The 56,836-nt window shown below is 72.4% G+C and carries 50 protein-coding genes and 1 pseudogene (1 of these 51 running past the window's edge); 37 read left to right on the plus strand and 14 right to left on the minus strand.

The annotated features are described in order from the left end of the window. Nucleotides 1-59 precede the first annotated feature (59 nt). The gene (locus ACZ60X_RS02070; RefSeq protein ID WP_469592256.1) at nt 60-827 is read right to left on the minus strand and encodes a hypothetical protein; all 768 of its coding nucleotides are present in this window, start codon (nt 825-827) and stop codon (nt 60-62) included. A gap of 61 nt (nt 828-888) precedes the next feature. On the opposite strand from ACZ60X_RS02070, the gene ACZ60X_RS02075 reads away from it, so the two are divergent. From ACZ60X_RS02075 to ACZ60X_RS02120, 10 genes are all read left to right on the plus strand, one after another. After that, on the plus strand, nt 889-1,707 hold the full coding sequence (locus tag ACZ60X_RS02075) for an adenosylcobinamide-GDP ribazoletransferase (protein WP_469592257.1): 819 nt from the start codon (nt 889-891) through the stop codon (nt 1,705-1,707). Nucleotides 1,708-1,763: 56 nt separating this feature from the next. Next, nucleotides 1,764-2,381, plus strand: a complete 618-nt coding sequence (locus ACZ60X_RS02080) for an RDD family protein (RefSeq protein ID WP_469592258.1) — start codon at nt 1,764-1,766, stop codon at nt 2,379-2,381. A gap of 209 nt (nt 2,382-2,590) precedes the next feature. Further along, nucleotides 2,591-4,135, plus strand: coding sequence for a leucyl aminopeptidase (locus ACZ60X_RS02085; RefSeq protein ID WP_469592259.1), 1,545 nt, complete (start codon nt 2,591-2,593; stop codon nt 4,133-4,135). Between the two features lie 287 nt (nt 4,136-4,422). Beyond that, complete coding sequence (gene lpdA, locus ACZ60X_RS02090; RefSeq protein ID WP_469592260.1) at nt 4,423-5,811, plus strand: dihydrolipoyl dehydrogenase; 1,389 nt, start codon at nt 4,423-4,425, stop codon at nt 5,809-5,811. Nucleotides 5,812-5,873: 62 nt separating this feature from the next. Beyond that, nucleotides 5,874-7,727 (plus strand): 2-oxoglutarate dehydrogenase, E2 component, dihydrolipoamide succinyltransferase, encoded by a 1,854-nt coding sequence (sucB, locus tag ACZ60X_RS02095; RefSeq protein ID WP_469592261.1) that lies wholly within the window; start codon nt 5,874-5,876, stop codon nt 7,725-7,727. 183 nt (nt 7,728-7,910) lie between these two features. Beyond that, a complete protein-coding gene (locus ACZ60X_RS02100; RefSeq protein WP_469592262.1) occupies nt 7,911-8,534 on the plus strand; it encodes a GntR family transcriptional regulator in 624 nt (207 codons plus the stop codon). 292 nt (nt 8,535-8,826) lie between these two features. Then, nucleotides 8,827-11,529: a pyruvate dehydrogenase (acetyl-transferring), homodimeric type gene (aceE, locus tag ACZ60X_RS02105; protein WP_469592263.1), complete on the plus strand. Its 2,703-nt coding sequence runs from the start codon at nt 8,827-8,829 to the stop codon at nt 11,527-11,529. A 92-nt stretch (nt 11,530-11,621) separates the two neighbouring features. Beyond that, entirely contained in the window at nt 11,622-12,608 is a 987-nt protein-coding gene (locus tag ACZ60X_RS02110) for a helix-turn-helix transcriptional regulator (protein ID WP_469592264.1), read from the plus strand. Between the two features lie 66 nt (nt 12,609-12,674). Further along, on the plus strand, nt 12,675-13,193 hold the full coding sequence (locus tag ACZ60X_RS02115; RefSeq protein ID WP_469592983.1) for a DUF4240 domain-containing protein: 519 nt from the start codon (nt 12,675-12,677) through the stop codon (nt 13,191-13,193). Nucleotides 13,194-13,452: 259 nt separating this feature from the next. Then, nucleotides 13,453-14,301, plus strand: a complete 849-nt coding sequence (locus tag ACZ60X_RS02120) for a helix-turn-helix domain-containing protein (protein WP_469592265.1) — start codon at nt 13,453-13,455, stop codon at nt 14,299-14,301. A 471-nt stretch (nt 14,302-14,772) separates the two neighbouring features. Here ACZ60X_RS02120 and ACZ60X_RS02125 read toward each other — a convergent pair whose 3' ends face one another. Together ACZ60X_RS02125 and ACZ60X_RS02130 are read right to left on the minus strand one after the other, a co-directional pair. After that, entirely contained in the window at nt 14,773-14,997 is a 225-nt protein-coding gene (locus ACZ60X_RS02125) for a hypothetical protein (protein WP_469592266.1), read from the minus strand. Nucleotides 14,998-15,070: 73 nt separating this feature from the next. After that, nucleotides 15,071-15,964 (minus strand): peptidoglycan recognition protein family protein, encoded by an 894-nt coding sequence (locus ACZ60X_RS02130; protein ID WP_469592267.1) that lies wholly within the window; start codon nt 15,962-15,964, stop codon nt 15,071-15,073. A gap of 333 nt (nt 15,965-16,297) precedes the next feature. Here ACZ60X_RS02130 and ACZ60X_RS02135 point away from each other — a divergent pair, with 333 nt between their 5' ends. Further along, complete coding sequence (locus ACZ60X_RS02135) at nt 16,298-17,482, plus strand: MarP family serine protease (RefSeq protein WP_469592268.1); 1,185 nt, start codon at nt 16,298-16,300, stop codon at nt 17,480-17,482. Nucleotides 17,483-17,494: 12 nt separating this feature from the next. On the opposite strand, the gene ACZ60X_RS02140 is transcribed toward ACZ60X_RS02135, so the two are convergent. Beyond that, on the minus strand, nt 17,495-17,992 hold the full coding sequence (locus ACZ60X_RS02140) for a GNAT family N-acetyltransferase (RefSeq protein ID WP_469592269.1): 498 nt from the start codon (nt 17,990-17,992) through the stop codon (nt 17,495-17,497). A 65-nt stretch (nt 17,993-18,057) separates the two neighbouring features. On the opposite strand from ACZ60X_RS02140, the gene ACZ60X_RS02145 reads away from it, so the two are divergent. After that, on the plus strand, nt 18,058-18,960 hold the full coding sequence (locus tag ACZ60X_RS02145; RefSeq protein WP_469592270.1) for a TIGR01777 family oxidoreductase: 903 nt from the start codon (nt 18,058-18,060) through the stop codon (nt 18,958-18,960). 181 nt (nt 18,961-19,141) lie between these two features. Further along, a complete protein-coding gene (locus ACZ60X_RS02150) occupies nt 19,142-20,515 on the plus strand; it encodes an NAD(P)/FAD-dependent oxidoreductase (protein WP_469592271.1) in 1,374 nt (457 codons plus the stop codon). Nucleotides 20,516-20,822: 307 nt separating this feature from the next. On the opposite strand, the gene ACZ60X_RS02155 is transcribed toward ACZ60X_RS02150, so the two are convergent. Beyond that, nucleotides 20,823-22,280, minus strand: coding sequence for a regulator (locus tag ACZ60X_RS02155; protein WP_469592272.1), 1,458 nt, complete (start codon nt 22,278-22,280; stop codon nt 20,823-20,825). 261 nt (nt 22,281-22,541) lie between these two features. Between ACZ60X_RS02155 and lipB the strand changes: the two genes are divergently transcribed. From lipB to ACZ60X_RS02175, 4 genes are all read left to right on the plus strand, one after another. Beyond that, complete coding sequence (gene lipB, locus ACZ60X_RS02160) at nt 22,542-23,339, plus strand: lipoyl(octanoyl) transferase LipB (RefSeq protein WP_469592273.1); 798 nt, start codon at nt 22,542-22,544, stop codon at nt 23,337-23,339. A gap of 124 nt (nt 23,340-23,463) precedes the next feature. After that, the gene (gene lipA, locus ACZ60X_RS02165) at nt 23,464-24,429 is read left to right on the plus strand and encodes a lipoyl synthase (protein ID WP_469592274.1); all 966 of its coding nucleotides are present in this window, start codon (nt 23,464-23,466) and stop codon (nt 24,427-24,429) included. Between the two features lie 220 nt (nt 24,430-24,649). After that, nucleotides 24,650-24,853, plus strand: coding sequence for an SCO2195 family GlnR-regulated protein (locus ACZ60X_RS02170; protein WP_469592275.1), 204 nt, complete (start codon nt 24,650-24,652; stop codon nt 24,851-24,853). Between the two features lie 60 nt (nt 24,854-24,913). After that, on the plus strand, nt 24,914-25,603 hold the full coding sequence (locus ACZ60X_RS02175) for a DUF4191 domain-containing protein (RefSeq protein WP_469592276.1): 690 nt from the start codon (nt 24,914-24,916) through the stop codon (nt 25,601-25,603). 22 nt (nt 25,604-25,625) lie between these two features. Here ACZ60X_RS02175 and ACZ60X_RS02180 read toward each other — a convergent pair whose 3' ends face one another. Together ACZ60X_RS02180 and ACZ60X_RS02185 are read right to left on the minus strand one after the other, a co-directional pair. Next, the gene (locus ACZ60X_RS02180) at nt 25,626-26,126 is read right to left on the minus strand and encodes a flavin reductase family protein (protein ID WP_469592277.1); all 501 of its coding nucleotides are present in this window, start codon (nt 26,124-26,126) and stop codon (nt 25,626-25,628) included. Between the two features lie 600 nt (nt 26,127-26,726). Next, nucleotides 26,727-27,194, minus strand: a complete 468-nt coding sequence (locus ACZ60X_RS02185) for an RDD family protein (RefSeq protein ID WP_469592278.1) — start codon at nt 27,192-27,194, stop codon at nt 26,727-26,729. A 210-nt stretch (nt 27,195-27,404) separates the two neighbouring features. On the opposite strand from ACZ60X_RS02185, the gene glnA reads away from it, so the two are divergent. The 5 genes from glnA (at nt 27,405) to pspAB (ending at nt 31,495) form a co-directional block, all read left to right on the plus strand. Next, nucleotides 27,405-28,814: a type I glutamate--ammonia ligase gene (glnA, locus tag ACZ60X_RS02190; protein ID WP_469592279.1), complete on the plus strand. Its 1,410-nt coding sequence runs from the start codon at nt 27,405-27,407 to the stop codon at nt 28,812-28,814. A gap of 174 nt (nt 28,815-28,988) precedes the next feature. Further along, the gene (locus ACZ60X_RS02195; RefSeq protein ID WP_469592280.1) at nt 28,989-29,456 is read left to right on the plus strand and encodes a flavodoxin family protein; all 468 of its coding nucleotides are present in this window, start codon (nt 28,989-28,991) and stop codon (nt 29,454-29,456) included. Nucleotides 29,457-29,563: 107 nt separating this feature from the next. Further along, the gene (locus ACZ60X_RS02200) at nt 29,564-29,821 is read left to right on the plus strand and encodes an SCO2583/SCO2584 N-terminal domain-containing protein (RefSeq protein WP_469592281.1); all 258 of its coding nucleotides are present in this window, start codon (nt 29,564-29,566) and stop codon (nt 29,819-29,821) included. 140 nt (nt 29,822-29,961) lie between these two features. Further along, a complete protein-coding gene (gene htpX / locus ACZ60X_RS02205; protein ID WP_469592282.1) occupies nt 29,962-30,879 on the plus strand; it encodes a zinc metalloprotease HtpX in 918 nt (305 codons plus the stop codon). Nucleotides 30,880-30,910: 31 nt separating this feature from the next. Continuing rightward, nucleotides 30,911-31,495 (plus strand): PspA-associated protein PspAB, encoded by a 585-nt coding sequence (gene pspAB / locus ACZ60X_RS02210; protein ID WP_469592283.1) that lies wholly within the window; start codon nt 30,911-30,913, stop codon nt 31,493-31,495. A gap of 16 nt (nt 31,496-31,511) precedes the next feature. On the opposite strand, the gene ACZ60X_RS02215 is transcribed toward pspAB, so the two are convergent. Together ACZ60X_RS02215 and ACZ60X_RS02220 are read right to left on the minus strand one after the other, a co-directional pair. Beyond that, complete coding sequence (locus ACZ60X_RS02215; protein WP_469592284.1) at nt 31,512-31,790, minus strand: hypothetical protein; 279 nt, start codon at nt 31,788-31,790, stop codon at nt 31,512-31,514. Between the two features lie 211 nt (nt 31,791-32,001). Continuing rightward, entirely contained in the window at nt 32,002-32,316 is a 315-nt protein-coding gene (locus ACZ60X_RS02220) for a hypothetical protein (protein WP_469592285.1), read from the minus strand. Between the two features lie 165 nt (nt 32,317-32,481). On the opposite strand from ACZ60X_RS02220, the gene ACZ60X_RS02225 reads away from it, so the two are divergent. Both ACZ60X_RS02225 and ACZ60X_RS02230 read left to right on the plus strand, forming a co-directional pair. Then, nucleotides 32,482-32,850, plus strand: a complete 369-nt coding sequence (locus ACZ60X_RS02225) for an arsenate reductase family protein (protein WP_469592286.1) — start codon at nt 32,482-32,484, stop codon at nt 32,848-32,850. A gap of 119 nt (nt 32,851-32,969) precedes the next feature. Next, complete coding sequence (locus ACZ60X_RS02230) at nt 32,970-33,671, plus strand: RlpA-like double-psi beta-barrel domain-containing protein (RefSeq protein ID WP_469592287.1); 702 nt, start codon at nt 32,970-32,972, stop codon at nt 33,669-33,671. A gap of 21 nt (nt 33,672-33,692) precedes the next feature. Here ACZ60X_RS02230 and ACZ60X_RS02235 read toward each other — a convergent pair. Next, nucleotides 33,693-34,506, minus strand: a pseudogene (locus ACZ60X_RS02235) (alpha/beta fold hydrolase); the annotation flags it as partial. Here ACZ60X_RS02235 and ACZ60X_RS02240 point away from each other — a divergent pair. The 7 genes from ACZ60X_RS02240 (at nt 34,456) to ACZ60X_RS02270 (ending at nt 41,963) form a co-directional block, all read left to right on the plus strand. After that, nucleotides 34,456-34,812 carry a hypothetical protein gene (locus ACZ60X_RS02240; RefSeq protein WP_469593023.1) on the plus strand — a complete coding sequence of 119 codons (357 nt, stop codon included), beginning with the start codon at nt 34,456-34,458 and terminating at the stop codon, nt 34,810-34,812. The pseudogene ACZ60X_RS02235 and the gene ACZ60X_RS02240 sit on opposite strands and share 51 nt — an antisense overlap. Before the next feature lie 192 nt (nt 34,813-35,004). Further along, nucleotides 35,005-36,036 (plus strand): glutamine synthetase, encoded by a 1,032-nt coding sequence (glnII, locus tag ACZ60X_RS02245; protein ID WP_469592288.1) that lies wholly within the window; start codon nt 35,005-35,007, stop codon nt 36,034-36,036. A gap of 591 nt (nt 36,037-36,627) precedes the next feature. Beyond that, the gene (locus ACZ60X_RS02250; protein WP_469592289.1) at nt 36,628-37,194 is read left to right on the plus strand and encodes a winged helix-turn-helix domain-containing protein; all 567 of its coding nucleotides are present in this window, start codon (nt 36,628-36,630) and stop codon (nt 37,192-37,194) included. Nucleotides 37,195-37,267: 73 nt separating this feature from the next. Beyond that, nucleotides 37,268-38,314 (plus strand): NAD-dependent epimerase/dehydratase family protein, encoded by a 1,047-nt coding sequence (locus tag ACZ60X_RS02255; protein WP_469592290.1) that lies wholly within the window; start codon nt 37,268-37,270, stop codon nt 38,312-38,314. Nucleotides 38,315-38,346: 32 nt separating this feature from the next. Next, entirely contained in the window at nt 38,347-39,621 is a 1,275-nt protein-coding gene (locus tag ACZ60X_RS02260) for a sensor histidine kinase (RefSeq protein WP_469592291.1), read from the plus strand. After that, on the plus strand, nt 39,606-40,262 hold the full coding sequence (locus ACZ60X_RS02265; protein ID WP_469592292.1) for a LuxR C-terminal-related transcriptional regulator: 657 nt from the start codon (nt 39,606-39,608) through the stop codon (nt 40,260-40,262). Before ACZ60X_RS02260 ends, ACZ60X_RS02265 begins: the two co-directional genes overlap by 16 nt. 147 nt (nt 40,263-40,409) lie before the next feature. Next, complete coding sequence (locus ACZ60X_RS02270) at nt 40,410-41,963, plus strand: DUF1996 domain-containing protein (RefSeq protein ID WP_469592293.1); 1,554 nt, start codon at nt 40,410-40,412, stop codon at nt 41,961-41,963. Nucleotides 41,964-42,030: 67 nt separating this feature from the next. Here the strand turns inward: ACZ60X_RS02270 and ACZ60X_RS02275 are convergent, their stop codons facing one another. Next, entirely contained in the window at nt 42,031-42,426 is a 396-nt protein-coding gene (locus ACZ60X_RS02275) for a hypothetical protein (protein ID WP_469592294.1), read from the minus strand. A gap of 96 nt (nt 42,427-42,522) precedes the next feature. On the opposite strand from ACZ60X_RS02275, the gene ACZ60X_RS02280 reads away from it, so the two are divergent. The 5 genes from ACZ60X_RS02280 (at nt 42,523) to ACZ60X_RS02300 (ending at nt 47,802) form a co-directional block, all read left to right on the plus strand. Next, the gene (locus tag ACZ60X_RS02280; RefSeq protein WP_469592295.1) at nt 42,523-43,050 is read left to right on the plus strand and encodes a tetratricopeptide repeat protein; all 528 of its coding nucleotides are present in this window, start codon (nt 42,523-42,525) and stop codon (nt 43,048-43,050) included. A 71-nt stretch (nt 43,051-43,121) separates the two neighbouring features. Further along, nucleotides 43,122-45,038, plus strand: coding sequence for a hypothetical protein (locus ACZ60X_RS02285; protein WP_469592296.1), 1,917 nt, complete (start codon nt 43,122-43,124; stop codon nt 45,036-45,038). Nucleotides 45,039-45,148: 110 nt separating this feature from the next. Beyond that, nucleotides 45,149-46,027 (plus strand): metal-dependent hydrolase, encoded by an 879-nt coding sequence (locus ACZ60X_RS02290; RefSeq protein WP_469592297.1) that lies wholly within the window; start codon nt 45,149-45,151, stop codon nt 46,025-46,027. Continuing rightward, nucleotides 46,027-47,049, plus strand: coding sequence for a PDR/VanB family oxidoreductase (locus ACZ60X_RS02295; protein WP_469592298.1), 1,023 nt, complete (start codon nt 46,027-46,029; stop codon nt 47,047-47,049). The genes ACZ60X_RS02290 and ACZ60X_RS02295 overlap by 1 nt, the downstream gene beginning before the upstream one ends. Nucleotides 47,050-47,085: 36 nt before the next feature. Further along, nucleotides 47,086-47,802, plus strand: coding sequence for a TetR/AcrR family transcriptional regulator (locus ACZ60X_RS02300; RefSeq protein WP_469592299.1), 717 nt, complete (start codon nt 47,086-47,088; stop codon nt 47,800-47,802). Between the two features lie 28 nt (nt 47,803-47,830). On the opposite strand, the gene ACZ60X_RS02305 is transcribed toward ACZ60X_RS02300, so the two are convergent. Together ACZ60X_RS02305 and pulA are read right to left on the minus strand one after the other, a co-directional pair. Beyond that, nucleotides 47,831-48,190 (minus strand): 5-carboxymethyl-2-hydroxymuconate Delta-isomerase, encoded by a 360-nt coding sequence (locus ACZ60X_RS02305; protein ID WP_469592300.1) that lies wholly within the window; start codon nt 48,188-48,190, stop codon nt 47,831-47,833. Nucleotides 48,191-48,223: 33 nt separating this feature from the next. Then, the gene (gene pulA / locus ACZ60X_RS02310; protein WP_469592301.1) at nt 48,224-53,596 is read right to left on the minus strand and encodes a pullulanase-type alpha-1,6-glucosidase; all 5,373 of its coding nucleotides are present in this window, start codon (nt 53,594-53,596) and stop codon (nt 48,224-48,226) included. 189 nt (nt 53,597-53,785) lie between these two features. On the opposite strand from pulA, the gene ACZ60X_RS02315 reads away from it, so the two are divergent. After that, nucleotides 53,786-55,870: a carbohydrate-binding module family 20 domain-containing protein gene (locus ACZ60X_RS02315; RefSeq protein WP_469592302.1), complete on the plus strand. Its 2,085-nt coding sequence runs from the start codon at nt 53,786-53,788 to the stop codon at nt 55,868-55,870. A gap of 61 nt (nt 55,871-55,931) precedes the next feature. Here ACZ60X_RS02315 and ACZ60X_RS02320 read toward each other — a convergent pair whose 3' ends face one another. Further along, nucleotides 55,932-56,836, minus strand: the 3' portion of a protein-coding gene (locus tag ACZ60X_RS02320; protein ID WP_469592303.1) for a glycoside hydrolase family 13 protein. Its footprint extends 817 nt past the window's final position; only the last 905 of its 1,722 coding nucleotides appear in the window; its start codon lies off the right edge, out of view; it ends in the stop codon at nt 55,932-55,934.

The following is a 56,836-nucleotide window of genomic DNA, read 5'->3' on the forward strand; positions in this document are numbered from 1 at the left end:
CGACCCGACGCCGACACCGTCAGCGGCGGCCACACCGGCAGACACGAACCCCCCAACGATCACCGACGCCCCCCGGGCAGCCGCACCGGGCGCGGGTCGGGCTTGCCGCCGATCCAGTCCTGAAGCGCGCGCCGTGGCCCGGCCCAGCGGCGGTCGTGCCGGTAGGCGCGCAGGGCGGCCTTGGCGCGGGCCCGCGGGCGGCGGCCGTAGAAGCGGCGGGCCCACGGGGAGCCGGGCCGGGCGAGCCGGAGCGCGCCGACGAGCGCGACGAGGGGCACCACGATCCCGAAGACCGCGGTGCGGGCCTTGCCCTTGCTCAGCGCGATGAGCGAGAAGAGGAAGTTCGCGGCGATGTTGGAGATGACCGTGCCCCGGTCCTGCAGCTCCTGCGGGGAGAGGTCGTTGACGCCGAACGGCGAGAACCCGGCGAGCAGCAGCCCGACGAGCGCGGCGGTGAGGACCACGACCTCTACGCTCTTGCGGCCCTCCTCGCTCCAGTAGACGTCGTCCAGGTGCAGGATCAGCGCGAACTCGTCCAGGACGAGGCCCGCGCCGACGCCGAAGAGGACGGCGGCGACCGCCCCGCCCGCGCCGTGCCGGTCGCTGGCGACGGCCCCGAAGCCGCCGACCACGGTGAGGACGACCCCGGGCACGACGTGGTGGATGTGCAGCCCGCCCGCCCTGACGTTGCGGAACGGGCCCCGGCCGGCCCGGATCAGGCGGGTGATCACCCGGGTGACCACGAAGGTCAGCACGAAGGCGGCGAGGGCGAGCAGCAGCGGGAGTTTGCCCGGTTCGAGAATGTTCCGATCCCACCAGTGCCCCATGTGCGCACTTTATCCCCGACGCCCCGGGGGGAGTCCGTCGGCCGCCCGGTACCCTGCGCCGATGCCCACGCCCTCCTCGCCGTCCGCGTCGCCGGCCTCTTCGCCCTCCCCGCTCGACGGCCTCCGCTTCGCCCTCGGCACCCTCACCGCGCTGCCCGTCCGGGTGCACCGCTGGGACCGGGCAACCGCGCGCGGCGGGATGCTGGCCGCGCCGGCGGCCGGGCTGGTCGTCGGCGCGGTGGCGGCCGGCCTCGGCCTGCTGCTGCTCGCCCTCGGCGCCGGCCCGCTGCTCGCCGCCGTCGCCTCCGTCGCCGTCCCGGCGGCGCTGACCCGCGGCCTCCACCTCGACGGCCTCGCCGACACGGCCGACGGCCTGGGCAGCGGCAAGCCCGCCGAGGACGCCCTGCGGATCATGAAGCAGTCGGACATCGGCCCCTTCGGCGTCATCACCCTCGTGCTGACCCTGCTGGCACAGGTCGCCGTGCTGGCCCAGCTCTACGGCGAGTCCTGGACCCGGGGTGCGACGGCCGCCGTGACCTGCGCGGTGGCGGCCCGCCTCGCCCTCACCCTCGCCGCCCGCACGGGCGTGCCGGCCGCCCGCCCGGAGGGGCTCGGCGCGGCGGTCGCCGAGGTGGTGCCGGTGCGGGAGGCGGCGGGGGTGGCGGTGGTCTGCGTGCTGGCCGCGGCGGCCGGAAGCGTGCCGTCCGGTGCGTACGCCGTCGTCCGCGCGGCGAGCGCCGTACTGCTGTCCCTCGCCGCGTCCGAACTGCTGCTGCGCCGGTGCGTACGACGGTTCGGCGGGGTGACGGGGGACGTCTTCGGCGCGCTGGAGGAGACGGCGGCGACGGCGGCACTGGTGGTACTGGCCTTCACCCCCTGAGCGCTAAGCTCGTCGCCCGTACACGGACGGGTGAGCACGATCGGGGGATCTCCGTGTTGACGCTGCGCCGCATCACTGCCTGGCTCGTGGACTTCGCGCTGGTCGCCGCCGCGGCCTCGCTGCTGGCGGTGCTGACCTTCCACCGCATCGCCGCCCTGGTCACCGACGTGCCGTCGCTCGCCACCAAGGGCGGCCTCGACCTCGTGACCTCGCGCGGTGACGTCGTCGGCGCCTCCGCGCACCTCGGGCTGTCCCTGTGGGACTCGGTGGTGCTGGACGTGGAGGAGGCCTTCGGGGCGCTCGTGATCGTCACGTTCCTCTACCAGTGGGCCTGTCTGCGGCTGGCCGGCCGCACTCTCGGCAAGGGCCTGCTCGGCCTGCGGGTCACCCCCCGGCTGTCCCGGCACGCCCTGCGCCGGGCCGCCGTCACCACCGCCGCCGACGTCGCGGTGTACGCGCTGGCCTGCGTGCTGCTGGTCGAGGGTCACCTCCTGCTGTCGCTGCTGGTGTGGGCGGTCGCGGTGGCGCTGTTCCTGGTCAACGCACTGCCCGCGTGCTTCCCCGGCCGCCGTTCGCTGGCCGACCGGCTGGCCGGCACCCGCGTCGAGGGCACCTTCCGGCGGGCCGGGTCCGCTGCGCCGGACGGCGTGCCCGAGGTGTCCCGGGGGTGGTAAGTGGCCATGACGTCACGGCCGGGTGAACGCCCGCAGGAATGAGTGTGCGCGCGCACGCGCGTAGTCTCGTCCCGGGTGTTCGCCGACAGGGTGAAGGCCCCGGTTGCCACCTGTCCACAGGCCTGGATCTAGGGTCGGCTCTCGGGCCCGGTCGACCCCACCCCCCATCGGCCACAGCAACTTCACATCGGAAGCGAGATTTCACCACCGTGACTGCTCTGACTCTCAGCACCGCCGCGGTGCCCGGCCTGCGGGCCGACGCGATCGTGATCGGTGTCGCCAAGGGCGCCCAGGGTCCCGTCGTGGCGCCGGGCGCCGAGGCCGTGGACAACGCGTACGACGGCCGGCTGGCCGGTGTCCTGGAGACTCTCGGTGCCTCGGGTGCCGAGGGCGAGCTGACGAAGCTGCCGGCCCCGGCCGGCTTCAAGGCCCCGCTCGTCGTGGCGGTGGGACTGGGCGCCGGGCCCGCCGCCGCGGACGGCGAGGAGAGCGACGGCGGCTTCGACGCCGAGGCCCTGCGCAAGGCGGCCGGCGTGGCCGCCCGCGCCCTCGCCGGGTCCAAGAAGGCCGCGTTCGCGCTGCCCGTCGACAGCCCCGGCGCCCTCGGCGCGATCGCCGAGGGCGTGCTGCTCGGCGCGTACAGCTTCGACGTCTACAAGGAGAACGGCAACGGCGGGAAGGCCAAGAACGGCAAGGCGCCGCTGGCCGAGGCCACGCTGCTCGGCGGCAAGCCGCGCGACGCCGCCCACAAGGGGGCCCTCGCCCGCTCCGTCGCGGTCTGCGAGGAGCTGAACCGCGCCCGCGACCTGGTCAACACCCCGCCGAACGACCTGACCCCGGCCGCCTTCGCGCAGATCGCGCAGAGCGCGGCCAAGGAGCACGGCCTCAAGGTGCAGGTGCTCGACGACAAGGCCCTGGCCAAGGGCGGCTACGGCGGCATCCTCGGCGTCGGCGGCGGCTCGGCGGCCACCCCGCGCCTGGTGAAGCTGTCGTACAAGCACCCGAAGGCCGCGAAGCACCTGGCCTTCGTCGGCAAGGGCATCACCTACGACTCGGGCGGCATCTCGCTGAAGCCGGCCGGGCACAACGAGACGATGAAGTGCGACATGAGCGGTGCCGCCGCCGTGTTCGCCGCGGTCGTCGCCGCCGCGCGCCTCGGCCTGGAGGTCGACGTCACCGGGTGGCTGGCGCTGGCCGAGAACATGCCGTCCGGTTCGGCGGTGCGCCCGGGTGACGTGCTGCGTATGTACAGCGGCAAGACGGTGGAGGTGCTCAACACCGACGCCGAGGGCCGGCTGGTGCTCGCCGACGCGCTGTGGGCGGCCTCGCTGGAGAAGCCGGACGCGATCGTGGACGTCGCGACCCTCACCGGGGCGATGATGCTGGCGCTGGGCAGCCGGACGTTCGGTGTCATGGCCAACGACGACGCGTTCCGCTCCGCGCTGCACGAGGCGGCGGAGGAGGTCGGCGAGCCGGCGTGGCCGATGCCGCTGCCGGAGCACCTGCGCAAGGGCATGGACTCCCCGGTCGCCGACATCGCGAACATGGGCGAGCGGATGGGCGGCGGGCTCGTCGCCGGTCTGTTCCTGCGGGAGTTCGTGGGCGAGGGGATCACCTGGGCGCACCTCGACATCGCCGGACCGGCGTTCAACGAGGGCGGGCCGTTCGGGTACACGCCCAAGGGAGGCACCGGTTCCGCTGTGCGGACGCTGGTGCGGCTGGCGGAGCAGACCGCCTCCGGCGACCTGGGCTGAGTCGCCTCATGACCCGGTCCGTTCCGTAGTTACGGCGTCAGCGGGCGCGTGGGGGTTGTTCGCGCAGTTCCCCGCGCCTCTGGCGGTACCGTCCCTCCGTTCCTCTCGAGCGAACGTGGGACGTCTCACACTCCAGCCCCGCGTCTCGTCCGCCTCGAACAAGTGCAAAGATGGAGCCCGGCAGGACAGGGCCCCCACCGAAGGGCCGAAGCATCAAGCGGCCGGACACCAGCCGCCCGCCGGTCACTGGAGACCGGCGCAAGGCGCACATGCATGGAGGACGTGACGTGGCGAACGACGCCAGCACCGTTTTCGACCTAGTGATCCTCGGCGGTGGTAGCGGTGGTTACGCCGCGGCCCTGCGCGGGGCGCAGCTGGGCCTGGACGTCGCCCTGATCGAGAAGGACAAGGTCGGCGGCACCTGCCTGCACCGGGGTTGCATCCCCACCAAGGCCCTGCTCCACGCGGGCGAGATCGCCGACCAGGCCCGCGAGAGCGAGCAGTTCGGCGTCAAGGCCACCTTCGAGGGCATCGACGTCGCGGCCGTCCACAAGTACAAGGACGGCGTCATCGCCGGCCTGTACAAGGGCCTTCAGGGTCTGATCGCGTCCCGCAAGGTGACGTACATCGCGGGTGAGGGCCGACTGTCCTCCCCGACCTCCGTCGACGTGAACGGCCAGCGCGTCCAGGGCCGCCACGTGCTGCTGGCGACCGGCTCCGTGCCGAAGTCGCTGCCCGGCCTGGAGATCGACGGCGACCGCATCATCTCCTCCGACCACGCCCTCGTCCTGGACCGCGTGCCGAAGTCCGCGATCATCCTGGGCGGCGGCGTCATCGGCGTCGAGTTCGCCTCGGCGTGGAAGTCGTTCGGTGCGGACGTCACGGTCATCGAGGGCCTGAAGCACCTGGTGCCGGTCGAGGACGAGAACTCCTCGAAGCTCCTGGAGCGCGCGTTCCGCAAGCGGGGCATCAAGTTCAACCTCGGCACCTTCTTCCAGAAGGCCGAGTACACCCAGGACGGCGTGAAGGTCACCCTGGCGGACGGCAAGGAGTTCGAGGCCGAGGTCCTCCTCGTCGCCGTCGGCCGCGGCCCGGTCTCGCAGGGCCTGGGCTACGAGGAGGCCGGGGTCGCCATGGACCGCGGTTACGTCCTCGTCGACGAGTACATGCGCACCAACGTCCCGACCATCTCCGCCGTCGGTGACCTCGTCCCGACGCTCCAGCTCGCGCACGTCGGCTTCGCCGAGGGCATCCTGGTGGCGGAGCGTCTGGCCGGTCTGAAGGTCGTTCCGATCGACTACGACGGTGTCCCGCGGGTGACGTACTGCCACCCGGAGGTCGCCTCCGTCGGTATCACCGAGGCCAAGGCCAAGGAGATCTACGGCGCGGACAAGGTCGTCGCTCTGAAGTACAACCTGGCGGGCAACGGAAAGAGCAAGATCCTGAACACCTCGGGCGAGATCAAGCTCGTCCAGGTGAAGGACGGTGCCGTGGTCGGCGTCCACATGGTCGGCGACCGCATGGGCGAGCAGGTCGGCGAGGCCCAGCTGATCTACAACTGGGAGGCGCTGCCGGCCGAGGTCGCCCAGCTCATCCACGCCCACCCGACGCAGAACGAGGCGATGGGCGAGGCGCACCTGGCGCTCGCCGGCAAGCCGCTGCACTCCCACGACTGAGCCTTCGGTCAACGGGCGCGACGACACAGACTTTCCGCAATTCGTTAGGAGCAACCGAAACCATGGCGGTTTCCGTAACCCTTCCGGCGCTCGGTGAGAGCGTCACCGAGGGCACTGTCACCCGCTGGCTGAAGGCCGAGGGCGAGCGCGTCGAGGCCGACGAGCCGCTGCTGGAGGTGTCGACCGACAAGGTCGACACCGAGATCCCCTCGCCCGTCTCCGGTGTGCTGTCCTCCATCAAGGTCGCCGAGGACGAGACCGTCGAGGTCGGCGCCGAGCTGGCCGTGATCGACGACGGCTCCGGCGCCCCCGCGGCCGCCCCGGCCCCCGCCGCCGAGGCCGCCCCGGCGCCGGCCCCGGCCCCGACCGAGACGGCCGCCCCGGCCGCCCAGACCCCGGCCGCCCCCGCCACCGAGCAGGCCGCCCCCGCTCCGGCCCCGACCGCCGAGGCCACCGCCGGTGCCTCCGGCGCGCAGGGCACGGACGTGGTCCTGCCCGCGCTCGGCGAGTCCGTCACCGAGGGCACCGTCACCCGCTGGCTGAAGTCGGTCGGCGACTCCGTCGAGGCCGACGAGCCGCTGCTCGAGGTCTCCACGGACAAGGTCGACACCGAGATCCCGGCGCCCGCCTCCGGCGTGCTCCTGGAGATCGTGGTGAACGAGGACGAGACCGCCGAGGTCGGCGCCAAGCTCGCCGTCATCGGTGCCCCGGCCGCCGCTCCGGCCCCGGCCGCTCCGGCCCCGGCCGCTCCGGCCCCGGCCGCTCCGGCCCCGGCCCCGGCCGCCCCCGTTGCCCCGGCCGCTCCGGCTCCGGCCCCGGCCGCCCCCGCGGCTCCCGCCGCCCCGGCTCCGGCCCCGGCCGCTCCGGCTGCCGCTGCCCCGGCCCAGCCCGCGGCTCCGGCTCCGGCGCCCGCCCCGGCTCCGGCCCCGGTCACCCCGGCCACCGCGCCGACCCACCCGACCGCCACCCAGGCGACGGACGAGGGCGCCTACGTCACCCCGCTGGTGCGCAAGCTCGCCGCCGAGAACGGCGTCGACCTGGCCACCGTCAAGGGCACCGGCGTCGGCGGCCGTATCCGCAAGCAGGACGTCATCGCCGCCGCCGAGGCCGCGAAGGCCGCCGCCGCTCCGGCTCCGGCCGCTGCCGCCCCGGCTACCCCCGCCGCCAGGAAGGCGCCGGTCCTGGAGGCCTCCCCGCTGCGTGGCCAGACCGTCAAGATGCCGCGCATCCGCAAGGTCATCGGCGACAACATGGTCAAGGCGCTGCACGAGCAGGCCCAGTTGTCGTCGGTCGTCGAGGTCGACGTCACCCGCCTGATGCGCCTGCGCGCCCAGGCCAAGGACTCCTTCGCCGCGCGTGAGGGCGTCAAGCTCTCCCCGATGCCGTTCTTCGTGAAGGCGGCGGCCCAGGCGCTGAAGGCCCACCCGGTCATCAACGCCAAGATCAACGAGGCCGAGGGCACGATCACCTACTTCGACACCGAGAACGTCGGTATCGCAGTGGACTCCGAGAAGGGCCTGATGACCCCGGTCATCAAGCACGCCGGCGACCTCAACATCGCGGGCATCGCGAAGGCCACGGCGGAGCTGGCCGGCAAGGTCCGCGCCAGCAAGATCACCCCGGACGAGCTGTCCGGCGCGACCTTCACCATCTCCAACACCGGTTCGCGTGGCGCGCTGTTCGACACGATCATCGTGCCGCCGGGCCAGGTCGCGATCCTCGGCATCGGTGCCACGGTCAAGCGTCCGGCCGTCATCGAGACCGAGGAGGGCACGGTCATCGGCGTCCGCGACATGACCTACCTGACCCTCTCCTACGACCACCGCCTGGTCGACGGCGCCGACGCGGCCCGTTACCTGACGGCGGTCAAGGCGATCCTGGAGGCGGGCGAGTTCGAGGTCGAACTGGGCCTGTGACCTCCCTGGCCTGATCAGGCAGTACGGCACCCCGTCCGGAGCCTTCCGGGCGGGGTGTTCGTGTTCGTCGGCACACTCACCGTGTAAGCCTCGTCTCACCTGCGTCAAAGCGCCCCCACAGCCACTCCCCTGGAGCGATGCGGCCTTATTGTCTAAACGTCAGCCCTCCCTAAGGAGCCCTCCATGACCGCGCCCGTCGTCCACTCGCTGCGCGAACAGATCCGCGAGCACATCGTGGAGGGGATCGTGAGCGGGCGCTGGCAGCCGGGCGAGCGCATCGTGGAGCGGCGGATCGCGACCGAGCTGGAGGTCAGCCAGACCCCGGTCCGCGAGGCGCTGCGCGAGCTGGAGTCGCTGCGCCTGATCGAGTCCGCGCCGAACAAGGGCGTACGCGTCCGCAACCTGACCGCGGCCGACCTGGAGGAGAGCTACCCCGTCCGCGCCGGCCTGGAGGCCATCGCGGCGGAGCTGGCCGCCGAGCGCCTCGCCGAGGACTGCTCGGCCCTGGAGCCGCACGTCCTGGCCCTGTACGAGGCCGACCGGGACGCCGACGGCACCGCCCAGGTACGCCACACCGTGGGCTTCCACCGCGAGCTGGTCCGCGCGGCGGACAACTCGGTGCTGCTGCACACCTGGGAAGGCCTCGGCATCGAGGTCTTCACGGCGCTGTCCATCCGCTGGCTGGGCACGGTCCAGCAGTCGTACGCGGAGGAGCACGACGAGCTGGTCGCCGCGTTCAAGCGGCGGGATTCGCGCATCGCGGAGATCGTGAAGGCGCACGTCCTGGGCTGCGCACCGAGGGCCTGACCGCCCGCCCCGCACCTGGTTCAGGCGAGCATGCCCTCGCTCAAACGGCGCCTCACCTGCGAAAACAAGGCGAATTCCCGTCACCGGGTGCCATCCGCGAAGGCACCGGGTGCCGACTTTCTCGGATTCGAGAAGTTTTGCCCCTCAACCCTTTGATCGATCATCGATCAGGGAGTTACAGTCGCCGACGGACTTCCACCGAAGTCCTAGCCCTGTCCTGCCAAAGACCTAGGGCACCCCCGAACCCTTACACCGATGAGGGAACCCCCCTTCGACTGAGGAAGGCGGCGACATGACCGACCCCAACGCCATCCAGCCGAGCGCGCTCGACCAGCTCCCCGACCGCGACCCCGAGGAGACCGCCGAGTGGCAGGCCTCCCTCGACGCCGTCGCCAGGGAGGCCGGGCCGCACCGTGCCGCGTACCTGATGCGGCGCACGCTGGAGCGCGCCGAGGCGGGCGGCATCGCGCTGCCGAAGCTCCTCGAGACGGACTACGTCAACACCATCCCCACCTCCGCCGAGCCGGCCATGCCCGGCGACCCGGAGATGGAGGCCCGGATCACCGCCTGGAACCGCTGGAACGCGGCGGCCATGGTGACCCGCGGCGCCAAGCACGGCGTCGGCGGCCACATCGCCACCTTCGCCTCCGCCGCGTGGCTGTACGAGACCGGCTTCAACCACTTCTTCAAGGGCAAGGAGGGCGACGGCTCCGGCGACCAGCTGTACATCCAGGGCCACGCCTCCCCCGGCATCTACGCCCGCGCCTTCCTCGACGGCCGCCTGACCGAGGCGCACCTGGACAACTTCCGCCAGGAGGCCGGCGGCAGCGGCCTGCCGTCGTACCCGCACCCGCGCCGCCTGCCCTGGCTGTGGGAGTTCCCGACGGTGTCGATGGGCCTCGGCCCGCTCTCCGCCATCTACCAGGCACGCTTCAACCGCTACCTCACCAGCCGCGGCATCAAGGACGTCTCGTCCTCGCACGTGTGGGCGTTCCTCGGCGACGGCGAGATGGACGAGCCGGAGTCGACGGCGGCCCTCGCGCTCGCCGCCCGTGAGGAGCTGGACAACCTCACCTTCGTCATCAACTGCAACCTGCAGCGCCTCGACGGTCCGGTCCGCGCCAACTTCAAGATCGTGCAGGAGCTGGAGGCCCAGTTCCGCGGCGCCGGCTGGAACGTCGTCAAGACCCTGTGGGGCACGGCGTGGGACGAGCTGTTCGCGCTCGACACCACCGGCGCGCTCGTACGCCGGCTGCGCGAGGTGCCGGACGCGCAGGTCCAGACGTACCAGACCCGCGACGCCGCCTACATCCGCGAGGACTTCTTCGGCAAGGACCCGGCGCTCGCCGAGATGGCGAAGCTGCTGAGCGACGACAAGATCCTGGAGTGCTTCCACCTCTCGCGCGGCGGTCACGAGGCCCGCAAGGTCTACGCCGCGTACAAGGCCGCCGTCGAGCACAAGGGCGCGCCGACCGTGATCCTGGCCCAGACGGTCAAGGGCCACACCCTCGGCGAGGGCTTCGCGTCGAAGAACGCCAACCACCAGATGAAGAAGCTCTCGGTGGACGAGTTCAAGACGATGCGCGACCTGCTCGAGCTGCCGATCAAGGACAGCGACTTCGTCGACGGGGTGGTGCCCTACGGCCACCCGGGCGCCGACTCGCCCGAGGTCCGCTACCTCCAGGAGCGCCGGGCGGCCCTCGGCGGCCCGGCCCCGGCCCGCCGCACGCACGCGCTCGCCCCGCTGCCGGCCCCGGCCGAGAAGGCCTTCGCCTCCTTCGACAAGGGCTCCGGCACGCAGAACGTGGCCACCACCATGGCCTTCGTCCGCCTGGTCAAGGACCTGGTCCGCGACAAGGAGACGGGCAGGCGCTGGGTGCCGATCGTCCCGGACGAGGCCCGCACCTTCGGCATGGAGAGCCTCTTCCCGTCCCTGGGCATCTACTCCCCCAAGGGCCAGACGTACGAGCCGGTCGACCGCGACCAGCTGATGTACTACAAGGAGGCCCAGAACGGCCAGATCCTCAACGAGGGGATCACCGAGGCCGGTTCGATGGCCGACTTCATCGCCGCGTCCACCGCGTACGCGACGCACGGCGAGGCGATGATCCCGTTCTACATCTTCTACTCGATGTTCGGCTGGCAGCGCACCGCCGACCAGATGTGGCAGCTCGGCGACCAGCTCGGCCGCGGCTTCCTCGTCGGCGCGACGGCGGGCCGTACGACCCTGACGGGCGAGGGCCTGCAGCACGCCGACGGCCACTCCCCGGTGATCGCCGCGACCAACCCGGCCGCCCTGTCGTACGACCCCGCGTTCGCCTACGAGATCGCGGTGATCGTCCGTGAGGGTCTGCGCCGGATGTACGGCGAGGCCAAGCCGGGCGAGGACCAGAACGTCTTCTACTACCTGACGGTCTACAACGAGCCGCTGCCGCAGCCGGCGAAGCCGCAGGGCCTCGGCATCGACGAGGGCATCGTCAAGGGTCTGTACCGCTTCAACACGGCGGAGTCGGCCGGGCTGTCCCCGGTGGCCAACGCCCCGCGCATCCAGCTGCTGGGTTCGGGTACGGCGATCCACTGGGCCCTCGAGGCGCAGAAGCTGCTCGCCGAGGAGTGGGGTGTGGCCGCCGACGTGTGGTCCGCGACCTCCTGGACCGAGCTGCGCCGCGACGCGATGGAGGCCGACGCGGCCCTCCTGCGCGGCGAGGAGCGCGTGCCGTACGTCCGCCAGGCGCTCCAGGGTGCCGAGGGTCCGGTGCTGGCCGTCTCCGACTACATGCGCCAGGTCCCGGACCAGATCGCGCAGTGGGTGGAGCAGGACTACAGCTCGCTGGGCGCCGACGGCTTCGGTCTGTCGGACACCCGCGCCGCCGCCCGCCGCCACTTCGGCGTCGACGCCCGGTCGATCGTCGTCGCGGCCCTGGCCCAGCTCGCCCGGCGCGGTGAGGTGAAGGCCACGGCGGTCAAGGAGGCCCGGGAGAAGTACGGGCTGTAGGCACCGCGCGTGCGGGAAGGGGTACGGCAGCCGCCGTACCCCTTCTTCGTCTGTGTCCGCTGTTTGTCAGCGGCCCCCGGCATGATGGGCCCATGCGCGCTGCCCGGCTGATCAAGATGGTGTTGCTGCTCCAGTCCCGGCCCGCCATGACCGCGGCCGAGCTCGCGCGGGAGCTGGAGGTCTCGGAGCGGACGGTCACCCGGGACGCGCAGGCGCTGTCGGAGGCGGGGGTGCCGGTGTACGCCGACCGGGGGCGGGCCGGTGGGTACCGGCTGGTCGGCGGCTACCGCACCCGCCTGACGGGGCTGGCGAGAACGGAGGCCGAGGCGCTGTTCCTGAGCGGGGTGCCGGGGGCGCTGCGCGAGATGGGCCTGGCGGACGCCGCCTGCGCCGCCCGGCTGAAGGTGTCGGCCGCCCTGCTGCCCTCCCTGCGGGACGCCCCGGACAGCGCGGCCCAGCGCTTCCATCTGGACGCGCCGGCCTGGTTCCGGGAGCCGGAGACGCCCGCGCCGCTGCCCGCCGTCGCGGAGGCGGTGTGGGACGACCGGCGCGTCCGCGCGCTCTACCGGCGCGGGCAGACCACGGTCGAGCGGGAGCTGGAACCGTACGGCCTCGTGCTGAAAGCGGGCGTCTGGTATCTGTGCGCCCGGGTGGCCGACGACGGTGCTTTCCGGACATACCGGCTGGACCGGTTCGGGGACGTGGAGGCGCTGGCCGAGCGGTTCACCCGGGACGCGGGCTTCGACCTGCCGGCCTACTGGGCCGCGCAGGCCGAGCGGTTCGCGCGGTCGATCCTGCGCGCCGAGGTGGTCGTACGGCTCTCCCCGCAGGGGGTGCGCCGGCTGCGGTACGCCGTGGAACCGGTGTCCGCGCGGGAGGCGCTGAAGGAGCAGGGGGAGCCGGACGGGGAGGGGTGGGTGACGGTGACGGTGCCGGTGGAGTCCGAGGAGGTCGCGTACGACCAGCTGACGGCGCTCGGCGCGGAGGCCGAGGTACTGGCACCGGCGACCCTGCGGGCCCGCTTCGCGGCGGACGCGGCGCGGTCGGCCGCGCGCTACGGCCAGGGGGCCGCCGGATAACGATCCGCCGCACTCCGGCGCACTCCGCGTGCGTCGCACCGGTCGAGGCCCGATGCTGGTGCCGTGATGGACGAGACGGAGTTCTGGGAGCTGATCGACGCCGCCCGTGAGGCCGCCGAGGGCGACCCCGAGGAGCAGGCCGACCTGCTGGTGGACCGGCTGCTCCAGCTGGAGCCGGACACGGTGCTGGACTTCGCCCGTCACTTCGAGGCCCGCTACAACCGCGCCTACCGCTGGGACCTGTGGGGCGCCGCCTGGGTGCTGTTGGACGGGGCCAGCGACGACGCGTTCGACTTCTTCCGGTGCTGGCTGATCGGCCAGGGCCGGGAGGTGTACGAGGGCGGCCTGCACGACCCGGACTCGCTGGCCGATCTGCTCGGCGAGTTCGACGAGGAGATCGACGGCGACGGCGAGGAACTGGGCTACGCGGCGGACGAGGCGTACGAACAGCTGACCGGTACGGTCGCCCCCGACCTGGGCATCGCCCCGGCGCCCGCCGAGCCGGAAGGCACGTCGATCGACTTCGAGAACGAAGCTGTCCTGGCGGAGCGCTATCCCAAACTCTGGGATCGCTTCAAGGGCTGATTCCGCCCCGGAATTCGACCGAAAATGTTCCCTGGCATCTGTCGCGGTCCCCGGGTCCCCCTCTGAACTGGCCTTCTGCCGTTGCCTCTTCCTCTCCTGTCCCACCGGACACACCGCCAGAAAGCGCGCGGACGGGGCGTGTGCCGCGTTCGGTGTGCGCCGGAGGTAGGCTGAGCGCCATTCTGCGGAGCGGCCAGGTGGCAGTCTGCCAGGTGGCAGCTCCCCGTCACCCTCGACAAAGAATCGGGACCGCGAGGAGATGACATCGACAGATCCGGCTGTGGAGCGGCGCAGGGTGCGGCTCGCCCTGCGCACCTTCCGCAATGACGCACGCCTGAGCCAGCCCGAGGTGGCCGAGCACCTCTCCTGGTCACCCTCCAAGGTCATCCGGATCGAGGGGGGCGCGGTCGGCGTGTCCGTGACCGACCTGCGCGCGCTCCTCGATCTGTACGGCGTCACGGACGAGACCATCCGCCGTGACCTTGAGCGGGCCACCCGGGAGAGCCGCCGGCCGCCGTGGTGGCACGGGTTCCGGGACGCGGTGACCCCACAGTTCGCGGTGTTCCTCGGGCTGGAGGGCGCGGCGAACGAGCTGTCCGCCTTCGACCCGACGCTCGTCCCCGGTCTGCTGCAGACCGAGGCGTACACCCGCGCGCTGCTGGGCGACCGGTCGCCGGAGCGGATCGACGCGATCGTACGGCTGCGGGCCGAGCGGCAGCGGCGGCTGCTGCGGGACGCGGCCGAGCCCCGGCTGCGGTTCCTGCTCGACGAGGGGACGCTGCGCCGTGCGGTCGGCGGGGCGGCCACGATGCGGGAGCAGCTGGCCCGGCTGAAGTCCGACGCCGCGCTGCCGCACGTGGAGCTGAGCGTCGTCCCCTTCGCCCGGGGCGCGTACCCGGTGCTGCGTACGGGCGCGATCGCGCTGACCTTCCGGGACGGCGACGACGCGCTGTTCGTGGAGGGCCCGAACGGCGCGCTGACCACGCGGGACGACCAGAGCGCGGTCGTCGAGTACCTGGCGAGGTTCGAGGAGTCCCGCAAGGAGGCGGTCTGCGGGGACGAGGCGATCGCGTTCATCGACGAGGTGCTGGGCCAGTACCCGTCCTAGCAGTTCCCACCGGACTGGAGACAGTCGGGCAGAGATCGGAGAGGGCCCGTGGCGGGTGTGCTCACCTGGATACGGCAGTTGCGGGCGGGCAACGGCGCCCCCCGCCCCGGCACGCCCGTGCCGGACCCCGCTTCGCCCCCGGCCGCGCGGCAGCCGGGACCCACCGGGCAGCGCGACGCCCGGGACGCCGGCCCCGGCGACACCGGCGGCACGGACGGCACCGGCGGCCGGGCGGAGCCCCGGGACCAGGACCCCGAAGCCGAGGCCGAACCGGGACCGGTTTTCGCCGGTCCGCACGCACCGTATCGCACGCGTGCGGACGCCCGCAGGAGGACGGCGGGAGTGGCCAGTGCACGGCTCGAACCGACCGCCGGTCACACACTCCTGCCCCACTTTTGCCCTGAAAGGGTAGGCCCTACGCGCCCGTCGCGCCACGTCGCGAACAAGCCGGGTTTTGGCCCGACTTCCTTGTCACGCAAGGGACTTGGCGCCCTCGTGGGACGGGACGTGCAGCGGCGGCGCGGCGTTGGCCCGGTCGAGCGCGGACGCCGTGCCCGCCGCCGGGCCGACGACGACCGCGGCGACGACGCAGAGCACGGTCCACGGGCTGCGCACCGCCCGGCCCCACAGTGATTCCTGCGCGGACCGCCGGGCGCCCCCGGTGTGCCGCTCCCGCTGTCGCGTACGACCGCTCATCGTCAACCCCGCCCTCATGCCCGTTGTCGCCCCCGACGGTAGGACGCCGGACTCTGAGAAGCCTGCGCGGCGGCTATGGCGTCGCTGTGGACGACGCGGGGGACGGGGAGGGCGTGCGCGGGGTCGGCGTATGCGCCGGGGCCACCGGGTGCGCCGGGGGCCTCGGGTGCGCCGGGGGCCTCGGGTGCCCCGCGAGCGGTATCGCGGCGGGGCGGCCCTGGAGGCGGGCGGCCTTTTCGCGGATCTCGGGGAGGCGGGCGGTGAGGGCGGCGCCGGGGCAGCTGGTCATGTAGCCGGCGTCGTGGCCGGCCAGGGCGGGGAGGACGGCCTTGGCGCCCGCCCGGTAACGGCTGTCGCTGCTGCTGGAGAGCAGCTGGGTGCTGGCGCGCGGGTCCACCCCGGCGAGGCCGAGTTTCCAGGCGGCCAGGGCGGCGATCGCGTCGGTCATGGCCCGGGGCACCGCGGCGCCCGCCGTGAAGGTGCCGAGCGCCGCGATGCCGGCGGTGCGGTGGTTGAAGCCCAGCGTGTGCGCGCCGGTGACGGCCTGGTCGACGCCTCCGGCGCGGCCCTCGTAGATGGTGCCGCAGCGGTCGACGAGGAAGTTGTAGCCGATGTCGTCCCAGTGGCGGTCGCCCCGCTGGCCGGCGTAGAGGTGCTGGATGATGCGGGGCGCGTCCGCGCAGTCGTAGGTGCTCGGCGAGTCGGTGTGGTGCAGGAAGACGGCGACCACCTTGTCGTCGTAGCGCGGGGGCGGCTGGGGGCCGGCGGCGCGGCCCAGCCAGACGGAGCGGGGCACGATGGCCGGGCGGGCGGCGCGGTAGGCCGGCGTGGCCGGTGCCGCGCCGTGCCGCTCCAGGCGTACGGTCGCGAGCCCGTCGACGCCGTGGGCGAACAGCACGACCGCCAGCAGGGCGCAGACCCCGGGCAGCCCGCCGACCAGCCACAGCACCGGCCCGGGAACGCGCACCGCCCAGCCCCGCCGCCGTACCCCGGTCGGCCCAGTGCCCCCGGGCGTCCGCGCCGGCCCGGGCGGCGCCCCCGTCCGCCCCGGTGTTCCCGGCGTTCCCGGTGACCTTCTCAGTGGTATTCGGACAGCACGCATGATCCCACTCTCAAGGCAACGCGCCGCGCCCGCGATGTGCGCTGTGCCACCCGGTGGAACCATCGTCCTGGTCCAGGACGTTTCTGGAGGTACACGCATACGTGGCCGGTTCGCCGAGCGGTGGCCGTTCATCTGTGGGTGACTGATCAAACGGGCCCGTCCCGTCCGTACTGAGGGGTCCGAGAGAAAGGCGGCTCCGTGGACCTGCTCGACCTGGTGCTTGTGCTGGTGATCCTCGTCTACGCGGTGTCCGGCTACCGCCGCGGGCTGGTGGCCGGCTGTGTCTCGCTGGCGGGGTTCGTCGGCGGGGCCGTCGTCGGCGTGTGGGTGCTGCCGTGGGTCACGGGCCTGGTGGCGCGCGGTACGGCGGCGGCGACGGTGCTCGCCGTGGTCACGGTGCTGGTGCCCGCGGTGGTGGGGCACGAGCTGGCGGGCCGGCTCGCGCTGCGGCTGCGCGGGGAGCTGGACCGCGGCCCGCTGCGGGTGGCGGACGGGATAGGCGGCGCGGCGGCCAACTCCGTCGCGGTGCTGATCGTGGCCTGGGTCGCGGCGAGCGTCCTGGGCGCGGCCCCGTCGCAGACGCTGAACACGGCGATACGGAACTCGACGCTGCTGGGCGCGGTGCAGCAGGCGATGCCCCAGACGACGCCCGTGTGGTTCTCGCGGGCGACCTCGGCGCTGACCGAGGCGGGCTTCCCGCAGGTCTTCAACCCGTTCGAGAACGAGTCGACGGCCCAGGTGGCCCGGCCGTCCGGGGACAGCGTGACGTCGGCCGCGACCAGCGCGGCGAAGCTGAGCACGGTGAAGATCGAGGGCGTCTCGGGCAACGAGGGCCGCGAGGGCAGCGGTTTCGTCTACGCCTCGCAGCACGTGATGACCAACGCGCACGTGGTGGCCGGCATCGACCACCCGAGCGTGCGGATCGGCGGGATCGGCCGGTCGTACGACGCGCGGGTGGTCCTCTTCGACCCGGACCGGGACGTGGCCGTGCTGTACGTGCCGGGCCTGCGCGCCCCGGTGCTGCGCTTCGACACGAACGCGGCCCGCGGCGACTCGGCGGTGGTCGCGGGCTATCCGCAGGACGGCGGCCTGAACCTCCAGGCGGCGACGGTGGCGAGCCGGGTGAACGCGACGGGGCAGAACATCTACAACGACCGCACGGTCACCCGGGACATCTACTCGATCCGCTCCACGGTCCGGCCGGGCAACTCCGGCGGCCCGCTGCTGACCACGGACGGCAGGGTCTTCGGTGTGGTCTTCGCCCGCTCCACCTCGGACGCCGAGACGGGGTACGCGCTGACGGCGGCCGAGGTGGCGGCCGACGCCCACCGGGCGGCCACGGCGACGTCCCCGGTGGACACCGGCCAGCTGGTCAGTTCCTGACCGTCACACCCGTCAGAGCCTGCGGCCCATGAGCACGTCGTCGACGTAGACGCCGTCGAGGAGGAACTCCTCCGGCTGCACGCCCTCGACGGCGAAGCCCTCGGACGTGTACAGCGCGCGGGCCGGGGCGTTGTGCCCGAGCACGCGCAGGCTCAGCCGGCGGGCGCCGCGGCCGCGCGCCTCCTCGACGGCGGCCCGGATCAGCGCCCGCCCGACGCCCTGACCGCGTGCCGCGTCGGCGACGGCGAGGCCCTGGATCTGCAGGACGTGCGCGTTGGAGGCGAGCGGGGTCGGGCGGGCGAGGCGGATGTAGCCGACGATCCGGCCGCCGGCCTCGGCGACCAGATAGTCCTGCGGCGGGTGGCGCTCGTCGAAGAACGGCCCCTCGGGCGGGGGCGAGACGGCGTGCAGCGTGGACCAGGTGGCGCGGTCGAGGAGCGCGAGGCCCTCCTCGTCGTCGGCCACGGCGAGGCGTATGGACGGCTGGTGCGGCGTGTACGGCTCGGGCATGACGATCACCCTACGGCGCGCGGCCGGAGCGCCTCGCGGGGCTTTCGCGCGGGCATGCTGGGGCCATGGAAGCGAAGGAACGTATGCGGGTGGCGGTGGCGGGTGCGTCGGGGCTGATCGGCAGCGCGCTGGTGCGGTCCCTGACGGCGGACGGACACGAGGTCGTACGGCTGGTGCGCCGGGCCGCGGCGGGGCCGGGCGAGGTGTGCTGGGACCCGGAGGGGCAGTATGTGGACGCGGCAGGACTGACCGGCTGTACGGCGGTGGTCAATCTCGCCGGGGCCGGGATCGGCGACCGGCGCTGGACGGCGGCGTACAAGCGGCTGCTGCGGGACAGCCGGGTGCTGGGCACGGCCGCGCTGGCGGAGGCGGTGGCCGCGCTGCCCGAGCCGCCGCGGGTCTTCGTCAGCGGCAGCGCGATCGGCTTCTACGGCGACACCGGCGACCGGGCGGTGGACGAGGAGGCGCCGCCGGGCGAGGGGTTCCTGCCCGCGCTGTGCGTGGAGTGGGAGGAGGCGGCGGCGCCCGCGCAGGAGGCGGGGGTGCGCACGGTGTTCGCGCGCACGGGGCTGGTGGTGGCCCACGGCGGCGCCTGGGGGCGGCTGTTCCCGCTGTTCCGGGCGGGGCTGGGCGGGCGGCTGGGCGACGGGCGGCAGTACTGGTCGTACATCGCGCTGCACGACGAGGTCGGGGCGATCCGGCATCTCATCGACACCGAGGCGCTGTCCGGGCCGGTCAACCTGACCGCTCCCGAGCCGCTGACGAACCGTGAGGTCACGGCGGCGATGGCGCGGGTCCTGCACCGCCCGGCGCCCTTCGCGGTCCCGGCGCCGGTGCTGCGGGCGGTGCTGGGCGAGCTGGCCGGGGATGTGCTGGGCAGTCAGCGGGTGCTGCCGAGGCGGCTGTCGGAGTCGGGGTTCCGGTTCGCGTTCCCGGGCATCGACGAGGCGATCCGCGCCGCGAGCTGAGCAGGCCGTGGGAGACCGGCGAACGCATGTGACCGTATGCGACCTCCATGCGACCGTGCCCTGTTGATGCGCGACTGCTTATGACCGATCACGGCCCTAACCTCGACCCGAACTCGGGTATCCCCGGAGCCTGTTGGGGGCATGACGTCTCCACCGGCCGCGCAACCACAGGAGGGGCCTCGTGCTTGAGCCCGCGTACCAGGTGGACGTCGTCATCGTGGGAGCCGGAATCGCCGGCCTCTCGGCGGCTCACCGGCTCACCAGCGCAGGAGTAACGACCGCAGTCCTGGAGGCCGCCCCTTACGTGGGCGGCCGCATGTCGACCGAGAAGGTCGACGGTTTCCGGCTCGACCGCATCGGACAGCTGCTGTCCACGTCCTATCCCGAACTCCGTTTGAGCCCGGGCCTGGACTCCCTGGTCCTGCGCACCTTCGCGCCCGGCGTGCTGCTGCACCGCGACGGCCGCACCCAGCGCGCGGGCGCTCCGGCGGCCGGAGGGAGCGCAAGGGGCGCACGGGGCGCACTCCATGTGGTGCGTGCCCTGGCGAGCGCGCCCAGGGGTACGGCGGCCGTTCCCGGGCGGACCGGCGCGCCGGTGGGCGGCGCTGTGGACCAGGCCCGGCTGGGCGCCGCGCTCGGCCGGATCGCCACCACCCCCATCGAACGCGTCCTGGCCCGCCCCGAGATGCCCGCCGCCCAGGCCCTCGCCCGGCGCGGGGTCCCGGCGCGCACCATCGACGGCTTCCTGCGTCCCCTGCTCGCCGCGCTCCTGTGTGATCCGGAGCTGACCACCTCCAGCCGGTGCGCCGACCTCGCGCTGCGCGCCTTCGCGAGCGGGCGGCTGTGCGTGCCGGAGGGCGGCGCGGACGTGCTGCCGGAGCTGCTGGCCCGGGCGCTGCCACCGGGCACCGTGCGCACCGGCGTCCGCGTGACCTCGGTGTGCACCACTTCGGTGACCACCGCCGAGCACGGCGAGATCCGCTGCCGGGCGGTGCTGCTGGCGACGGACGCGCGGGCCGCGGCGGAGCTGCTGCCGGGCCTGCGGGTGCCGGACTTCCACCCGGTGACCGTGGTCCACCACACCACCGACGACCCGGCGGCCGGCTTCGCCACCGGCACCTCGCTCCTGCTGGACGCCGACCGGGGCGGGCCGGTGGCGCACACGGCGGTCGTCAGCAACGTGGACCCGAGCCGGGCGCCGGTCGGCCGCGTCCTGATCTCCTCGACCGTCCTCGGCCGCCCGCCCGAGGGCGTGGACACCGCCGTGCGCATCCATCTCTCCCGGCTCTACGGCACCTCGACGCGCCGCTGGGAGACGCTGGCCGTGCACCACACACCGCAGGCCATCCCGGCCATGCGCCCCCCGCACGACCTGCGCCGCCCGGTGCGCCTCCTGGCCGGCCTCTACGTCTGCGGCGACCACCGCGACACCAGCACGGTCCAGGGCGCCCTGCACTCGGCCCACCGGGCGGCGTCCGCCGTCCTGGCCGATCTGGGGGCAGCGGGCTCGATGCACAGCGCGGACCCCGCCCCGACGCTGCCGAGGGCGGCGTAGGCCGCCCCCCGCCCGGGGCACGGCGAATGCGGCACCGGCGGCCACCACCGCACCGGCCACCCGCCGACGCCCCGCGACTCGTCTGCCACGCACACACCCGGTGCCGAACCCCAGCCGCCCCCGACCGGCACAGCACGGCCCCACCCACCCACACGGCCAAGGGCGGCAGAAACCGGCTCCTGACCCTGCCCAGGGCGCCGGCCGGTCACCGCCGCCCCGGCCACGCGCCGGTCCTGCGGACGCCAGGCGCCCGCCGTTCTCCTCGCGGGTCAGGAGGCACCGCCGGCCCGGCGGTGCCTCCTGCCGGTCAGCCCAGCGCCGCCACCTTCTCCCGGTAGCCCCGCGCCGGCGCCGCGTCCTTGTAGGGCTCCAGGCGCCGCTCGAAGTCACGCACGTACTCGATCGCGCGAGCGCTGCGCATCTCCGCCGCCGCGCCCGCGGCCTCCGCGGCGAGCGCGCAGGCCTGGTCGAGTTCGCCGAGGCCGAGGCGGGCCGTTGCGAGGACGATCCGGCAGAAGAGGCGGCTGCGGGCGAAGGAGGGGGCGCGCAGCTGCAGCGAGCGTTCGGCGTGCTGGGCGGCGGCCCGGAACTGCTGCAGATCCCGGTGGCAGTGCCCGAACTCGTCGGCGAGCTGTGCCTCGTCGAAGAACGTGGCCCAGTACGGCACGTCGTCCCCGGGCCGGGCCGCCTCCAGGGCGCGCTCGGCCCGGACCAGCGCCGCGGTGCACGCCCGCACCTCGCCCAGCACGCCGTGCGCCCGCGCCTCGGAGGCGTGCAGCAGCGCCTGCACGACGGGCGGTGCGCCGGTGCCGACCCCCTGCTGGGCGACGCGGGCCAGCTGCACGGCCTCCCTGCCGTGTCCGAGATAGACGGCCTGGCGGCTCATGGTGACCAGGACGTAGGAGCCGTACGAGCGGTCGCCGGCCGCCTGCGCGAGCCGCAGCGCCTGCACGAAGTAGCGCTGGGCGAGCCCGTGCGCGGCGATGTCGTACGACGTCCAGCCCGCGAGGCGGGTGAGGTCGGCGGCGGCGCCGAACAGCCGGCGGCCGGTCTGCTCGTCGTAGGTGCCGCGGAGCATCGGCTCGCACTCGTGCTCCAGGTAGCGCACGAGGGCCTGGCGGGCGTGGCCGCCGCCGAAGCGGTCGTCGAGGGTGCGGAACAGCTCGCCCACGGAGCGGAGCGCGGCGATGTCACCGCCGCTGACCTTGTGACCGTGAGCGCGCTCGGCGTGCCCGCGCGCGCGGGGCGGGGCGAGCACGAGGGGCTTGACCGGCCCCTGGCGGCCCTGCGCGGGCACCCGGGGCGCCGGGTCCCGGGCCACCTTGTCGTCGGCCTTGCCGATCAGCCAGTCCCGGCTGGGCACGACGAGCCCGGCCGGGGTGAAGGCGATCTTGCGCAGCTCGGCGTGGCTGCCGGAGTCCTTGCGCCACAGCCCGCTGACGATGTCGACGGCCTCCCCCGGGGTGGCCGCGAACTCCAGCCCGGCGTACACCGGCGCGCAGGCGTCGAGACCGAGGTCCTGGGCGGTGAGCCGGCGCCCGAGCCGGCGTGTGAACACCTCGGCGATCAGGGCGGGGGTGGTGCCCCGGGGCTGCTGTCCGCGCAGCCAGCGGGTGACCGAGGTCTTGTCGTATCTCAGGTCCAGCCCGTGCTCCAGGCCGAGCTGGTCGACGCGACGGGCCAGACCCGCGTTGGAGAACCCCGCCTCTGCGATGAGCGCGGCGAGCTGGCGGTTGGGGGTGCGCTGCGCGGGTCGGTCCGTCATCTGCGGTGCGGTCTCCTGCCTTCCGGGCGACGAAGTGCCCGGTTTGCCGTTGAGCAGCCCTTATGGCCTCGTGAACGGCGCGAATGTAGCGGAGAGTGAGCAGGCGATCGCACCTTCCGCCAGGCATTCATCCGATCGTGTGAGAAAAGCCCGTAGGGCTGACGTGGACCGGTCGGACGTACAGTGGCGTGGGCGCGTTACGTGCCTGACACACCGGTCGCTCGGCCGATAGCCCGGTCGTCGCTGAGGGAGGCGCTTGCCGTGAGTGAGTTGCGGTTCGTCCGCATGGGATTCGGTGCGGATGCCGTCGATTACCAGGAGGCGTGGGACGAGCAGCGCCGGGTGCACGCGGCCCGGTTCGCCGACGAGGTCCCGGACACCGTGATCCTCCTGGAGCACCCCCCGGTGTACACCGCCGGCCGGCGCACCGAGGACAGCGAGCGCCCGCTGGACGGCACCCCGGTCATCGACGTGGACCGCGGCGGCAAGATCACCTGGCACGGCCCGGGCCAGCTGGTGGGCTACCCGATCCAGAAGCTGCCGCGCCCGGTGGACGTCGTCGCGCACGTGCGGCGACTGGAGGAGGCCCTGATCCGCACCTGCGCCGAGTTCGGCCTGGAGACGACCCGGGTCGAGGGGCGCAGCGGAGTGTGGGTGCTCGGCGACCCGGTCGAGCAGCGGCCGGCGCTCGGCGGGCTGGCCCTGGACTTCGACCCCCGGCTGCACGACGAGGAGTTCGACCCGCGGCTCAACGGCCCGCAGTACGCGCCCTCCAACGCCGGCCAGCGCCGCGAGGACCGCAAGATAGCCGCGATCGGCATCCGGGTCGCCAAGGGCGTGACGATGCACGGCTTCGCCCTCAACGTGAACCCCGACAACAAGTGGTTCGACCGGATCATCCCGTGCGGCATCCGGGACGCGGGAGTGGCCTCCCTCGCCGCCGAGCTGGGCCGGGACGTCACCATCGGGGAGGTCCTGCCGGTGGTGGAGAAGCACCTGAAGGACGTCCTGGAGAACGCGGAGCTGAAGCCGCGGCTGATCGAGAAGGCCACCGCCTGAGCCGTCCCGCCCCGCCCTGGGGGAATGCGCCCTGCGAGCGCGAGGTTGATCTCCCCGGCAGGGCGCAAAGAACACGGGCGTACCCTGGTGTGCGCCGAAGAATCAAAGCTTAAGGGAGCCGGTCGTGTCCGCAGTCGCACCCGACGGACGCAAGATGCTGCGCCTGGAGGTCCGCAATAGCCAGACCCCCATCGAGCGCAAGCCCGAGTGGATCAAGACCCGGGCGAAAATGGGTCCCGAGTACACGAAGATGCAGAACCTCGTGAAGAGCGAGGGCCTGCACACGGTCTGCCAGGAAGCCGGCTGCCCGAACATCTACGAGTGCTGGGAGGACCGCGAGGCGACCTTCCTCATCGGCGGCGACCAGTGCACCCGGCGCTGCGACTTCTGCCAGATCGACACCGGCAAGCCCGAGGCCCTCGACCGCGACGAGCCGCGCCGCGTGGGCGAGTCCGTCGTCACGATGGACCTGAACTACGCCACCATCACCGGCGTCGCCCGCGACGACCTGGAGGACGGCGGCGCCTGGCTGTACGCCGAGACGGTGCGCCAGATCCACGCCCAGACGGCGGACCGCGAGGGCGGCCGCACGAAGGTCGAGCTGCTGGCCCCCGACTTCAACGCCGTCCCCGAGCAGCTGGCGGAGGTCTTCGACTCCCGCCCCGAGGTCTTCGCGCACAACGTCGAGACGGTCCCGCGCATCTTCAAGCGCATCCGCCCCGGCTTCCGCTACGAGCGCTCCCTGAAGGTCATCACCGACGCCCGCGACTTCGGCCTCGTGACCAAGTCGAACCTGATCCTCGGCATGGGCGAGACCCGCGAGGAGGTCAGCGAGGCGCTCCGGCAGCTGCACGACGCCGGTTGCGAGCTGGTGACCATCACGCAGTACCTGCGCCCCTCCGTCCGGCACCACCCCGTCGAGCGCTGGGTCAAGCCGCAGGAGTTCGTGGAGCTGAAGGAGGAGGCCGAGCAGATCGGCTTCTCCGGCGTGATGTCCGGTCCGCTGGTGCGCTCCTCGTACCGGGCCGGGCGGCTGTACCAGATGGCCGTCGAGAAGCGTGGCACCTACGTCGCGACCCAGGCCGTGTGAATTCACGCACAAGCTATTACCGGCCAGTAATGGCCGAGTCCGCGCGGTCCTGACCGTCCTCGCTGATGAGGGCGCCCGTCAGGGCCGCGTCATCGTTCGGGCGCACAGCATCAAGGTTTCATTGGCGTTTGACCGGTCGGACACGCCCTGGTAACACCAAACAGTGACTCTGGTATCACGCCCCGTACACCACCCGCCGCTCCGAGGGGGGACTTCGACCATGCAGGCCGCGCCCGCGCCCGTACGCGCCACCGCCATCCCGACGTTCACCGACGCCCTGCGCGCCGTCGAGTCCCTGCTCATGAGCGGCGGTCAGCGCACCGCCCGCCGCAACGCGTGGACCTCCGTGCTGGAGGACCGCCGCCGCGCCAAGGACCGGGTGGAGGCACAGCGCTTCCTGGAGCAGGCCGCGGCCCGCTCCTGACCCCGGCGACGCCGGGCACTGCCGTCGTCCGCGCTCCCGGGGCCACGTAGACTTCGTGGCATGGCGAGGAAGGAAACCGCGGCGGACGCCGCGAACGCAGGGCGACTGAAGCAGATCGCCCTCACGTACAAGATGACCCGTAAGGTCGACACGAAGATCGGCCTTGTGCTCGGGGCCGTCGGCCTCGGCACCTTCGCCGTCTTCCTCGCGATCGGCTTCCTGATCGGCCACCCCGTTTACCTGGGCATCTTCGGCCTGCTGATCGCTCTGCTGGCGACCGCGATCGTGTTCGGCCGACGCGCCGAGCGCGCCGCCTTCGGCCAGATGGAGGGCCAGCCGGGCGCCGCGGCCGCGGTGCTGGACAACGTCGGCCGGGGCTGGACGACCACGCCGGCGGTGGCGATGAACCGCAGCCAGGACGTGGTGCACCGCGCGGTGGGCAAGGCCGGCATCGTGCTGGTGGCCGAGGGCAACCCGAACCGGGTGAAGTCCCTGCTGGCCGCCGAGAAGAAGAAGATGAACCGCATCGTGGCCGACGTCCCGGTGCACGACGTCATCGTCGGCAACGGCGAGGGCCAGGTCGAGCTGAAGAAGCTGCGCACGACCATGCTGAAGTTCCCGCGTGTGCTGAGCGGCCCCCAGGTGACGGCCACCAACGACCGGCTCCGGGCGATGGGTGACCTCATGTCCAACATGCCGCTGCCGAAGGGCCCCATGCCCAAGGGCATGCGCATGCCGAAGGGCCGCTGAGGCTCCGCACCGCTTCGGGCTCTCAGTCCAGCGACCGGAACTCCCGCTCGCAGTAGACCATCGGCGATCCCTCGCCCAGCCGCACCCCCGTCACCCGGCCGATCAGGATCATGTGATCCCCGGCCGGGTAACGCGCGTATGCGGCACAGTCCAGCTGTACGGGCGCCTGCCCCACCGTGGGCAGCCCGGCGGGGCTCTGCTGGAGCAGGCCGTCGGAGAACTTGTCCACGCCCTTGGTGGCGAAGCGCAGCGCCAGCTGCTGGTGCTCCGGGGCCAGCACGCTCACCGCGAAGTGGTCGCACGCCGCGAACACCACTGCCGAGTCGGCCGTGTCCGACAGGCACACCAGGACCAGGGGCGGTTCCAGCGAGACCGAGCAGAAGGAACTGGCCGTGAAGCCGCGCGGGGTACCGTCCTCGCAGCGGGCGGTCACCACCACCACGCCCGACGGAAAGCGCGCCATGGCGGCCCGGAACTCCTCGGGGGTCACCCCGGCCGCCATCACATCCTGGCCATCGGTCATTCCGTGCACCACCTGTCCCGCGACGTCGGGTCCGACGACCGTCCGTGTCCGGGCGGTCACGGCCACGCAACCGACTATGCCGCCGCCCCGTGGACGCGGCAACCGGACCGTTGCGGGGGCACCGGTGACCGGAGATGGATACCGGGTGCGCGTGCAGGAGGCGGGTGAACGGATTGGCGCGGGGCGCGGTGAACAGGCTGTTGCGGCTTTGCGAGTGGACGGGCCGCTGCCGGATCGCGGGCCCCCCGGTGCCGCCGGGTCGGGCGGCCGCATCACCGCCACGCCGACGACCACCGCCGCCGGGCGCCCGAAGACCCGGCCGCTGCCGGGTAGGAGTGACAAGACTGCTGCCGAATCACCGGGGGTCCGGCTGCTACCGGGACGCCGGCGAGCGGGCCCTGCCGCCGGGTCGGGCGGCCGCATCACCGCCGCGCCGGCTACCACCGCTCCAGAGAATCGACCGCTGCCCGGTAGGGGCAACCGCATCGCTCCCGCGCCCATGCCCCTCGCCGCCAGGCACGGCGAACGGACCGCTGTCGCGGCGGCGGCCCCCGCTCCGGCTGCCGGGTGCAGGTGCCCCCGTCAGATGCGTACGGGACGTCAGATCCGCACTTCGACGGTCCTGGCCAGTCGGTCGTGCAGGCCGCGTCCGTCGCGGTCCCAGACCAGTGCCGGGATCGCGAGGCACAGCAGGATCGTGCGGACCAGGGCGCGGAGCGGGTTGACGGTGCCGGTGTCGAGGGACACGACGCGGAGGCCGAACAGCCGCTTGCCCGGGGTGAAGCCGATCGTGCCGACGGTCAGGACGCTCAGGACGAAGAAGACGCCGAGGGCCCAGTTGCTGGTCGCCTGGCTGTAGCCGTTGGTGATCAGGCCGTATGCGATCAGGACGCTCATCGCCCAGTCCACGGCGAGCGCGCCGAGGCGCCGGCCGGGCCGCGCGATCGAGTTCGGCCCGCTCTGCGGCAGCCCGAGCTGCTCGCCCCGGTAACCGAAGTCGGCACCGGCCTCTTCCATGGCCTCGCGGGGCCCGGAGAGCCACGATCCGATTGCACGCCTGTTGTCCACCCGTCAACGGTACTGCGCCCTGCGACGGGCCCTGTGCCGAGGGGTGTGTCGGGGCTACGGTGGACACGTGGCCGGTTAACTTCTGCGAAACAAATGAGTCACGCCCGAGAAATCACCCGTCCCTAGGGTCGAGACCAGCGTGTGCCACCGCACTGGCCGCACGAACGATCTACCACCCCGGCGAGGACGGTCGGGAGTAGGAGGAGCTGGATGTTCCAGAACGCCGACGAGGCCAAGAAGTTCATCGCGGACGAGGACGTCAAGTTCGTCGACGTCCGCTTCTGCGACCTGCCGGGCGTCATGCAGCACTTCACGGTGCCCGTCGAGGCGTTCGACCCCGACGAGGAACTGGCCTTCGACGGATCGTCGATCCGTGGTTTCCAGGCCATCCACGAGTCCGACATGGCGCTGCGCGCCGACCTGTCCACGGCCCGGGTCGACCCGTTCCGCCGGGACAAGACGCTCAACATCAACTTCTTCATCCACGACCCGATCACGGGCGAGCAGTACTCCCGTGACCCGCGCAACGTGGCCAAGAAGGCCGAGGCGTACCTCGCGTCGACCGGTATCGCGGACACCGCGTACTTCGGTCCCGAGGCCGAGTTCTACGTCTTCGACAGCGTGCGCTTCGCCACCTCGGCGAACGAGTCCTTCTACCACATCGACTCCGAGGCGGGCGCCTGGAACACCGGTGCGGTGGAGAACAACCGCGGTTACAAGGTCCGCTACAAGGGCGGCTACTTCCCGGTGGCCCCGGTCGACCACTTCGCCGACCTGCGCGCCGAGATCTCGCTGGAGCTGGAGAAGTCCGGCCTGAAGGTCGAGCGCCAGCACCATGAGGTGGGCACCGCCGGCCAGGCGGAGATCAACTACAAGTTCAACACCCTGCTCGCCGCCGCCGACGACCTGCAGCTCTTCAAGTACATCGTGAAGAACGTGGCCTGGCGCAACGGCAAGACCGCGACCTTCATGCCGAAGCCGATCTTCGGTGACAACGGCTCGGGCATGCACGTGCACCAGTCGCTGTGGAGCAACGGCGACCCGCTGTTCTACGACGAGGCCGGTTACGCGGGCCTGTCGGACACCGCCCGCTACTACATCGGCGGCATCCTCAAGCACGCCCCGTCGCTGCTGGCCTTCACCAACCCGACGGTGAACTCGTACCACCGTCTGGTGCCGGGCTTCGAGGCGCCGATCAACCTGGTGTACTCGCAGCGCAACCGCTCCGCGGCCATGCGTATCCCGATCACGGGCTCCAACCCGAAGGCCAAGCGCGTCGAGTTCCGCGCGCCCGACTCCTCCGGCAACCCGTACCTCGCCTTCTCCGCCCTGCTTCTCGCGGGCCTGGACGGAATCAAGAACAAGATCGAGCCGGCCGAGCCGATCGACAAGGACCTGTACGAGCTGGCTCCGGAGGAGCACGCGAACGTCGCCCAGGTCCCGACCTCGCTCCCGGCCGTTCTCGACTCCCTCGAGGCCGACCACGAGTTCCTCCTCCAGGGCGACGTCTTCACGCCGGACCTGATCGAGACGTGGATCGACTTCAAGCGCACCAACGAGATCGCGCCGCTGCAGCTGCGTCCGCACCCGCACGAGTTCGAGCTGTACTTCGACGTGTGACAGGCGCCGGGCGTCGCCCGGCCGTCGCTCGCACAAGCCCCCGGCAGGCTCCGAACTCCACGGAGTCCGGCCGGGGGCTTTTCCCGTCCGCCCCGCGGCGATGTCACGATCCCCGCTCCCGCCCGGTCTGTTCGGTGAAGGCTCTGTTCAGCAACACGCGGGAGGTACAGCGGCATGAAGGCCCTGATCATCTGTACGTCGGTGGCGCACGGCAACACCCGGGGGATCGCCGACACCATGGCCGAGGTCCTGGGGGCGCGCGTGGCCGCGCCGCAGGAGGTGCGCCCGGCGGACTTGGCGGACCACGACCTCGTCGGCTTCGGTTCCGGGATCTTCATGCAGCGCTTCCACCCGGACCTGCTCCGCTTCGTCTCCCGCCTGCCGCCGGGGCCGCGGGGGCGGGCGTTCGTGTTCGCCACCAGCGGCCTGCCCGAGCTGCCCCCGCGCCCCTTCACCCGCCCCCTCGTCCGCGCGCTCAGCGCCACGGGCTTCGAGGTGACGGACACCTTCTCATGCCGTGGCTTCGACACCTGGGCGCCCTTCCGGCTGGTCGGAGGGATCCGGAAGGGACGGCCGGACGGGGCGGACCGCGCGGCGGCGCAGGCCTTCGCCGAGGGCCTGCGGCGCACCGCGGACCAGTAGCCGGGCAACGGCGGACCAGCGGCCGGCAACCTTTCCGGCTTCCCAGGCTTCCTTCTTTCGGGGGATCATCCCTCCTGACCCTGACGGACGAGAGAGGTTGCACGGGGATGCCGGAACAGGACGACTGGGAGCGGGAGTTCGATCTTCGGTGGGCGGAGTCCGCCGAGCACAAGGAGCCGTCCGCCCGGGCGCGGATGCTCGCCGCCCGCTGGCGGGAGAACCCGCCGGATCCGGCGCCCTTCCGCGCCGACCCGGACCCGGTGCGGGGCCGGGGGTCGTCGTGGGGGTCGACGGCCGTGGTCGTCGGCTGTGTACTCGCGGTGATGGCGCTGATCGGGCTGCTGCAGTTCCGCTCCGCCTTCTAGCGGCCGGCTCACTCTTCGTACCGGCGGCGGCGCTCACAGGTACCTTTTGCTGCCCCTAGGGTCGTTCGGGACCACTTCATGGGATTCGACAGGTGCACACTGGACAGCGGGACGAGTGCGTGACTGCGGGGTGATGCAAGATGCAGAGCCGGTTCCGGAGCGATCGGCGACTGACCGTGCGCATGGGACTGACCATGTTCCTGCTCGGTCTGCTGTACGTCGGCTTCGTCGCGGCGTTGATCGTGCTGCTGAGGTCCTGGCTGCTGGTCGTCGTCGTGGTCGGGGCGATGTTCGTGGCGCAGTTCTGGTTCTCCGACAAGATCGCGATGTTCGCGATGCACGGGCGGGTCGTGGAGCGCGAGGAGTATCCCGAGCTGCACGCGGTCGTGGACCGGCTGTGCGCGATCGCGGACATGCCCAAGCCGGTCGTCGCCGTGTCCGATATGGACATGCCGAACGCGTTCGCGACCGGCCGGAACCCCGACCACGCGGTGGTCTGTGTGACGACCGGGCTGCTGCGGCGGCTGGAGCCCGCCGAGCTGGAAGGCGTGCTGGCGCACGAGCTGTCGCACGTGGCGCACAAGGACGTCGCCGTGATCACGATCGCGTCGTTCCTCGGCGTGCTGGCGGGGCTGATCGTGCGGTTCGCCTTCTACTCGGGTCTCTTCGGCGGCCGCCGGGACCAGAACACGGCCGCGATCATGGCCGGTGTGCTGGGCGTCTCGGCGGCGGTGTACGCGATCAGCTTCCTGCTGATCCGGGCCCTGTCGCGCTACCGGGAGCTGGCGGCGGACCGCGCGGCCGCGCATCTCACCGGCCGCCCGTCGGCCCTCGCCTCGGCGCTCACCAAGGTCTCCGGGGACATCGCCCGGATCCCGACCAAGGATCTGCGCACGGCCCAGGCGTTCAACGCCTTCTACTTCACCCCGGCGGAGGGCAAGGAGCCGGGCCTGGAGCGGTTCTTCTCCACCCACCCGACCCTGGAGCAGCGCCTGGAGCAGCTCGGCCGGATCTCGGCGGAGCTGGGTGAGGCCGCCACGCCCGGGAAGGCGGGCTGATCACGTGGCACTGCGGAAGGCGGGCTGAGCGTTGGGGCTGCTGGACATCCTGCTGGGCCGTACGAAACCGGTCGCGCCCGATCTGGATCAGCTCTTCGCGCTGCCCTCGGCGGCCGTGACCCTTCAGGCCGCAGCCGGCTTCACGCCCACCGGGAGCGGGGCGGTGTGCTTCGCCACGGTGGAGGGCGCGGCGTTCGAGCAGACGCACCGGGAGGTACAGGCGCTGCTGGACGCGGACACCGACCGCACGGGGCCGCCGGTGGAGTTGCGGCGGGACGCCTACGGCTACTCCTGGCTGGTCTCCGAACGGACCCCGGAGCAACTGGTGCAGCTGGTCAACGATCTGCACGCGGTGAACAGCGCGATGGAGGTCAACGGCTTCGGCCCGCAGCTGCTGTGCTCGCTGGCCGCGTTCCGGGACGACACCGGGCGCAGGCTGGCCCTGGTCTACCTCTACAAGCGGGGCACCTTCTACCCCTTCGCCCCGGTCCCCGGCGCCGGGGAGCGGCGGGACGGCGCGCTGGAACTCCAGGTGAAGGCGGCACTCGCGGGCGACCTGCGGATCGAGCAGGACCTGAGCCGCTGGTTCCCGGTGTGGGGCGCCCCCGGCCTGTGACCGGGGGCGCCGACGCTCACCTGCTCTTCTCCTTCTCCTGCCGGCGGGCCTCGTAGGGCCGCTCCCGGCGGTAGCGCCGCTCCCACTTGGCCTGCCGGTCCCGGCGCTCGCGGTAGGCGCGGTAGCTGTCGGGCGGGGGCGGGGCGCCCGCGCCGGTGGGCGGTGGCGTGCCGGGCGAACCGCGCCCGAGCGTCGCGTACAGGTACAGCAGCGCGACGGCGGCCAGCCACCAGAGGTGGTCGCTGATTCCGAGGATCACCAGGACGACGGTCCCGGTCGCGATGACGCCACGCATGACGGACCTCCGTGGGGTGAGTGGGGTGGGGGTGGAGTGTGTCGGCTTCGCGCCGTTTGTTCAGCGTAGGGAGCCCGCGACCGTGGCCGCACCCGGTTTTCCGCGGCGGACGCGCGGGATCCGGCGGCGGCCGTCGCGTCGGCGCAGAAAGGCACACCGGGTGCCCCGCCGATGCGCGGGACACCCGGTGTGCGGTCCTGCGCGGCCCGTCTCAGCGGTGGTAGCGCATGAACGCCCGGACCATGTGGCAGGTCGTGTCGGACGGCGGGCGCATGCCGATGTCCTGTGCCGTGGTGCGGATCGTGGCGTCGGGCGCCTGGGACGGCAGGTAGACGCCGGAGTCGAGCAGGGCTATCGCGAGGCGCATGGCCTTCAGCCGGCGGTTGTGCGTGACGTACCACTCGCGCGGCCGCCCGGCCGGCAGCGGACGCTTCGTCAGGGGCTCGTAGGGCGAGTCGAACAGGACGGGGTGCTGGACGGTGGACTGGGTACGGGACGGCTTCGGCTTCAGGGCGGCAGCGGGCACAGGCATCCTCCTGTCGCGGTCAGGGCGCCGGCCGGACAGCCCGGAGACACCCTCGAACACTGCTTCTATTCTACGACCCACCACTGACAAAAGCCCCTGGCCACAAGGGCTTTCGGGGCTCCTGTGACCTGGGGTGCGAAGGGGTTTTCGCGTACCGTGGCCGGCATGGAAATCTGGATCAATCCGGCCTGCTCCAAGTGCCGCAGCGCCATCAGCCTGCTCGACGCCGAGGGGGCCGAGTACACCGTCCGCCGCTATCTGGAGGACGTGCCCAGCGCGAACGAGATCAGGGCCGTCCTCGACCGGCTGAACCTCGAACCGTGGGACATCACCCGCACCCAGGAGGCCGACGCCAAGGAGCTGGGCCTCACGGACTGGGCGCGGGACGCGAGCACGCGCGAGCGGTGGATCACCGCGCTGGCCGAGCATCCCAAGCTCATCCAGCGCCCGATCATCACCGCCGACGACGGAACGGCCCTGGTGGCCCGCACCGAGGACGCCGTGCGCGAGGCCCTCTCGCGCGACAAGGGCTGAGCCGGGCCCGACCGCCCTGTGGTGCAGGTCACTTCGGCGACTTCCGTGGTCGCTGAGTCGCCTCGTTCGGTATCTCGTACATAGCGGCGTACGCTCCCCTACCTCTTCAGGAGGCGCGCATGCCGCGCAGGAGAACTCTCGGTACGAAGAAGAAGATCGCGCTGCTCGTCAGTGCCGCGGCGGTGGCGGGCGGCGGGGCCTTCGCGCTCGCCACCACCTCCAACGCCGCCCAGCCCGCGCAGAGCGCGAAGACCCTGTCCGCCGGGAACGCGACCGTCTGCCAGGGCCTGGCCACGGCGCTCGGCAACAACCAGCGGTTCATCGCGGACCAACAGGCGCATCCGGACGCCCAGTCGGCGGCCCGCATCGCCAACCGCCAGGCGGTCGTCCGGCAGATCGAGGTCCAGCAGAAGGCGGCCGGTTGCACCGTCGGGGAGTCGGCTCAGGGCTCCCAGACGGCGCCGAGCGCCGCCGCCGGCGCATCCGCGAGCGCCGCCGCGAACGCATCCGCGAGCGCGCCGGCGGACAACGCCGGAGCCGGCACGGCCGCCGGCACCGGCGCCGCCGCCTCCGGCCAGCAGGTCTGCAAGGGCTCCACCGTCACGCTCTCCGGCGAGGGCGGCGCCCCGGCCGCCTCCAGCGACCAGTTCCCGGCGGGGACGACGCTGAAGGTCACCAACCTGGACAACAACAAGTCCACGACGGTCAAGGTCACGTCCGTGTCCGGCAGTTGCGTCCTGCTGAACAACGCGGCCTTCGAACAGGTCCGCCAGCCGGGCAAGTTCCTCATCCGCCGGGCACTGATCGAGAAGGTGGGGTGAGGCCCGGCGGACCCAGCCACCGGACAGGAACGCGGTGAGACGGCCCGCGAGGTCGTCCGGGGCCGACTGAGGCAGCGCATGACAGGAGAGGCCGGGCAGTACGGCGGTCTCGGCGCGCGGCAGCAGTGCACCGGTCCGGGCCATGACCTCACGCGGGACGGGGCCCTGCTGTTCGCGGCCACGAGCAGCAGGGCCCGCACGTCCAGGGTCCTCCTGGAGGGCGAGCCAGTCCGGATCCAGGGGCAGCGCGCCGCAGGCCGTCTCCCGCTCCAGGAAGGCGCGGACCCGGCGGGGGCGTGGACCGCAGCCGTATCGGCAGCGCGTGCAGCAGGCACGCCGCCTTGTACCCGGCGAAGCACTGGGCCGGGTCCAGGAGGAACAGGCGGCGCACCCGGCCGGGCGCGCGCAGGGCGTGGTGCGGGGCGATCCAGCCGCCGTACGCGTGGGCGCCGAGGTCGGCCGCGGTGGCGCCCGGCCCGTCGAGTACCGCGTCCAGCCAGGCGGACAGGTCACCGACTGTACGGGGGTGGCGGTCGGCGGCCGGAACGCCCGGCCCCGGAGCGCCCGGCAGGTCGAGCGCGGACCCGCGGCGGACCCCGCGAGGGCGGGCCTGGCCGTACCAGGAGGCGGACGCCGCCGTGCCGCCGCCCGGGAGCAGGAGCAGCGGCGGTGCGTCACGGGGACCGCAGGCGTCGACCCGGGCCTCCCCGGTCCGGGTGCGCACGGTCAACGCCTCACGGTCGGCGAGCCACGTGGCCGGCACCCTGTCGTACGCGGCCCGGAGATGGAGAACGTCCGTCTCCTGCGGGCCGCAGCCGTCGAACCCGGCCTGCACGCGGCCCGGTTCGCACAGCGCAACGGCATGCACGTCACGCTCGGGGCCGCGCTCGGGCTCGACTCGGCGGGCACGACGGCGCTCGTCGACCGGCCGGAGCGGGCCGGCCACGTGCGGCTGGTGCGCGGCGAGCGGGACCCACGCCGGATCGTGATCGAGGTCGAGGAGCGGGCGGTCGAACTGGGCCGGTCCTGCTTCGGACCGCTGGTCGAGCACTCGGGGGAGCGCTCGCGGGGATACGAACGCGCGGGAACGGTCCGCGATCCGGGGCTTCCCGGACGGGGCCCGGGAGGCTGCGGTGGCTGAAAAGGGCTCCTCACGCCGTGAGTCCGGCCACAGAAACACCAGGTAACACGGGGTTCACACAAGAGCAACGGGCGGGAAATCGCCTGTTGACAGGCTGCCCGGCAGATCGACGCGGCGCCCCGGTGCCGTAGCGCCGCACCACCAGCAGCACCCGCACCGTGTGCGCCCGACCCACCCGAAGGAAGTGGCCCCGTGACCTTCAAGGCCGAGTACATCTGGATCGACGGCACCGCCCCGACGGCCAAGCTCCGTTCCAAGACGAAGATCATCACGGGTGCCCCGGCCGGTCTCGACGCGCTGCCGATCTGGGGCTTCGACGGCTCCTCCACCAACCAGGCCGAGGGCCACGCCTCGGACCGCGTGCTCAAGCCGGTCTTCACCTGCCCGGACCCGATCCGCGGCGGCGACGACATCCTGGTGCTGTGCGAGGTCCTCGACATCGACATGACCCCGCACCGGTCCAACACCCGCGCCGCGCTGGCCGAGGTCGCCGAGCGGTTCGCCGGGCAGGAGCCGATCTTCGGCATCGAGCAGGAGTACACCTTCTTCGACGGCGCCCGCCCGCTCGGCTTCCCCGAGGGCGGCTTCCCGGCCCCGCAGGGCGGCTACTACTGCGGTGTCGGCGCCGACGAGATCTTCGGCCGCGACATCGTCGAGGCCCACCTGGAGAACTGCCTGAAGGCCGGCCTCGGCATCTCCGGCATCAACGCCGAGGTCATGCCGGGCCAGTGGGAGTTCCAGGTCGGCCCGCTCGCCCCGCTGGAGGTCTCCGACCAGCTGTGGGTGGCCCGCTGGCTGCTGTACCGCACCGCCGAGGACTTCGGCGTCTCCGCGACCCTCGACCCCAAGCCGGTCAAGGGCGACTGGAACGGCGCGGGCGCGCACACCAACTTCTCCACCAAGGCCATGCGCGAGGGCTACGACGCGATCATCACCGCGTGCGAGTCGCTCGGCGAGGGCTCCAAGCCGCTGGACCACGTCAAGAACTACGGCGCCGGTATCGACGAGCGCCTGACCGGCCTGCACGAGACCGCCCCGTGGGACAAGTACTCCTACGGCGTCTCCGACCGCGGCGCCTCGGTCCGCATCCCGTGGCAGGTCGAGAAGGACGGCAAGGGCTACATCGAGGACCGCCGCCCGAACGCCAACGTCGACCCGTACGTGGTGACCCGCCTGCTGGTGGACACCTGCTGCTCCGCCCTGGAGAAGGCCGGCCAGGTCTGATCCGCCCGGATTCCCGCAAGGGGGCGCCCGCCGTGACGGCGGGCGCCCCCTTGCGCATGCGAGCGGCCCGTGGCGGCCGAGGGGGCGCGGGGGAACCGGAGTCCGCCGCCGTACCGTCGCGGCCGCCGATCGGGGCCCTGCCGGCGGGCAGCCGTCCGCCAAGTCGCCGCCGGCCACGCTGTGTCCGCATGATGAGACGGTGTTCCGGGTGCGCCGACTGGCCGGACACCGCTGATCAGGGCCGGAACTCGGGGGATGACGGGCCGTTGGCGCCGGCCTTGCGTCAAGGAAGCGTCCACGCAGTGAGAGAAGGCTCCTCGACGGCGGCCGCGTCTGCTTCAATGGGCGCATGGCCAGCTTCCAGAAGTACTCCGCGACGGGTCGCCACGACCTCGAGCCCTTCTGGCCGTCCCGTCAGCATCATGACTTCGACCGGGTGTGTTGTCGCGCGACCGACGCGCGGGCCCTGTAGAGCCGTAACCCCCGGCCCCGGGCCAGCGCGAACCGACGTACGTCCCTCCGGCGCGCCCGACCACGAATCGCGGCCGTCGCTCTCCCGACGAACTCCTCGCGTGAAAGAGCTGACCTCTCATGGCGACCACTCGTTCCCTCCCGTCCGCCACTCCCCTGCCCACCTCGGCCCGGCACCGGCTGCGCGCCGTGGACCGGGACGAGGTGATCGACGTCGCGGACTTCCTGCCGCCGGGCGCCACCTGGCTGCCCGCGCCGCAGCACACCCTGCCCACCCTGCCCGGCCGGCCCCCGATGGTCGGCTATCTGGTGCTGGTCCCGGCCGACCAGCGGCCGCCGTTCCCGCCCGTCGCGGTGCCCGAGCAGCCCGAGCCGGCCCCGGACGCGGACGCGGAGCCGCTGGTGCGGATCGACCCCGTGCGCCGCACCGCCAACGTCGAGGGCCGCGAACTCGACCTGACCTACCTGGAGTTCGAGCTGCTCGCGCACCTGGTGGCGCATCCGCACCGGGTGCACACCCGCGACCAGCTGGTCACCACGGTCTGGGGCTACGGCCATGTCGGCGACGGCCGCACCGTCGACGTGCACATCGCCCGGCTGCGCCGCAAGCTGGGCGCGCGGTACCGCCAGACGATCCAGACGGTGCGCAGGGTCGGCTACAAGTACAGCCCGCCGACCGCCGGTTGAACCCGCCGGCAGGGTGCTCTGCCCTGGGCAGAGCACCCTGCCCCACGGCGCGCCGATCCGGCATGATCGGGGCATGAGACTTCTCCTGCTGGGCGGTACGGAGTTCGTGGGCCGGGCGGTCGCGGAGACCGCGCTCGGGCGCAGCTGGGAGGTGACCGTCTTCCACCGGGGGCGCCACGAACCCCCGCCCGGCACGCGGTCGTTGCTCGGTGACCGCACCGCGCCCGACGGGCTGGCCGCCCTCGACGCAGCGGGCGGCGGCTGGGACGCCGTCGTGGACACCTGGTCCTTCGGGCCCCGTGCCGTACAGCGCGCGGCACGGCTGCTGCGGGACCGGGCCGGCCGGTACGTCTACGTCTCCAGCCGGTCGGTGTACGCCTGGCCCGCGCCCGCCGGGGTCGCGGAGGACGCACCGCTGGTGGCGGGCGCCGCCGCCGACGCCGAAGAGGCCGACTACGCCCGGAACAAGCGGGGCGGTGAACTGGCCGCCCTCGAGGCCTTCGGCACCGAGGGCGCGCTGCTGGCCCGGGCCGGGCTGGTCCTCGGCCCGTACGAGAACGTCGGCCGGCTGCCCTGGTGGCTGAACCGGATCGCCCGCGGCGGCCCCGTGCTGGCCCCGGGCCCGGCCGGTCTGCCGCTGCAGTACATCGACGCGCGCGACCTCGCCGGCTGGCTGCTCGGCGCGGTGGAACAGGGCCTGAGCGGACCGTACAACCTGGTCAGCCCGTCCGGGCACACCACCATGGGCGCCCTGCTGCGCGCGTGCGTCGAGGTCACCGGCGCGGACGCCGAGCTGCGCTGGACCGACCCGGAGACGATCCTCGCCGCCGGGATCGAGCCGTGGACGCAGCTGCCGGTGTGGGTGCCGCCGGGCCACGAGATGTACGGCGCCCTGCACGGCGGGGACGTGTCACGGGCGGTGGCCGCCGGGCTGGTGTGCCGGCCGGCCGCCGAGACCGTGGCGGACACCTGGCGGTGGCTGCAGGAGATCGGGGGCACGCCGCCGCAGCGCGCGGACCGGGAGCCGGCCGGGCTCGACCCCGAGACCGAGGCGAAGGTGCTGGCCGCCGCCGACGGTGTACCTGGCACCACCCCCGAGGAGGGGGCCTCGGACGACTGACCGCCGGCACAGGGGTCGGTGAGACTTGGGGCATGAACACCGACATCGAGCGCGGCGCGTCACGGCCCCGTGCGCGCGAGGTCCTGACGGCCGCCGTACGGGGACTGGCACTGGCGCTCGCCGTGCTGCCCCTCGGTGTGGCGTCCTTCTGCCTGACCCTCCTCTCCGTCGCCCTCGTCCCGCTCGGCGTCGGGCTCGTCACCACTCCGCTGGTCCTGGCCGGTGTGCGGGCCCTGGCCGACGCGCACCGCCGGCTCGCGCGGCAGTGGTGCGGGATATCGATCCCGGCGGCCTACCGGCCGGTGCCGCCCGGTGCCCGTGCCTGGAGCAGCGCCTTCCGTCTGCTGGGCGACCCGCAGGTGCGGCGCGATGTGCTGTGGCTGCCGGTGCTGTTCACGGCGGGCTTCGTCACCGCCCTGCTGCCGGCGCTGCTGGTGCTCTATCCCGTCCAGGGCATCCTGCTGGCGGCCGGGCTGTGGCGGGCGTACCTGCCGGCCGACGGGGGCGCCTACTGGTACGCCTTCGTCCCGGTCTCCGGCCAGGCCACCGCCTTCGGCGCGGCCGCGCTCGGCGCCGCGCTCCTGCCGGTGACCACGCGCCACGCCCCCCGCGTGCTCGCCCTGCACTTCCGGATCAGCCGGGCCGCACTGCGGGCCGACACCGAACTCGTCGAGCGGGTACGGGTGCTGACCGAGACCCGGCGGGACGCCGTGGACACCTCCGCCGCCGAGCTGCGCCGCATCGAGCGCGACCTGCACGACGGGGCACAGGCCCGGCTCGTCGCCATGGGCATGGACCTCGGCACCATCGAGACGCTGGTGGAACACGACCCGGCGCAGGCGAAGCGGCTGATCGCCCAGGCCCGCCGGAACTCCGCCGAGGCCCTGGAGGAGCTGCGCGACCTGGTGCGCGGCATCCATCCGCCGGTCCTCGCCGAACGCGGACTCGGCGACGCCGTGCGGGCGTTGGCGCTGCGACTGCCGCTGCCCGCCGAGGTGACCGTGGAGCTGCCGGGCCGCGCGGACGCGCCGGTGGAGTCGGCGGCCTACTTCGCCGTGAGCGAGGTACTCACCAACGCCGTCAAGCACTCCGGCGCCGACCGGCTCTGGGCCGACCTGCACCACACCGACGGACGGCTGCGGATCACGGTCACCGACAACGGCCGGGGCGGCGCGGCGGTCGGCGCCGGGTCGGGGCTCGCCGGGGTCGAGCGCCGGCTCGGTACATTCGACGGCGTCCTGGCCGTCAGCAGCCCCGTCGGCGGCCCCACCATGGTGACCATGGAGATCCCGTGCGCGTTGTCCTAGCCGAAGACCTCTTCCTGCTGCGCGACGGGCTGGTGCGGATGCTGACGGCCTTCGGCTTCGAGATCGCGGCCGCCGTCGAGACCGGCCCCGAACTCACCCGTGCGCTCGCCGAGTCGGATCCGGACGTCGCCGTGGTGGACGTACGGCTACCGCCCACGCACACCGACGAGGGGCTGCAGTGCGCGCTCGCCGCCCGCCGGGCACGGCCCGGGCTGCCGGTGCTGGTGCTGTCCCAGCACGTGGAGCAGCTGTACGCCCGCGAGCTGCTGGCCGACGGCACCGGCGGGGTCGGTTATCTGCTGAAGGACCGGGTGTTCGACGCCGCGCAGTTCATCGACGCCGTACGGCGGGTCGCGGCCGGGGGTACGGCGATGGACCCGCAGGTGATCCAGCAGCTGCTGGCCCGGCGGGCCGCCGAGGAGGGCCGGCCGCTCGGCCGGCTCACCCCGCGCGAGCGGGAGGTGCTGGAGCTGATGGCGCAGGGCCGGTCGAACGCGGGGATCGCCGCCCAGCTCGTGGTGACGGAGCGGGCCGTGGCCAAACACACCTCGAACATCTTCGCCAAGCTGGGGCTGGAGGTGTCGGACGACGACAACCGGCGCGTGCTCGCGGTGCTCGCCCACCTCGACCGGGACCTCTGACCGGGCCGCGACCTGCCAACTCCCCTGTTCCTACGAGGAATTTGTGAGACCGGTGAACACCTCTGGGGCGGCGTCCGTATCCAAGGGCGCCGCTTCACTCCTGTCGGGCGCCTCGATGCTGCCCCGCAAGGAAGTCAGAGGAGTTCCATGGGACGCAACACACGAAAACGCCGTACGCCGCTGGCCACCAAGGCCATAGCCGCATCGGCGGCCCTAGCGCTCGGTGGGGGCGGGCTGATCTGGGCGAACTTCTATGCCTCGGCGCACGAGTCGAACAACCAGACGTGGGGAGGCAACACCACCAAGGCCGCGACGGCGCAGGTCGCGACCATCTCCTGCCCGGACGTCGGCCAGAAGCTCACGAACGTGCCGCAGTCGGCCCGCCAGGGCGTGGCGACGGAGCTGGCCAACCTCGACAAGCAGATCACCGAGGCCTACACCCGGCTCGCCTCCACCCGGCGGGCGCAGACGAACGACCCGAGCTTCGTGCAGAACGCGATCGTCGGGCCCCTGAAGGACAAGCGGGCCGCGACGATCGACCGCATCCGGATCGACATCCAGCGGGTCGGCGGCCAGTTCGACAGCTCGCTGTCCCAGCTCGCCGCCTGTACGACGCAGAACGCCAACCAGACCACCGCCGGCGGCCAGCAGAACAACGGCGGCCAGAACAACAACGGCGGCCAGCAGAACAACGGCGGCCAGAACAACGGCGGCCAGCAGCAGAACGGCGGCCAGAACAACAACGGCGGTCAGCAGCAGGGCAACAACGGCGGCCAGGGCGGTGACGGCCCGAGCGCGGCGGACTTCGTGGACATCACGAAGGTCGCGCCCAACGTCCAGGGCAAGCCGCGCAACTCCGCCAACGCCTCACGCGGCGTCTTCGTCACGCGCTGCGGCGTGAACGCGAACCAGAACCACAACAGCGACAACGTGATCGTCGCGCCGGGCGTGACCAACGGCGCCCACCACGTGCACGACTACGTCGGCAACCAGAAGGTCAACGCCTTCTCCAGCAACCAGACGTTCCTGCAGGGCGGCACCAGCTGCCAGAACAAGAACGACCTGTCGGCCTACTACTGGCCGGTCATCCGCGAGCAGGACGGCACCCAGGAGAAGGACGCGAACGCCGACGGCGGTGGCAAGGACCTCAACGTCGGCCGGATCCTGGTCGCCCAGCAGGCGCAGATCACGTACGTCGGCAACCCGACGAGCAAGGTCGTCGCGATGCCGCAGTTCCTGCGGATCATCACCGGTGACGCCAAGGCCTTCACCAACGGCACGGCAAACGCCAACGCGCACTGGAGCTGCACCGGCTTCGAGAACAAGGTCCAGCTGACCACGCAGTACCCGATCTGCCCGGCCGGCAGCAAGGTGGTGCGTACGTTCGCCTTCCAGAGCTGCTGGGACGGCAAGAACATCGACAGCGCGAACCACCGCACGCACGTGGCCTTCGCCGACCCCGCGAGCGGTGCCTGCCCCGCGGGCTTCCAGGCGATCCCGCAGCTGACGATGCGCCTCGTGTACAACGTGCCGCAGCCGGTCGTCCAGAACGGCCAGGTGAAGAACGCCTACGCGGTCGACGGCTTCCCGGAACAGCTCCACAAGCCGATCACCGACCACGACGACTTCATCAGCGTCACCACCGGCGGTCTGGCCAGCAAGATCGCCAACTGCCTCAACACCGGGCAGCGCTGCCAGTAGTGAACACCCCCCCGGGAAGGCGGGCGGTGGGAGTCTCCCACCGCCCGCCTTCTTGTCGACGGCCTCGTCAATGGCCGGAGTGGGCGGCGTGGTTCGTGCCGATCTCCAGGTCCCCGCCGAGCGTGCCGCGCAGCGCCTTGACGGTGCCGTCGTCGCCGACGGCGACCCACTTGCGGCCGACGAGGTAGAAACCGCCGTAGTCCTTCGCGTCGTCGATCCACTCGCGCTGGCCGCGGTCGGTGGAGAAGGTGGCGAGGATGAACCTGCCGTCGGTGTTCGTGCAGATGGCCTGGCGGATCGTGTCGGCGTCGGTCTGCATGTTCGGCTTGCACCTCACCTCCGCGGCCAGGCTCTCCAGGCTGCCCGTCGCGGTGGGCGGGACCGTCCTGGTCTCCTCGCCCGCGCCGCAGCCCGCCAGCGCCAGCACGGCGGTCGCGCCCAGCAGCAGTCGTGTCACCCTCATCTGTTCCTCCGGTCCTGGTGGCCCGAGCATGCCTCGGCTCCTTCGGATACGGCCCCCGGCCGCCGTGTGCTCAAATCCGCTGACGGACGGGTACGGGTGTGCGAAAGTGCCCCGGTGAACGAGAACTGGGAAGACCGTGTGGCCGCCGCCTGGGCCACCCTCGACGAGTATCCGGAGGAACGCGCGCACGAGTTCCGCGCGCTGATCGACGCCCTGGTCGCCGAGCTGCCGGACGACAGCCCGCTGGGCCCCTTCGAGCAGGCCTGCGCCTGGGACTCGACCGGGCACTCGGACAAGGCGGTGCCGCTGTACCGCGAGGCGCTGGCGCGCGGGCTGAGCGAGGCGAGTCCGTACAAGGGGCGGCGGGCCAAGATCCAGCTGTCCAGCTCCCTGCGGAACATCGGGCAGCCCGAGGAGGGCGTCAAGCTGCTCACACCCGAACTGCTCGCGCCGTCTGACGAGTTGGACGACGCGGTGCGGGCCGCTCTCGCCCTGTGCCTGTCCAGTCTCGGCCGGGACCGCGAGGGCCTCTCCCTCGTCCTCGGCGCCCTGGCCGCCCATCTGCCGCGCTACCAGCGGTCGATGGCCAACTACGCGCGCCTGCTGGTCGAACCCGAGGACTGAGACCGGGGCCGACCGAGGGAAAATCACCCATCCGGCGGTGACCAACGCCCGCTCGGCTCGTTCTCCATGACGTGCAGTCACAGGATGTAGCCCAGCGTCACGCAACCTCCGCCGGGGAGGCCGGCCCGGTCGACGTCGAGCAGGCCGAGGCCGCGCTCGTCGAGCACTACCCGCGTCTGGTCCGGATCGCCTATCTGGTCCTGCCGCCGAGCCTCGGCCGCAGTCGCCGGGTGCTGACCGCACACGCCCTCGTCCAGCGCGCGCTGCCCCGGGGCCGCAAGCAGTCGTCCGTGATCCCGCCGCAGGCCTCGGGCCGGGAGGGCGACCCCGGATACGCGTTCCTGCGCGAGCGGGTGCTGCGCGCGGCCCTGGAGGCGGCCCGCCCGCGCAAGGGTCTGCCCCGGCTCTCCCAGCTGCCGCCGCTGCTGCCCCAGGTGTGGGGGCTCAAGCTCTTCCCGCGCTCGGGCGGCGCCGACGAACTCGCCCTGGACCAGCGGCTGTCGGCCCTGTCCGCGCCGGCCCGCGCCGCGTACGTGCTGCGCGGTCTGGAGAAACTGCCCGACACCGCCGTCCGCAAGACCCTCGGCGCGGCCGGGGCCGAGGACCCGGACGGCGCGCTGGCCTCGGCGAAGGACCTGCCCCCGCAGCCGGCGCTGCTCTCCTCGCCCGAGTTCGACGCGTGCTCCCTGCAGGCCCGGCCCACCGATCTGATGCGTCGCCGCCAGCACACCAGGGCCGCCCTCGCCGCGGCCGCCGCGCTCGCGGTGTGCGGGGCGCTGGTCGCGCTGCCGGGTGACGGCTGGGGCCCGGACGGCGCCGCCGCGCCCGTCTACGCCGAGAACCCGGCCGCCCAGGCCGCCCTCGATCCGGCCCGGCTGACCCAGGTCTCCCCCACCGCCTGGCAGACCTCCGCGCGCACGGACTTCTCCGTGTGGCCCGCGCGCGGTCCGCTCACCGGCGACCAGGGCCTGCTGCGCCGCGCCCTGGCCGTCTGGGCCCGCCCCGGCGCCACGGTCCGGGTCTCGGCGACCCCCGGCACCCAGACCGGCGGCCCGGCCGGCCCGCCCCAGCTGCTGTACGCGGGCCAGATCGACAGCGCCCGGGTGGTGATCCTCTACGACGGCCTGCGCATCGTCCGCTACGCCGAGCCGGTGAGCGGCACCGCGGGCGCGGCCCTGGACTTCGCCCGCGTCGACGGCGCGACCGGCGCAGAGGCGAGCGCGCTGGTGCTCGGCCGCTCCGACGGCAACGTGCAGTACCTGACCGCGCCCTGGGTGAGGAAGGCGGCGGCCCGGGACCTGATGAAGCCGGGCGCGGCCGCGATCCCGCTGGCCCTCACCGGTGGTGTCACGGCACCGCTGACCAGCCCGGCGCTCCGGTCCGGCGGCTGCTCCTCGTGGACGGTGCTCCAGCTGACCGGCGCCTCGGACAGCGAACTCGCCACCGATCTGGGCGAGTTGGTCCCGGCCCGGCTGACCGCCGGGAAGCCCGGCTCCCCCGCCGAGGCCTCCGGTGCCGCGGGGCTGCGCGCCTGGGCGCCGTTCGCCTGTTCCCTGGCTGCCGAGCGCTCGGCGGGCATCCGGAGCGTGAACGCCTGGGACTTCGCCCGGCAGCCGCTGCCCGACGGCAGCGGGGACGGGCAGTGGGTGTGCACCCGGGCCGAGACCTGGCGCGGTGACGGCACGGCCGCGCTCGCCCAGTTCCGCACGCCGGGCGGTCCGGTCGGCGCGGTCGTCGCCAAGGGCACGGACGTCCGGGCCTGCGGGCCGCGCGATCCCCATGTGCTGGCCGGGGTGCTGTGGAAGTCGTCGGCCGGGCACTGGTTCCTGCTGGCGGCGGGCGGCGAGGGCACGGCGTCGATCCGGGCGACGGGCGGGGTGACCGCCTCGGGACAGGGGCCGCTGCTCGCGGCCCGGGCCGAGCAGGGCACCCGGGCCTCGCTGACGGGGACCCTGTCGGACGGGCGGTCGATCAGCGGGCTGCACTGAGCGGGCCGCCGGGCGAGGGGGGGCGGACCCCCGGGGCGTTGCTGACACCGGCGTAAACAAGGTGCGTCGCAGGGGTTCCCAGGTCCCCTACCCATCAGTACATTGACGCCATGTCTAACACGCAGGCCCGGGTGCCGCTCAAGGCCCGCAAGGTCTCCTTCTCGTGGGAGGAGACCCCGCTGCACTGGGTGCCCGGCGACCCCTTCACCACGCACACCATCAATGTGCTGCACCTGCTGCTGCCCGCCGGTGAGCGGTGGTTCGTGCACGTCTACAAGCAGGTGCTGCCGCTGATCCGGGACGAGCGGCTGCGCGAGGACGTCATCGGGTTCATCGGGCAGGAGGCGATGCACTCCCAGGCCCACGACGAGGTGCTGCCCCACCTGCGCGAGCAGGGTCTCGACCCGACGCCGTACACCGCGCAGGTGGACTGGTTCTTCGAGAAGCTGCTCGGCGACCGGACGCTGCCGCCGGGCCGGGCGCGGCGCTGGTGGCTGCTGGAGCGGGTCGCGCTCATCGCGGCCATCGAGCACTACACCGCGTTCCTCGGCAACTGGGTACTGGGCGCCGGGGAGCTGGACCGGCGCGGCGCCGACCCGACCATGCTGGACCTGCTGCGCTGGCACGGCGCGGAGGAGGTCGAGCACCGCTCCGTCGCCTTCGAGCTGTTCATGCACGTCGACGGCAGCTACCGGCGGCGCGCCCGGACCTGGGCCACCGCCTTCACGGCGCTGGTGTTCCTGTGGCAGCGCGGGACGCGGTTCTTCATGGAGAACGACCCGACCCTGGTCGAGGGCAAGGCCGGCTTCAAGGACTTCTACGTCCGCGGCAGACAGGGCCTGCTGCCCGCGACCGGGGACCTGCTGCGGTCCGTCCCCCGCTACCTGAGCCGCTCCTATCACCCCGCGCAGGAGGGCGACACCGAGCAGGCGGTCGCCTATCTGGCGTCCTCCCCGGCGGCCACGGCGGCCGGGAGGAGGTCCGCGTGATGCCGAAGCCCCGTACCGTCGCGCTCGTCGTGGGCGCCGCGCTGCTGACCCGGGGCGCCCTGCGGCGCCGCATCAAGGTCTCACCGCTGTGGCCGCTGCCCGCGCTGGAGGAGCCCGTCTCCGGCCGGCCGCGCTCGCGGGCCCTGCGGCTGCTGGTCGTCGCCCGCGAGACAGTGGCCGACGACGTCGTCCAACTCCGCCTGGAAGGGCGCGACTTGCCGCGCTGGGAGCCCGGCGCGCACCTCGATCTCGTCCTGCCGTCGGGGCTGGTCCGGCAGTACTCGCTGTGCGGCGACCCCGCGGACACCTCCGCCTACACCGTCGCCACCCGCCTGGTGGCGGACGGGCGGGGCGGCTCGCGCGAGGTGCACGAGCAGGTGACGGAGGGCATGGAGCTGGAGGTGCGGGGGCCGCGGAACCGGTTTCCGCTGGTGGAGGCGGAACGCTACGTCTTCGTCGCCGGCGGGATCGGGATCACCCCGCTGCTGCCGATGCTGCGGGCGCTGCCGCGGGACGCCGAGTGGCGGCTGCTGTACGCGGGCCGGCAGCGGGCCTCGATGCCGTTCCTGGCGGAGGTCGAGAAGCTGGGCGGTGACCGGGTGACCGTCGTGGAGGGCCGGCCCGGGCTCGACGCGCTGGAGGTGGCCGAGGGGGCCGCCGTCTACGCCTGCGGTCCGGAGGGGCTCATGGCGGCCGTCGCGGCACGCTTTCCGGATGTCCGCACCGAACGGTTCGCGCCACGGACGTCGTCCGACGGCAACACGGCATTCGAGCTGGAACTGCGGCGCAGCGGCCGGACGGTGAGCGTCGCGGCCGGCTCCACCGTGCTCGCCGCCGTGCGCCGGGAGCTGCCCGACACCGCCTACTCCTGCGAACAGGGATTCTGCGGAACCTGCCAACAGCGGGTGCTGGAAGGGGATGTCGACCACCGGGACGAGCTGCTGACGGACACGGAGCGTGCCGACTCGATGCTGATCTGCGTGTCACGCGCCCGGGGTGATCGGCTGGTGCTCGACATGTGATCACCTACGGCCGGATCCGATCGGTAAGGTGTTCGCATGAGTACCGGGGTTCGCCGCAGGATGGGCGTCGAGGAGCGGCGGCAGCAGTTGATCGGCGTCGCGCTCGACCTGTTCAGCCGACGCTCGCCCGACGAGGTCTCCATCGACGAGATAGCGACGGCGGCGGGCATCTCGCGTCCGCTCGTGTACCACTACTTCCCCGGCAAACTCAGCCTGTACGAGGCCGCGTTGAAGCGCGCCTCGGAGGACCTCGCGGCCCGCTTCGCCGAGCCGCACGAGGGTCCGCTAGGCGCCCGGCTGCTGCGCGTGATGCGCCGCTACTTCGACTTCGTGGACGACCACGGGCCCGGTTTCTCGGCGTTGATGCGCGGCGGTCCGGCGGTCCCCGCGGACGGAGTCGGCTCGAAGGACCACGTGTCCGCCACGAACGCGCTCATCGACTCCGTGCGGCAGGCCGCGTACGACCAGATCCTGGCGCACCTCGGCGTCATCGACGCCTCCCCGCGCCTGGAACTGGTGATCCGCTCCTGGATCTCGCTCGCCGAGTCGACGGCGCTGCTCTGGCTGGACGGCCGGCGCGTCCCGCGCGCCGAACTGGAGCTGCAGCTGGTGCACGACTTCGCCGCGCTGGCCGCCGTCAGCGCCGCCTACGACGAGGACATGGCGGCGCTGCTGAAGCGGATGGTGCAGGACGAGCCGGCCGACGGCCCCTTCGCGGAGCTGGTCGGCCGGCTGGTCTCCCTGGGCGCGTGAGCGCTCCGCCGAACCCGCCCAGCGGGTCCTACCGGTCGAACTTCCGGTAGGACCCGTCCAGTTCGCGCACCTCGGCGGAGGCGTGCAGGGTGACCCCGTCCTCCGGTGCCACATGCTTGCGCAGCAGGTCCAGCACGGCCTCGGTGAGCCGGGCCTTCGTCTCCTCGCTGCGGCCGGCGAGGAGCCCGATGGTCACGTGGACGACGTAGTGGCTCTCGTCCGTGAGGCCTACGTAGCCGTATCCGGTGTTCCCCTCCCGGAACAGCGTCTTGCAGGCCTCCGGCTTGGCCGCGGCGATCTCGACGACCGCCTCGTGCAGCTCCCGCACGAAACCGTCCGAGAGGACGTCGTCGGCGTTGTACGAGTAGTCGATGGTGATCTGCGGCATGAGCACTCCTGTTTCTACGGCAGTCGCCTCACCCTAGTCCCCCGCCCGAGCGAACACCGCCGCGGTCCGCGCCGGGACGCTGAACGTGCCCGGTCCGGCCGCGTAGGAGGAGGTCTTCACCACCGGGTCGGCGCCGGAGGCCTGCACCGGGTGCAGCCGGTAGTGCGTACCGGCGAGCGCGGCGATCGTCTGCTCCTGCCGCTGCGGGGTGGCGTTGAAGACGACGACGAGGTCGCCGAGGCGCATGGTGATGACACCCGGGGTCTCGTCCTTGCCCGAGAGCGGGAAGGACAGCCGTCCCTGGACCTGGGCGGTCCCGGCGAGGGAGAACGCCGGTTCCGTCGTCCGGATCCTGAGCAGGTCCCGGTAGGCGGCGAAGGCGCCGGTGATCTCGGGGCAGCCGACCCTGACCGTGCTCAGCAGCGGCTTGGCGTACGGCCACTTGGCCTCGTTGTCGGCGGCCATCGGCAGCCCCCGGCCGAAGCCGTTGCCGTCGGCGCAGTTCCAGTGGATTGCGTTGAACCAGTCGCCGCTGTCGAACGAGTTGCGGTCCAGGGACTTGGAGCGCAGCAGGTCGGTGCCGGCCTGGGAGAGGGACGGTCCCTGGGAGAGGGCGGCGGTGGCCATCGCGAGGACCTGCATCCGGGCCCGGTCGGCGGCGCTGGTCCTCGCCGGCAGCTTGTAGGCCAGCGCGTCGAAGAGGGACTCGTTGTCGTGCGCGTCGACGTAGGCGAGGGCGTCGCCGGGGGCGTCCGCGTAGCCGGCGGGCGAGCCGTTGTAGTCGATCTCGGCTCCGGTGACCTGCTTGCCGTCGGTGTCCGTGAAGCGATAGGCGGCGAGGTTGCCGGTGAGCCCGACCTTGATCAGGTCCTGGTAGTGCAGGAGCCGGGCCTTCTGCTCGGCCGCGGTGCCGTTGGCGGAGGAGGAGTTGGGGTCGGTGTAGAGGCCGGTCGCGAAGCCCTGGACGCCGGGGTCGGCGTCGAAGGGGCTGCCGCCGCGCACGGCGTCGCGCGCCCGGTCCGAGAAGGTGGCGACGCCGGTGCCGGCCATGTTCGCCTGCGTGGCCTGCACGAACCGGGCGTCGTTGGCGACCTCGCCGAAGTTCCAGCCCTCGCCGTACAGGATGATCTTCTTGCCGTCGACGCCGTCCCTGGCGACGGTCAGCGCGTCGAGGGCCTTGCGGACGGCCAGGATGTTGGCCTTCGGGTGGTGGCCCATGAGGTCGAAGCGGAAGCCGTCGACCTTGTACTCCTTGGCCCAGGTGACGATCGAGTCCACGACCAGCTTGCCCATCATCGCGTTCTCGGGCGCCGTGTTGGCGCAGCAGGTGCTGTCGGCCACCGAGCCGTCGGCCAGGAGCCGCTGGTAGTAGCCGGGCACGATCCTGTCGAGCACGGAGGTGTCCGACTGGCCGCTGGCGGCGGTGTGGTTGTAGACGACGTCCATGACGACCCTGAGGCCGTCCTGGTTGAGGGACTGCACCATCCTGCGGAACTGGACCGTGCGGGCGGTGCCGTCCGGGTCGGTGGCGTACGAGCCCTCGGGGACCGTGAAGTGGTACGGGTCGTAGCCCCAGTTGTAGGCGTCCTTCGCGGCGGTCTTCGCCACGCAGGCCTGCTGCTGGTCGGAGTCGGCCGGGTAGGAGGCGAGGTCGCACGGCGGGCTCGCCTGGTCGGCCTTCTTCTCGGGGACGGAGGTGAAGTCGAAGACGGGCAGCAGGTGCACGTACGACGTGCCCGCCTTCGCCAGTGCCCGCAGGTGCTTCGAGCCGTCGCTGCCGGTGTCGGTGAAGGCCAGGTAGGTGCCCCGCTCCCCGGCCGGGACGGTGGTGTCGGCGACCGAGAAGTCCCGGACGTGCAGCTCCTGGATCTGCGCGTCGCGCAGCGGTACGGCCTTGGGCTTGCGCAGGCCCGCCCAGCCGCTCGGCACGAGCGACCGGTCGTCCAGGTCGACGACGAGGCTGCGCTCGGAGTCGGCGGTGAGGGCGAGGGAGTAGGGGTCGGTGACCTTGTTGACGACCATCCGGCGCACGCTGGGCGCCCAGACCTTCACGGCGTACCGGTAGGGCTTGCCCTTCCAGGACGCGGGCCCGGTGACGGACCAGACGCCCGTGGTGTCGTCGCGGTGCATGGCCTTGAGGGAGCCGTCCAGCTCCAGGGACACGCTCTGCGCGGTCGGCGCCCAGACGGACAGGGTGGGCCTGCCGTCGTGGAAGACCGGCCCGAGCCGGGCCGTGGTGGCGCCGGGGTAGAGGTCGTCCAGCACGCCGGCGGTCTGCACGCCGGTCGCGGCCAGCACGGCGCCGTCGGCGGTGCGCTGTGAGGCGACGAGCTGGCCGGTGAGCGCGGTGCGCACCCGGCCGCGGTCACGCGGGTCCACGGACCAGGCGGTGTAGTCCTTCAGGTACGGCAGCCGTGCCTTCTGGGCATCGGTGAGCGTGGTCTTCTCCAGCCGGATCCAGCGCTCGTCGTCGCTGGTCAGCGTCCCGTCCTTGACGGTGATCGAGCCGTCGCGGGAGAAGAGCAGCTGGGTGGAGGCGGCACCGTCGACGCCGTTCCAGGCGACCGTGTCCCGGTCGATCCAGACCGCCTTGGAGGTGGTCAGATCGAGCGCGGCCGCGCTGCCGGCCGGCTGCGGGAGCAGGTGCTTGTCCTGGCCGTTCAACAGCCACACCTCGTAGCCGTCGGCCTTGAGGTCGAGGGACTGGTCGGCGGCGAGGTCCTTCTCGTCGCCCTTGTGGATGATGTAGCTGAGGCTGGTGGCACCCGCGCTGAGCGGCACCTCGAAGACCGCGCCATAGGCATCAGTCTTGACCGGCATCAGCGGCTTCGACCAGTCGGTGGGGGCGGCCGCGCCCGTCCAGACGTGCAGGCCCCAGCCGGCGTAGTTCCCGTCGGCGCGGTGGTAGTGCAGGACGGCCTTGGTGGTGTCCTGGGCGGGGTACGACGGCTTCTGCGTGAGGACGTCGGCCCTGCCCTGCTCGACCCAGACCTCACCCGTCCTGGGGACGTCGATGCTCCGGTCGGCGGAGACGTCCTTGTTCCCGTTCTTGTCGACGACGAGGAAGCCCACGGTGGACGCGCCGGGCTTGACCTTGACGTAGGCGAAGGCGCCCCAGGCGTCCCGGCCGACGAAGGGGTGGCCGGCCGGCCAGGTGGTGGACTCGCCGTCGGCGATGTCGCCCCAGGCGTACAGGCCCCAGTCGGCGTAGCCGCCGTCGGTGCGCTTGTAGTGGACGATCACGTAGTCCCGCGAGGAGGCCGTGGGAGGCACGGGCGCGGGCGGGGTGCCGGAGGTGCTGCTCGCGGTGGCGCTCGCGGTGTGCCCGGCGGAGTCGATCACGACGGCCTTGTAGCGCAGGGCGGTGCCGGCGGGTACGGCCCTGCCGAGCATCTGGGTGACCTTGTACGGGGCGTGGTCGGCCGAGCCGAGCACCTGCCACCTGCCGTTTCCGACCTGGGCGGCGAAGACGACCCGGTTCAGCCGGCCGCCGCCGACGCCGGCGCTCACGTCCACCGTGCCGGTGGCTCCGGCGGCCGGGGCCTGGAGGGTGATCGTGGGCCTGGCGGTGGGTTCGGCGAGCGGGCCGGTGGCCCGGTAGACGACGGCGGACTCGGCCGGGACGGTGACGGTGGCCCTGGCGTCGGCGTCGCTGCGCACGGAGCCGGTGGCGCCGTAGACGCCCCGGTATGTCATGCCGGCGGACCCGGTGGCGAAGGTGGCCGTCCGGGCCGTGTCCGCGTTGTTCAGCGCGACGACGTACTCCTGGCCGCTCTTCGCGTCCGTGCGGGTGAAGGCGTAGATCCCGGCGCCGTCGGCCGCGTACCGCTCGGTCTGGACGCCGTCGGTCAGGGCCGGGTTGGCCTTGCGCAGCTTCGACAGGGCGGCGATGTCGCGGTAGAGCGGGGCGCCGGTGTCGTAGGAGTCGCCGGCGTGGGTGCGGGTGGTGCCGATCTCGGGGTCCTTGAGGTAGTCGGGCACCCGGGAGGCGAACATGGTCTGGCGGGCGTCCTTGTCGCCGCCGGAGCCGGTGAAGCCCTGTTCGTCGCCGTAGTAGACGACGGGGTTGCCCCGGCTGAGGAACATCACCTCGTTGGCGAGCTTGTCCTTCTTCAGGATCTCGGCGTCGGTGGCCTTCGGGTTGTCCTGCTTCAGGAAGTAGCCGATGCGGCCCATGTCGTGGTTGCCGAGGAAGGTGACCTGCTCGTAGGCGTTGGCCTTGTCGGTCGTGTACTTCCAGTCGTCGCCGAAGACGCCGGCGAGCCGCAGAGCGCTGCCGCCCTGGGAGGCGTAGGCGCGGGCCGCGTCCTGGAAGGGGAAGTCGAGGGTGGCGTCGAGGCGGCCCTGGGTGACGTACGGGGACGTGACGTTCGTGTCCGCCGAGTAGGTCTCGCCGAACATGAAGAAGTTCCTGCGCCCGTGCGCGGCCGCGTACCGGTCGAGTGCGGTCGCCCACTGGGTCCAGAACTCCATGCCGACGTTCTTGACCGTGTCGATCCGGAAGCCGTCGACGGCGAAGTCCCTCACCCACCGCTCGTAGATCTGTTCCATGCCGTGCACGACCTCGGGGCGCTCGGTCCACAGGTCGTCCAGGCCGGAGAAGTCGCCGTAGGTGGCGGACTCGCCGGCGAAGGTCGAGTCGCCCCGGTTGTGGTACATCGTCGGGTCGTTGAGCCAGGCCGGGACCTTGGACCGACTCGTGACCCTCGGGGTGTAGGGGAAGGAGGCGGTGGAGACGGCCGGGAACCTCTTCGTGCCGTCGGCGTAGTCCGCGTCGTCGAAGGGCCGGCCGTCCCCGGTCAGGTAGGGGAAGGCGCCCTTGGAGCGGTAGTCGGAGGACTTCTCCCGGTAGTCGATGACGTCGGCGGTGTGGTTGGTGATGACGTCGAAGAAGACCTTCATGCCCTTGGCGTGGGCCTTGGAGATGAGGGTCTTGAGGTCCTGGTTGGTGCCGAAGTGCGGGTCGACCTGGGTGAAGTCGGTGATCCAGTAGCCGTGGTAGCCGGCCGAGGCGTTCGCGCCGGTGCCCTGGACGGGCTTGTTCCTGAAGATCGGCGCCATCCAGATGGCGGTGGTGCCGAGGCCCTTGATGTAGTCCAGCTTCCGGGTCAGGCCCTTGAGGTCGCCGCCCTGGTAGAAGCCCTTGTCGGTGGGGTCGTAGCCGGTGGCCAGGCGCGAACCGGTGAGCCCGCCCCGGTCGTTGGACGTGTCCCCGTTGGCGAAGCGGTCCGGCATCACGAAGTAGAACTGCTCGCGGGTGTCGTCGTGCCGGGCGGGCTGCGCGGCGAGGGCCGCGTCCGACGGGGGTGCCGGCGGGGTGGCCGCGTGGGCCGCCAGTGGCTGGATCAGTGCGGCGGCGAGGGCGGCGGCGGTAACGGCCGCGGCCCGTCTCGCTCTCGGTATCACAGGCGGTAACTCCTCGCGCAGACGGCTCTCTTGGGTCCGACCCCGCGCGACCGTATCCCTGCCGAAAGCGTTGCTGCAAGAGTCTTGAAACTCACAGCAAGAAGTTTCAACCTCAACCTTGACGTGCTCTTCTCAACTGCCGCACGCTCACCGCTTGTCGAGACCAACCCCTGTTCTACGGAGCCGCACATGACCGGAAACCGACACCACCTCCCGGGTCCACCGGGCGCCCTGCGCCGCACGGCCGGGGCCGTGGCCGCCGGCGCGCTGGCGCTCGCGGGCGTGCTCGCCCTGCCGGCGACCCCCGCCCAGGCGAGGACGACCGCCAAGGGCGACGTGATCGCCAACCTGTGGGAGTGGAACTGGGACTCGGTCGCCTCGGAGTGCACCAACGTGCTGGGACCGGCGGGTTACGGCGCGGTCCAGGTGGCACCGCCCGAGGAGTCCCTGAAGCAGACGGACTTCTACTGGTGGGACGTCTACCAGCCGTACTCGTACAGTCTCAACAGCCGCTTCGGCAGCCAGGCGAAGTTCAGCGCCGTGATCACGGCCTGCCACAAGGCGGGCGTGAAGGTCTACACGGACGCGGTGATCAACCACACGGCCGGGCAGACCGGCACCGGTTACAACGGCACGGCCATCACCGACAAGTACACGACCCCGAACTGGTCCCGCAGCGACTACCACGACTCCAGCGAGTGCCCGACCTCGGACCTGACCATCAAGGACTACTCGAACCTGACCCAGGTCCAGAACTGCGAACTGCTGGGCATGCCCGACCTGAAGACCGAGTCGGACACCGTCCGCGCGGGAATAGCGAACTACCTCAACTCCCAGCTCGCGCTGGGCGTGGACGGCTTCCGGGTCGACGCGGCCAAGCACATCCCCGCGACCGACCTGGCGGCGATCGAGGGCAAGCTGACCAACACCACCTCGGGGACGGCTCCGTACGTCTTCCAGGAGGTCTACCCGGGCGCGACCCCGCAGCCGAGCGACTACTACGGCACCGGTGACGTCCTGGACTTCACCTACGCCGCCAAGATGAAGTCGGCGTTCCAGGGCAATGCGAGCGACCTGGCCTCGCTGTCGTCGTCCGGCATCCTGCCCGCCGCGAACTCGGTGTCCTTCGTGACCAACCACGACACCGAGCGCAACGGCACGGACATGTCGTACAAGGATGGCGACACCTACAAGCTCGCCAACCTCTTCCAGCTCGCCTACAAGTGGTCGACGCCCACGGTGTACGCCGGCTGGGAGTGGACGCAGAGCGACCAGGCCCCGCCGAACTCCGCGGGCTTCGTGACGAACACGGACTGCTCCAACGGCTCCTGGTACTGCCTGGACCGCGACACGGCGGTGGTCGGCATGGTGTCCTGGCACAACGCCACCGACACGGCCGCGGTCTCGAACTGGCAGACCATGTCCTCGAACGTGATCGGCTTCGGGCGCAGCGGCAAGGGCTTCTTCGCCCTGAACAACGGCACGAGCAGCGCGACCTACACCTTCGCGACGGGCATGGCCGACGGCACGTACAGCAACGTCGTCGACGGTGGGAGGACGACGGTGACCGTGAGCGGCGGCAACGCGTCGATCACCCTCCCCGCGAAGGGCGCCGTCGCCTTCTACAACGCCTCCTACACCTGCACGGTGGGCTGCGGCGACGCGGGCAGCGGCTCCGGCGACACGGTGAACGCGACCTTCGCCGAGTACGCGTCGACCCCCTCCGGCACCAGCGTGTACGTCGTGGGCTCCCTCCCGGCGCTGGGCGGCTGGGACACCTCCAAGGCGATCCGGCTGTCGTCCGCGGGCTACCCGGTCTGGTCCGGCGAGGTCGGCGTGCCGGTCAACACATCCTTCACCTACAAGTACATAAAGAAGGACAGCTCCGGCAACGTGACGTGGGAGTCGAACGCCAACCGGTCGGCGTCCACGACCACTTCGGCCCTGTCGCTGAACAACTCCTGGAACGTGGCGGACACCGACGCCACCGACATCACCTTCCACGAGAACGCGACGACGAGCTGGGGCACCAACGTCTACGTCGTCGGCTCGATCCCCTCGCTCGGCTCCTGGAACACCGCGGACGCCGTCCCGCTGTCGTCGGCGGCCTACCCGGACTGGAGCAAGCTGGTGATCGTCCCGAAGAGCACCGCCTTCACCTACAAGTACCTCAAGAAGGACAGCTCAGGGAACATCACCTGGGAGTCCGGCGCGAACCGCTCGTACACCACGGGCACGTCGTCCGGGTACACGACCGGCGACACCTGGCAGTAGCACCCGGCTGACACGACAACGGCCCGCTGCCCGCGAGGGGCGGCGGGCCGTGCGGCTGCCGCTACGCCGTCGTCCACCACACCGTCGTGTCGGCCGGTACCGTCGTCGTCTCACCGCCGGTCCCGGTCAGCTCACCGCTGGCCAGCAGGACACGGCCGTACGCCGGAACGGTCACCGCCTTGCCCGTGGTGTTGGCGACGCACACGAACGTGCCCCGGCGCAGGGCCAGGACGCCCTCCGGCGCCGCCAGCCACTGCACCGCGTCGCCCGCGCCGAGCGCGGGATGCTCCCGGCGGACGGCCAGCGCGGCGCGGTACAGCTCCAGGGTGGAGCCGGCCACGCCGGTCTGCGCCTCCACGCTCAGCTCGGCCCACTCCGGCGGCTGCGGCAGCCAGCTGCCCCCGCCGCCGAAGCCGTACGACGAGCCCGCGCGGGTCCACGGGATCGGCACCCGGCAGCCGTCGCGGAAGCCGTCCTGGCCGGCGCCGCGGAAGTACGCCGGGTCCTGGCGCACCTCGTCGGGCAGGTCCACGACGTCCGGCAGGCCCAGCTCCTCGCCCTGGTAGATGTAGGCCGAGCCGGGCAGGGCCAGCATGAGCAGGGTGGCGGCGCGGGCCCGGGTGAGGCCCCGCTCCCGGTCCCCGGCCGAGCGGATCTGGGTGCCGAGGCCGGGCGGGTTGGCGAAGCGGGTGGCGTGCCGGGTGACGTCGTGGTTGGACAGCACCCAGGTGGCGGGCGCGCCGACCGGGCGCATCGCCTCCAGCGTGCGGTCGATGACCTCGCGCAGCTCCGTCGCGTCCCACGCCGTGCTCAGGTACTGGAAGTTGAAGGCCTGGTGCAGCTCGTCCGGGCGGACGTAGTTCGCGGTGCGCTCGACGGTCGGCGTCCAGGCCTCCGCCACGAAGATCCGCCCGCCCGCCTCCCACCCCCGCCCTTCTGACGAAGGCCCTTCGGGGCCCTTCTTGT

The organism is Streptomyces sp. NPDC104106 (genome assembly GCF_055584345.1).

What these genes read in the sequence shown, in the direction of transcription:
- ACZ60X_RS02100 (WP_469592262.1), top strand. Translation starts at nt 7,911, where the DNA reads ATGACCGCGCCCGTCGTCCACTCGCTGCGCGAACAGATCCGCGAGCAC.
- ACZ60X_RS02260 (WP_469592291.1), top strand. Translation starts at nt 38,347, where the DNA reads ATGAACACCGACATCGAGCGCGGCGCGTCACGGCCCCGTGCGCGCGAG.
- htpX (WP_469592282.1), top strand. Translation starts at nt 29,962, where the DNA reads ATGCAGAGCCGGTTCCGGAGCGATCGGCGACTGACCGTGCGCATGGGA.
- sucB (WP_469592261.1), top strand. Translation starts at nt 5,874, where the DNA reads ATGGCGGTTTCCGTAACCCTTCCGGCGCTCGGTGAGAGCGTCACCGAG.
- aceE (WP_469592263.1), top strand. Translation starts at nt 8,827, where the DNA reads ATGACCGACCCCAACGCCATCCAGCCGAGCGCGCTCGACCAGCTCCCC.
- ACZ60X_RS02215 (WP_469592284.1), bottom strand. Translation starts at nt 31,790, where the DNA reads ATGCGTGGCGTCATCGCGACCGGGACCGTCGTCCTGGTGATCCTCGGA.
- ACZ60X_RS02250 (WP_469592289.1), top strand. Translation starts at nt 36,628, where the DNA reads ATGGCGACCACTCGTTCCCTCCCGTCCGCCACTCCCCTGCCCACCTCG.
- ACZ60X_RS02115 (WP_469592983.1), top strand. Translation starts at nt 12,675, where the DNA reads ATGGACGAGACGGAGTTCTGGGAGCTGATCGACGCCGCCCGTGAGGCC.
- ACZ60X_RS02140 (WP_469592269.1), bottom strand. Translation starts at nt 17,992, where the DNA reads ATGCCCGAGCCGTACACGCCGCACCAGCCGTCCATACGCCTCGCCGTG.
- ACZ60X_RS02240 (WP_469593023.1), top strand. Translation starts at nt 34,456, where the DNA reads ATGGAGAACGTCCGTCTCCTGCGGGCCGCAGCCGTCGAACCCGGCCTG.
- ACZ60X_RS02155 (WP_469592272.1), bottom strand. Translation starts at nt 22,280, where the DNA reads ATGACGGACCGACCCGCGCAGCGCACCCCCAACCGCCAGCTCGCCGCG.
- ACZ60X_RS02255 (WP_469592290.1), top strand. Translation starts at nt 37,268, where the DNA reads ATGAGACTTCTCCTGCTGGGCGGTACGGAGTTCGTGGGCCGGGCGGTC.
- ACZ60X_RS02145 (WP_469592270.1), top strand. Translation starts at nt 18,058, where the DNA reads ATGGAAGCGAAGGAACGTATGCGGGTGGCGGTGGCGGGTGCGTCGGGG.
- ACZ60X_RS02225 (WP_469592286.1), top strand. Translation starts at nt 32,482, where the DNA reads ATGGAAATCTGGATCAATCCGGCCTGCTCCAAGTGCCGCAGCGCCATC.
- ACZ60X_RS02315 (WP_469592302.1), top strand. Translation starts at nt 53,786, where the DNA reads ATGACCGGAAACCGACACCACCTCCCGGGTCCACCGGGCGCCCTGCGC.
- ACZ60X_RS02175 (WP_469592276.1), top strand. Translation starts at nt 24,914, where the DNA reads ATGGCGAGGAAGGAAACCGCGGCGGACGCCGCGAACGCAGGGCGACTG.
- ACZ60X_RS02230 (WP_469592287.1), top strand. Translation starts at nt 32,970, where the DNA reads ATGCCGCGCAGGAGAACTCTCGGTACGAAGAAGAAGATCGCGCTGCTC.
- ACZ60X_RS02125 (WP_469592266.1), bottom strand. Translation starts at nt 14,997, where the DNA reads ATGAGCGGTCGTACGCGACAGCGGGAGCGGCACACCGGGGGCGCCCGG.
- ACZ60X_RS02270 (WP_469592293.1), top strand. Translation starts at nt 40,410, where the DNA reads ATGGGACGCAACACACGAAAACGCCGTACGCCGCTGGCCACCAAGGCC.
- ACZ60X_RS02120 (WP_469592265.1), top strand. Translation starts at nt 13,453, where the DNA reads ATGACATCGACAGATCCGGCTGTGGAGCGGCGCAGGGTGCGGCTCGCC.
- ACZ60X_RS02180 (WP_469592277.1), bottom strand. Translation starts at nt 26,126, where the DNA reads ATGACCGATGGCCAGGATGTGATGGCGGCCGGGGTGACCCCCGAGGAG.
- ACZ60X_RS02075 (WP_469592257.1), top strand. Translation starts at nt 889, where the DNA reads ATGCCCACGCCCTCCTCGCCGTCCGCGTCGCCGGCCTCTTCGCCCTCC.
- ACZ60X_RS02290 (WP_469592297.1), top strand. Translation starts at nt 45,149, where the DNA reads ATGTCTAACACGCAGGCCCGGGTGCCGCTCAAGGCCCGCAAGGTCTCC.
- glnA (WP_469592279.1), top strand. Translation starts at nt 27,405, where the DNA reads ATGTTCCAGAACGCCGACGAGGCCAAGAAGTTCATCGCGGACGAGGAC.
- ACZ60X_RS02195 (WP_469592280.1), top strand. Translation starts at nt 28,989, where the DNA reads ATGAAGGCCCTGATCATCTGTACGTCGGTGGCGCACGGCAACACCCGG.
- ACZ60X_RS02170 (WP_469592275.1), top strand. Translation starts at nt 24,650, where the DNA reads ATGCAGGCCGCGCCCGCGCCCGTACGCGCCACCGCCATCCCGACGTTC.
- ACZ60X_RS02275 (WP_469592294.1), bottom strand. Translation starts at nt 42,426, where the DNA reads ATGAGGGTGACACGACTGCTGCTGGGCGCGACCGCCGTGCTGGCGCTG.
- ACZ60X_RS02305 (WP_469592300.1), bottom strand. Translation starts at nt 48,190, where the DNA reads ATGCCGCAGATCACCATCGACTACTCGTACAACGCCGACGACGTCCTC.
- ACZ60X_RS02200 (WP_469592281.1), top strand. Translation starts at nt 29,564, where the DNA reads ATGCCGGAACAGGACGACTGGGAGCGGGAGTTCGATCTTCGGTGGGCG.
- ACZ60X_RS02300 (WP_469592299.1), top strand. Translation starts at nt 47,086, where the DNA reads ATGAGTACCGGGGTTCGCCGCAGGATGGGCGTCGAGGAGCGGCGGCAG.
- ACZ60X_RS02295 (WP_469592298.1), top strand. Translation starts at nt 46,027, where the DNA reads ATGCCGAAGCCCCGTACCGTCGCGCTCGTCGTGGGCGCCGCGCTGCTG.
- ACZ60X_RS02070 (WP_469592256.1), bottom strand. Translation starts at nt 827, where the DNA reads ATGGGGCACTGGTGGGATCGGAACATTCTCGAACCGGGCAAACTCCCG.
- ACZ60X_RS02110 (WP_469592264.1), top strand. Translation starts at nt 11,622, where the DNA reads ATGCGCGCTGCCCGGCTGATCAAGATGGTGTTGCTGCTCCAGTCCCGG.